Source organism: Rhizobium leguminosarum bv. viciae (assembly GCF_012276115.1).
GTDB lineage: Bacteria > Pseudomonadota > Alphaproteobacteria > Rhizobiales > Rhizobiaceae > Rhizobium > Rhizobium leguminosarum_T.
Genome location: NZ_WIEU01000032.1, coordinates 1 through 48,776 on the forward strand (window position 1 = coordinate 1; position 48,776 = coordinate 48,776).

58 protein-coding genes and 3 pseudogenes are annotated in these 48,776 nt (G+C 62.2%); 33 read left to right on the plus strand and 28 right to left on the minus strand.

Features of this window, described 5'->3' with window-relative positions; translation table 11 throughout:
• The first annotated feature begins 177 nt into the window (after window positions 1–177).
• Window positions 178–761: pseudogene (locus GFM02_RS32395) on the plus strand (DUF2092 domain-containing protein).
• A complete protein-coding gene (locus tag GFM02_RS32400; protein ID WP_168323968.1) occupies window positions 758–1,024 on the plus strand; it encodes a hypothetical protein in 267 nt (88 codons plus the stop codon). Before GFM02_RS32395 ends, GFM02_RS32400 begins: the two are co-directional and overlap by 4 nt.
• Window positions 1,025–1,081: 57 nt before the next feature.
• Here GFM02_RS32400 and GFM02_RS32405 read toward each other — a convergent pair.
• A pseudogene (locus tag GFM02_RS32405) lies at window positions 1,082–1,490 on the minus strand (Tn3 family transposase); the annotation flags it as partial.
• A 29-nt stretch (window positions 1,491–1,519) separates the two neighbouring features.
• Between GFM02_RS32405 and GFM02_RS32410 the strand changes: the two are divergent.
• Both GFM02_RS32410 and GFM02_RS32415 read left to right on the plus strand, forming a co-directional pair.
• Window positions 1,520–1,717, plus strand: coding sequence for a PDZ domain-containing protein (locus tag GFM02_RS32410; RefSeq protein ID WP_168270964.1), 198 nt, complete (start codon window positions 1,520–1,522; stop codon window positions 1,715–1,717).
• A gap of 124 nt (window positions 1,718–1,841) precedes the next feature.
• On the plus strand, window positions 1,842–2,489 hold the full coding sequence (locus GFM02_RS32415; RefSeq protein WP_168323969.1) for a BON domain-containing protein: 648 nt from the start codon (window positions 1,842–1,844) through the stop codon (window positions 2,487–2,489).
• A gap of 336 nt (window positions 2,490–2,825) precedes the next feature.
• On the opposite strand, the gene GFM02_RS32420 is transcribed toward GFM02_RS32415, so the two are convergent.
• Together GFM02_RS32420 and GFM02_RS32425 are read right to left on the minus strand one after the other, a co-directional pair.
• Complete coding sequence (locus GFM02_RS32420) at window positions 2,826–4,745, minus strand: hybrid sensor histidine kinase/response regulator (protein ID WP_168270962.1); 1,920 nt, start codon at window positions 4,743–4,745, stop codon at window positions 2,826–2,828.
• Window positions 4,723–5,403, minus strand: coding sequence for a helix-turn-helix domain-containing protein (locus GFM02_RS32425; protein WP_246728898.1), 681 nt, complete (start codon window positions 5,401–5,403; stop codon window positions 4,723–4,725). Before GFM02_RS32425 ends, GFM02_RS32420 begins: the two co-directional genes overlap by 23 nt.
• 173 nt (window positions 5,404–5,576) lie before the next feature.
• Here GFM02_RS32425 and GFM02_RS32430 point away from each other — a divergent pair, with 173 nt between their 5' ends.
• Complete coding sequence (locus tag GFM02_RS32430) at window positions 5,577–6,320, plus strand: response regulator (protein ID WP_168270960.1); 744 nt, start codon at window positions 5,577–5,579, stop codon at window positions 6,318–6,320.
• Here GFM02_RS32430 and GFM02_RS32435 read toward each other — a convergent pair.
• Window positions 6,283–6,726, minus strand: coding sequence for a hypothetical protein (locus GFM02_RS32435; protein ID WP_168323970.1), 444 nt, complete (start codon window positions 6,724–6,726; stop codon window positions 6,283–6,285). The genes GFM02_RS32430 and GFM02_RS32435 overlap by 38 nt on opposite strands.
• Window positions 6,727–6,924: 198 nt before the next feature.
• On the opposite strand from GFM02_RS32435, the gene GFM02_RS32440 reads away from it, so the two are divergent.
• A complete protein-coding gene (locus GFM02_RS32440; protein WP_168270958.1) occupies window positions 6,925–7,434 on the plus strand; it encodes an Hsp20/alpha crystallin family protein in 510 nt (169 codons plus the stop codon).
• A gap of 78 nt (window positions 7,435–7,512) precedes the next feature.
• Here the strand turns inward: GFM02_RS32440 and GFM02_RS32445 are convergent, their stop codons facing one another.
• A complete protein-coding gene (locus GFM02_RS32445; RefSeq protein WP_168270957.1) occupies window positions 7,513–8,160 on the minus strand; it encodes a BON domain-containing protein in 648 nt (215 codons plus the stop codon).
• Window positions 8,161–8,375: 215 nt separating this feature from the next.
• Between GFM02_RS32445 and GFM02_RS32450 the strand changes: the two genes are divergently transcribed.
• The 8 genes from GFM02_RS32450 (at window position 8,376) to GFM02_RS35795 (ending at window position 16,080) form a co-directional block, all read left to right on the plus strand.
• A complete protein-coding gene (locus GFM02_RS32450) occupies window positions 8,376–10,010 on the plus strand; it encodes an MBL fold metallo-hydrolase (protein ID WP_168323971.1) in 1,635 nt (544 codons plus the stop codon).
• Window positions 9,991–10,344, plus strand: a complete 354-nt coding sequence (locus GFM02_RS32455; RefSeq protein WP_131664374.1) for a hypothetical protein — start codon at window positions 9,991–9,993, stop codon at window positions 10,342–10,344. Before GFM02_RS32450 ends, GFM02_RS32455 begins: the two co-directional genes overlap by 20 nt.
• Window positions 10,337–11,509 (plus strand): acetate/propionate family kinase, encoded by a 1,173-nt coding sequence (locus GFM02_RS32460; protein ID WP_168270955.1) that lies wholly within the window; start codon window positions 10,337–10,339, stop codon window positions 11,507–11,509. Before GFM02_RS32455 ends, GFM02_RS32460 begins: the two co-directional genes overlap by 8 nt.
• Window positions 11,510–11,518: 9 nt before the next feature.
• Window positions 11,519–13,903 carry a phosphoketolase family protein gene (locus GFM02_RS32465; RefSeq protein WP_168323972.1) on the plus strand — a complete coding sequence of 795 codons (2,385 nt, stop codon included), beginning with the start codon at window positions 11,519–11,521 and terminating at the stop codon, window positions 13,901–13,903.
• 311 nt (window positions 13,904–14,214) lie between these two features.
• Window positions 14,215–14,877 carry a CBS domain-containing protein gene (locus GFM02_RS32475; protein ID WP_205930562.1) on the plus strand — a complete coding sequence of 221 codons (663 nt, stop codon included), beginning with the start codon at window positions 14,215–14,217 and terminating at the stop codon, window positions 14,875–14,877.
• 42 nt (window positions 14,878–14,919) lie between these two features.
• Window positions 14,920–15,072 (plus strand): hypothetical protein, encoded by a 153-nt coding sequence (locus tag GFM02_RS32480; protein WP_168303141.1) that lies wholly within the window; start codon window positions 14,920–14,922, stop codon window positions 15,070–15,072.
• Between the two features lie 267 nt (window positions 15,073–15,339).
• Window positions 15,340–15,705: a hypothetical protein gene (locus GFM02_RS32485; RefSeq protein ID WP_168323973.1), complete on the plus strand. Its 366-nt coding sequence runs from the start codon at window positions 15,340–15,342 to the stop codon at window positions 15,703–15,705.
• A 63-nt stretch (window positions 15,706–15,768) separates the two neighbouring features.
• Window positions 15,769–16,080 (plus strand): transposase, encoded by a 312-nt coding sequence (locus GFM02_RS35795; protein WP_168303139.1) that lies wholly within the window; start codon window positions 15,769–15,771, stop codon window positions 16,078–16,080.
• Here GFM02_RS35795 and cueR read toward each other — a convergent pair.
• Together cueR and GFM02_RS32500 are read right to left on the minus strand one after the other, a co-directional pair.
• A complete protein-coding gene (gene cueR, locus GFM02_RS32495) occupies window positions 16,046–16,510 on the minus strand; it encodes a Cu(I)-responsive transcriptional regulator (protein ID WP_168303138.1) in 465 nt (154 codons plus the stop codon). The two genes, GFM02_RS35795 and cueR, sit on opposite strands and share 35 nt — an antisense overlap.
• 51 nt (window positions 16,511–16,561) lie before the next feature.
• A complete protein-coding gene (locus GFM02_RS32500) occupies window positions 16,562–19,036 on the minus strand; it encodes a heavy metal translocating P-type ATPase (protein WP_168323974.1) in 2,475 nt (824 codons plus the stop codon).
• A 68-nt stretch (window positions 19,037–19,104) separates the two neighbouring features.
• Between GFM02_RS32500 and GFM02_RS32505 the strand changes: the two genes are divergently transcribed.
• Window positions 19,105–19,851 carry an adenylate/guanylate cyclase domain-containing protein gene (locus GFM02_RS32505; RefSeq protein ID WP_246644674.1) on the plus strand — a complete coding sequence of 249 codons (747 nt, stop codon included), beginning with the start codon at window positions 19,105–19,107 and terminating at the stop codon, window positions 19,849–19,851.
• A 54-nt stretch (window positions 19,852–19,905) separates the two neighbouring features.
• On the opposite strand, the gene GFM02_RS32510 is transcribed toward GFM02_RS32505, so the two are convergent.
• Together GFM02_RS32510 and GFM02_RS32515 are read right to left on the minus strand one after the other, a co-directional pair.
• The gene (locus GFM02_RS32510; protein WP_168270946.1) at window positions 19,906–20,109 is read right to left on the minus strand and encodes a heavy-metal-associated domain-containing protein; all 204 of its coding nucleotides are present in this window, start codon (window positions 20,107–20,109) and stop codon (window positions 19,906–19,908) included.
• Window positions 20,110–20,164: 55 nt separating this feature from the next.
• The gene (locus GFM02_RS32515) at window positions 20,165–20,752 is read right to left on the minus strand and encodes a Crp/Fnr family transcriptional regulator (RefSeq protein ID WP_348644006.1); all 588 of its coding nucleotides are present in this window, start codon (window positions 20,750–20,752) and stop codon (window positions 20,165–20,167) included.
• Between the two features lie 34 nt (window positions 20,753–20,786).
• Between GFM02_RS32515 and GFM02_RS32520 the strand changes: the two genes are divergently transcribed.
• From GFM02_RS32520 to GFM02_RS32535, 4 genes are all read left to right on the plus strand, one after another.
• On the plus strand, window positions 20,787–21,305 hold the full coding sequence (locus GFM02_RS32520; RefSeq protein WP_246792555.1) for a Spy/CpxP family protein refolding chaperone: 519 nt from the start codon (window positions 20,787–20,789) through the stop codon (window positions 21,303–21,305).
• A gap of 242 nt (window positions 21,306–21,547) precedes the next feature.
• Window positions 21,548–21,865: a hypothetical protein gene (locus GFM02_RS32525; RefSeq protein WP_168303136.1), complete on the plus strand. Its 318-nt coding sequence runs from the start codon at window positions 21,548–21,550 to the stop codon at window positions 21,863–21,865.
• Between the two features lie 36 nt (window positions 21,866–21,901).
• The gene (locus tag GFM02_RS32530; RefSeq protein ID WP_205930563.1) at window positions 21,902–22,978 is read left to right on the plus strand and encodes a L,D-transpeptidase family protein; all 1,077 of its coding nucleotides are present in this window, start codon (window positions 21,902–21,904) and stop codon (window positions 22,976–22,978) included.
• 61 nt (window positions 22,979–23,039) lie between these two features.
• Window positions 23,040–23,372, plus strand: a complete 333-nt coding sequence (locus GFM02_RS32535; protein WP_168323975.1) for a hypothetical protein — start codon at window positions 23,040–23,042, stop codon at window positions 23,370–23,372.
• Between the two features lie 40 nt (window positions 23,373–23,412).
• Here the strand turns inward: GFM02_RS32535 and GFM02_RS32540 are convergent, their stop codons facing one another.
• Together GFM02_RS32540 and GFM02_RS32545 are read right to left on the minus strand one after the other, a co-directional pair.
• Window positions 23,413–23,937 carry a hypothetical protein gene (locus GFM02_RS32540; RefSeq protein ID WP_168323976.1) on the minus strand — a complete coding sequence of 175 codons (525 nt, stop codon included), beginning with the start codon at window positions 23,935–23,937 and terminating at the stop codon, window positions 23,413–23,415.
• Complete coding sequence (locus GFM02_RS32545; protein ID WP_168323977.1) at window positions 23,934–24,122, minus strand: hypothetical protein; 189 nt, start codon at window positions 24,120–24,122, stop codon at window positions 23,934–23,936. Before GFM02_RS32545 ends, GFM02_RS32540 begins: the two co-directional genes overlap by 4 nt.
• Window positions 24,123–24,289: 167 nt before the next feature.
• Between GFM02_RS32545 and GFM02_RS32550 the strand changes: the two genes are divergently transcribed.
• From GFM02_RS32550 to GFM02_RS32590, 9 genes and pseudogenes are all read left to right on the plus strand, one after another.
• Window positions 24,290–24,868, plus strand: coding sequence for a TetR/AcrR family transcriptional regulator (locus tag GFM02_RS32550; RefSeq protein ID WP_168323978.1), 579 nt, complete (start codon window positions 24,290–24,292; stop codon window positions 24,866–24,868).
• Window positions 24,869–25,173: 305 nt separating this feature from the next.
• Entirely contained in the window at window positions 25,174–25,479 is a 306-nt protein-coding gene (locus GFM02_RS32555; RefSeq protein WP_168323979.1) for a hypothetical protein, read from the plus strand.
• A 49-nt stretch (window positions 25,480–25,528) separates the two neighbouring features.
• A complete protein-coding gene (locus GFM02_RS32560) occupies window positions 25,529–25,873 on the plus strand; it encodes a hypothetical protein (RefSeq protein ID WP_348644007.1) in 345 nt (114 codons plus the stop codon).
• A 108-nt stretch (window positions 25,874–25,981) separates the two neighbouring features.
• The gene (locus tag GFM02_RS32565; protein WP_168323980.1) at window positions 25,982–27,457 is read left to right on the plus strand and encodes a multicopper oxidase family protein; all 1,476 of its coding nucleotides are present in this window, start codon (window positions 25,982–25,984) and stop codon (window positions 27,455–27,457) included.
• A gap of 55 nt (window positions 27,458–27,512) precedes the next feature.
• A complete protein-coding gene (locus tag GFM02_RS32570) occupies window positions 27,513–27,770 on the plus strand; it encodes a DUF2933 domain-containing protein (RefSeq protein WP_131664358.1) in 258 nt (85 codons plus the stop codon).
• Window positions 27,763–28,437, plus strand: a complete 675-nt coding sequence (locus GFM02_RS32575) for a methyltransferase family protein (protein ID WP_168323981.1) — start codon at window positions 27,763–27,765, stop codon at window positions 28,435–28,437. The genes GFM02_RS32570 and GFM02_RS32575 overlap by 8 nt, the downstream gene beginning before the upstream one ends.
• Entirely contained in the window at window positions 28,434–30,653 is a 2,220-nt protein-coding gene (locus GFM02_RS32580) for a copper-transporting P-type ATPase (protein WP_131664356.1), read from the plus strand. Before GFM02_RS32575 ends, GFM02_RS32580 begins: the two co-directional genes overlap by 4 nt.
• Before the next feature lie 105 nt (window positions 30,654–30,758).
• Window positions 30,759–31,190, plus strand: a complete 432-nt coding sequence (locus tag GFM02_RS32585) for an EF-hand domain-containing protein (protein WP_168323982.1) — start codon at window positions 30,759–30,761, stop codon at window positions 31,188–31,190.
• Window positions 31,191–31,283: 93 nt separating this feature from the next.
• Window positions 31,284–31,650, plus strand: a pseudogene (locus GFM02_RS32590) (universal stress protein); the annotation flags it as partial.
• A 119-nt stretch (window positions 31,651–31,769) separates the two neighbouring features.
• Here GFM02_RS32590 and GFM02_RS32595 read toward each other — a convergent pair.
• The 3 genes from GFM02_RS32595 to nirK all read right to left on the minus strand — a co-directional run bounded on the left by GFM02_RS32595 (window position 31,770) and on the right by nirK (window position 34,638).
• On the minus strand, window positions 31,770–32,465 hold the full coding sequence (locus tag GFM02_RS32595) for a Crp/Fnr family transcriptional regulator (protein ID WP_168323983.1): 696 nt from the start codon (window positions 32,463–32,465) through the stop codon (window positions 31,770–31,772).
• Window positions 32,455–33,417 carry an SUMF1/EgtB/PvdO family nonheme iron enzyme gene (locus tag GFM02_RS32600; protein WP_432444460.1) on the minus strand — a complete coding sequence of 321 codons (963 nt, stop codon included), beginning with the start codon at window positions 33,415–33,417 and terminating at the stop codon, window positions 32,455–32,457. Before GFM02_RS32600 ends, GFM02_RS32595 begins: the two co-directional genes overlap by 11 nt.
• Window positions 33,418–33,489: 72 nt before the next feature.
• Complete coding sequence (gene nirK, locus GFM02_RS32605; RefSeq protein WP_168323985.1) at window positions 33,490–34,638, minus strand: copper-containing nitrite reductase; 1,149 nt, start codon at window positions 34,636–34,638, stop codon at window positions 33,490–33,492.
• Window positions 34,639–34,841: 203 nt separating this feature from the next.
• Here nirK and GFM02_RS32610 point away from each other — a divergent pair, with 203 nt between their 5' ends.
• The gene (locus GFM02_RS32610) at window positions 34,842–36,056 is read left to right on the plus strand and encodes an NnrS family protein (RefSeq protein WP_168323986.1); all 1,215 of its coding nucleotides are present in this window, start codon (window positions 34,842–34,844) and stop codon (window positions 36,054–36,056) included.
• Window positions 36,057–36,058: 2 nt separating this feature from the next.
• Here GFM02_RS32610 and GFM02_RS32615 read toward each other — a convergent pair whose 3' ends face one another.
• Genes GFM02_RS32615 through GFM02_RS32635 form a run of 5 tightly spaced genes read right to left on the minus strand, consistent with a single transcriptional unit; the run spans window position 36,059 to window position 38,845 of the window.
• Window positions 36,059–36,370 carry a DUF6522 family protein gene (locus tag GFM02_RS32615; protein WP_205930564.1) on the minus strand — a complete coding sequence of 104 codons (312 nt, stop codon included), beginning with the start codon at window positions 36,368–36,370 and terminating at the stop codon, window positions 36,059–36,061.
• Window positions 36,371–36,377: 7 nt separating this feature from the next.
• Window positions 36,378–36,689, minus strand: a complete 312-nt coding sequence (locus tag GFM02_RS32620; RefSeq protein ID WP_168323987.1) for a metal-sulfur cluster assembly factor — start codon at window positions 36,687–36,689, stop codon at window positions 36,378–36,380.
• Window positions 36,676–37,188, minus strand: a complete 513-nt coding sequence (locus GFM02_RS32625; RefSeq protein WP_168270931.1) for a DUF2249 domain-containing protein — start codon at window positions 37,186–37,188, stop codon at window positions 36,676–36,678. The genes GFM02_RS32620 and GFM02_RS32625 overlap by 14 nt, the downstream gene beginning before the upstream one ends.
• Window positions 37,172–38,545, minus strand: coding sequence for a hypothetical protein (locus GFM02_RS32630; RefSeq protein ID WP_168323988.1), 1,374 nt, complete (start codon window positions 38,543–38,545; stop codon window positions 37,172–37,174). Before GFM02_RS32630 ends, GFM02_RS32625 begins: the two co-directional genes overlap by 17 nt.
• Window positions 38,546–38,560: 15 nt before the next feature.
• Window positions 38,561–38,845 carry a DUF2249 domain-containing protein gene (locus tag GFM02_RS32635; protein ID WP_168323989.1) on the minus strand — a complete coding sequence of 95 codons (285 nt, stop codon included), beginning with the start codon at window positions 38,843–38,845 and terminating at the stop codon, window positions 38,561–38,563.
• Window positions 38,846–39,066: 221 nt separating this feature from the next.
• On the opposite strand from GFM02_RS32635, the gene hemN reads away from it, so the two are divergent.
• The gene (hemN, locus tag GFM02_RS32640) at window positions 39,067–40,419 is read left to right on the plus strand and encodes an oxygen-independent coproporphyrinogen III oxidase (RefSeq protein WP_168323990.1); all 1,353 of its coding nucleotides are present in this window, start codon (window positions 39,067–39,069) and stop codon (window positions 40,417–40,419) included.
• 41 nt (window positions 40,420–40,460) lie between these two features.
• Here hemN and GFM02_RS32645 read toward each other — a convergent pair whose 3' ends face one another.
• The 7 genes from GFM02_RS32645 to GFM02_RS32675 all read right to left on the minus strand — a co-directional run bounded on the left by GFM02_RS32645 (window position 40,461) and on the right by GFM02_RS32675 (window position 46,346).
• Entirely contained in the window at window positions 40,461–40,688 is a 228-nt protein-coding gene (locus GFM02_RS32645) for a DUF6894 family protein (RefSeq protein ID WP_168323991.1), read from the minus strand.
• Window positions 40,689–40,802: 114 nt separating this feature from the next.
• Complete coding sequence (locus GFM02_RS32650) at window positions 40,803–42,689, minus strand: nitric oxide reductase activation protein NorD (protein WP_168323992.1); 1,887 nt, start codon at window positions 42,687–42,689, stop codon at window positions 40,803–40,805.
• A gap of 10 nt (window positions 42,690–42,699) precedes the next feature.
• Window positions 42,700–43,512, minus strand: a complete 813-nt coding sequence (locus GFM02_RS32655; protein WP_168323993.1) for a CbbQ/NirQ/NorQ/GpvN family protein — start codon at window positions 43,510–43,512, stop codon at window positions 42,700–42,702.
• Between the two features lie 26 nt (window positions 43,513–43,538).
• Window positions 43,539–44,879 carry a nitric-oxide reductase large subunit gene (locus GFM02_RS32660; RefSeq protein ID WP_168323994.1) on the minus strand — a complete coding sequence of 447 codons (1,341 nt, stop codon included), beginning with the start codon at window positions 44,877–44,879 and terminating at the stop codon, window positions 43,539–43,541.
• A 19-nt stretch (window positions 44,880–44,898) separates the two neighbouring features.
• Window positions 44,899–45,351, minus strand: a complete 453-nt coding sequence (locus GFM02_RS32665; protein WP_168270924.1) for a c-type cytochrome — start codon at window positions 45,349–45,351, stop codon at window positions 44,899–44,901.
• A 177-nt stretch (window positions 45,352–45,528) separates the two neighbouring features.
• Complete coding sequence (locus GFM02_RS32670) at window positions 45,529–45,807, minus strand: cytochrome C oxidase subunit IV family protein (protein WP_168303119.1); 279 nt, start codon at window positions 45,805–45,807, stop codon at window positions 45,529–45,531.
• On the minus strand, window positions 45,804–46,346 hold the full coding sequence (locus tag GFM02_RS32675; protein WP_168323995.1) for a cytochrome c oxidase subunit 3: 543 nt from the start codon (window positions 46,344–46,346) through the stop codon (window positions 45,804–45,806). Before GFM02_RS32675 ends, GFM02_RS32670 begins: the two co-directional genes overlap by 4 nt.
• Window positions 46,347–46,618: 272 nt before the next feature.
• On the opposite strand from GFM02_RS32675, the gene GFM02_RS35340 reads away from it, so the two are divergent.
• The 3 genes from GFM02_RS35340 (at window position 46,619) to GFM02_RS32685 (ending at window position 47,503) form a co-directional block, all read left to right on the plus strand.
• Window positions 46,619–46,774 (plus strand): hypothetical protein, encoded by a 156-nt coding sequence (locus tag GFM02_RS35340; protein ID WP_246728886.1) that lies wholly within the window; start codon window positions 46,619–46,621, stop codon window positions 46,772–46,774.
• 56 nt (window positions 46,775–46,830) lie between these two features.
• Window positions 46,831–46,974, plus strand: coding sequence for a TraR/DksA family transcriptional regulator (locus GFM02_RS35345; RefSeq protein WP_246728883.1), 144 nt, complete (start codon window positions 46,831–46,833; stop codon window positions 46,972–46,974).
• A gap of 70 nt (window positions 46,975–47,044) precedes the next feature.
• Window positions 47,045–47,503: a pyridoxamine 5'-phosphate oxidase family protein gene (locus GFM02_RS32685; protein WP_168270922.1), complete on the plus strand. Its 459-nt coding sequence runs from the start codon at window positions 47,045–47,047 to the stop codon at window positions 47,501–47,503.
• Between the two features lie 159 nt (window positions 47,504–47,662).
• Here GFM02_RS32685 and GFM02_RS32690 read toward each other — a convergent pair whose 3' ends face one another.
• Together GFM02_RS32690 and GFM02_RS32695 are read right to left on the minus strand one after the other, a co-directional pair.
• Entirely contained in the window at window positions 47,663–48,007 is a 345-nt protein-coding gene (locus GFM02_RS32690) for a hypothetical protein (RefSeq protein WP_168323996.1), read from the minus strand.
• A 34-nt stretch (window positions 48,008–48,041) separates the two neighbouring features.
• The gene (locus GFM02_RS32695) at window positions 48,042–48,545 is read right to left on the minus strand and encodes a copper resistance D family protein (RefSeq protein WP_168323997.1); all 504 of its coding nucleotides are present in this window, start codon (window positions 48,543–48,545) and stop codon (window positions 48,042–48,044) included.
• Window positions 48,546–48,776 lie beyond the last annotated feature (231 nt).

A 48,776-nucleotide genomic window follows, 5' to 3' on the forward strand; every position in this document is an offset into this window, starting at 1 on the left:
TTCACTATTTTGTATTGCTCGACGGATTGCCTCTGTCGTTGTGGCGCTCCCGTGTAGAACCTGGCCCATAGTGCCTCCCTCCATTCTAAGGAAAATAATGCACCATCAAATGCCGGGACTAAACACCTAGCCAAACAGCAGACCTTCTCCGCAACCTTCAACACAGATATTGAAGTTGTGACATCCGATCTGCAGAAGATTCAGTTCGCGAGCTCAGGTCAGGTTGCCGTCAGTCGCCCGAACAAAGTACATGCAGCCCGCACCGGCGGGTTCGCCGACGTCGAAATGATTTTCGACGGCAAGCAGGTGACCATTCATTCGAAAGACGCCAAATCATTCGCCCAGATCGACGCTCCTGGGACGATCGATGAACTTGTTGTAAAGCTTGAATCGGATGGGCACGCGTTGCCTGGTGCTGACCTGCTGCTGTCGAACGTCTACGATGCGCTCAATGCCGGCGTTGTCGATGCCAAGCATATCGGCACAGGCGTGATTGGTGGCGTGGAGTGTGAGCACCTGGCCTTTCGCAACGCGGATACGGACTGGCAGTTGTGGGTGCGCACGGGGCGGAACCAATTCCCTGCAAATACGTGATCACCTCCAAGGCCGTGGCCGCCGCGCCGCAATATACGCTGATCATCAATTCCTGGAGCGGAGAGGTGAAGGATGATTTCTCATTCGCGCCGCCGAGCGACAGCAAGCGGGTGGATGCGAAGGCGATGCCCCACATCGATGACATTCCAGAAGGAGCCAGCGAATGACCAGCCGCAAAAAACTTATCGCTTGCGCAGATATTACCACAATGCTCCTGGTGGGCGACGTTCTTACCGGCGGCGTTGGTTCATTTATTTCTGAAGCCCAGGCTCGCGTCGGCCGCCCGTTAACGCCAGTGAGCTACGCCGGAGTGGCGCGGCGGACGACGCGCCGGGCCGTTGCTGTGGGAGCTACAGCCGGCGCGGTCTATGCTCCGGGCTGCGTTCAGGTCGTCGATGCCTACGGGCGGGTCTATTATAGATGTCCGTGAAGGGCCTGTGACGCTGATAGAACAGGAACTACTCGCGCGCGAAGAGGCCATCAACCTTCATGCGGCTTGTCGCAACTTCCACGACAAGCGGAGCGGCCGGAAGCCGTCCGGCAAGCCGGCGCGGCGTCCCAACTGTAGATGCCCGCGATGTTAATGTGTTCCCAGTTCAGCGGCGACACGTGCTTCACGACGTTGTCGGGGATATTGCGACCGCTATGACGCAGTGGGGCGACGGCGCCGCTGCGATGACGGTGTTCCAGTGCACGATGGCGCTGACGACCAGATTGAAGCCAGAGGCGTGGAATGCTTGGCTCTCGAATGATCGGTCATGGATTTCACCGCGCTCATAAAAGAAGACCGCCCGTTTGAGTTTGTGAGCAGCCTCTCCCTTGTTGAGACCGGGCTGGCATCGACGGCGCAGAGCCGGGCTGGAATACCATTCGATCATGAATAAGGATCGCTTGATGCTCTCCCGATGGCTTGGGAGCGCACGTCGTGGTCGTCAGTGAAGGCGCGGTTGGCGCTCAAGCCGGCCGTCAACCCGACGACGTTGTCGTTGCTCTCGACCAGCACCTTGTGACGGACGTCGGCCAACTGCTGGCCATTCTCGCAAAGGAACACGCCCGCGCGCTCGCCACCGTCGTGAGGAACCGCCATCATCTCTTCATGGCTGCCGACGTGCAGACCCAGTAGCGACCTCGCAGACGGTGTTCGGTCCGCTTAGAGCTCAGCGTCGCTCTCGTGCTTGAGGAAGATCAACGACGAAATTCTGCGGCGCTGGCACGATCGTCTCGTCGCAAACCTGAAGGAGGTTGTCATGAACGACATTCATCTCAGACAGAGCATTCTCGACGAAATGGAATTCGAGCCCAGCATCGACGCCGCTGGTATCGGCGTCGCGGTCCACAGCGGGATCGTAACCCTGACTGGTCACGTGCGTACCTACGCGGAGAAGGAAGCCGCAGAGCGGGTAGTTGGTCGCGTCAAGGGCGTACGCGGAATAGCTGCCGACATCGAGGTCCAGATTTTCGGTCCGAAGGAAACAGACGACGACGACATCGCTCGGCGAGCTGTCAAGATGCTCGACTGGAACGTCTCGGTGCCAAAGGATTCAGTGCAGGTTCGGGTCCTCAAGGGGTGGATCACCCTGCGGGGCCAACTCGAGTGGCAATATCAAAAAAACGCAGCCTACGACGCCGTGCGCGATCTCGCCGGCGTGGTGGGAGTGTCCAACCTTGTGGAGCTGACGCCGCGGATTACGGCGGTGGACGTCAAGAAACGCATCGAGGATGCGTTTCAGCGCGACGCCGCTCTGGAGGCCGATGCAATCAGAATCGACGTCCAAGGCAGAAAAGTCACACTTTCCGGTAAGGTGAAGACCTGGTCGGAACGGCAGGCAGCGGAGCGCGCTGCGTGGTCCGCTCCGGGGATCAGCACTCTCGACGATCGGCTGACGGTTGGGTGATCGAATATTGGGGACGGCTGGACCTTAGCCGCTCGGCCCACCCAGCAGCGAGGGCGCCGTGTGAGCGCCCTCGCATACGCCACCAATTTCCGAGCTCGAAGATGAGAGCGTCTCTTGGGCTTTGCCCCAACTTCCGCGTCGATCTCGTCTTCGAAACGAACCTTTTGCCTGCCAATGCAGAGCCTCGGTCGCGAGTGTCAGGAAAGTGCTTGTTGTCCGGGGAGCCGATCTCTCAGTGGGACCTTGACTGGATCCGCAAACGAACACTGACTCGATGTCGCGTATGCGAACTGCGCAGTATGATCCTCCCCATTCCTCTGACTTGGAATCCCGCCGTCACGCAGGATCGCCACCATGCCTCGCGTCGAGCAGCAGCCTGAGGCGGGCCGACATTTCCGACGCCGTGTACGGCTTCTTTAGCCAGCCGGCGCCTGCTTCGATCTCCTTCTCCGCAGCATGGGGCTCCGAAAAGCCAGACGTCAGAAGAATTTTCACCGACGGCCAGCGCTCGCGTACCTTGCGGGCCAGTTCGTCGCCGTTCATGCTCGGCATGGCGACGTCTGAAAACAGCAGGGCTACGTCGTGCCCCGCCTCCAACTCCTTCAATGCGTCGATCCCGTTCGTCGCTTCGATCACCACGTAGCCAAGCGTCTGCAGACGGCTGATCGTCACTCTGCGGACTCTCGCGTCGTCTTCGACGACGAGGATGGTTTCGGTGCCAAGGGACGGGGCGTCCTTGACCTGCTGCTCGTCCGGATGGGAACCCCTTCCACCATCGGCGCGAGGAAGGAAGAGGCGCACAGTCGTCCCCTCGCCAGGTTCGCTGTAGAGCTGCAGGTGTCCTGCGGATTGCTTGGCGAAACCATAGACCATGCTCAGCCCGAGACCCGTTCCCGAGCCCGTCGGTTTCGTGGTGAAGAACGGCTCGAAAGCCCTCTCCCTCACCTCGGACGTCATTCCGGTGCCCGTGTCGGTGATCGAAATGAGGACGTATCTTCCGGGGCGGATCGCAGGATGCATCCCGGCGTAGTCCGAGTCGATCTCGACGCCGGATATCTCGATCGTCAGACGGCCGCCGGCAGGCATCGCGTCCCTGGCGTTGATCGAAAGGTTGAGAAGCGCGCTCTGGAGCTGCGCCTTGTCTGCCATTGCGCTCAGCCGCCGTCCAGGAATGATCGTCCTGAGTTCGACGGAGTCGCCGAGCGTCCGCTGGACGAGATCTGAAAACTCTCCAAGCAGGGCGCCGACGTCCAGCTCCTTTGGTGTGAGGGCCTGCCGCCTTCCGAACGCCAGAAGCTGGGAGGTCAGTCTTGCGCCGTCGTCGGCCGCGGACTGCGCCTCCCGCAGCAGGGACAACTGCCCTGCGTCGGCAAGACGGGCCTCGAGCATTTCGAGATTGCCGCTGATGACCGCCAGCAGGTTGTTGAAGTCGTGGGCGAGCCCTCCGGTCAACTGTCCGACCGCCTCCACCTTCTGCGACTGCCGCAACTCGGCCTCGACGCGGTGGCGGCTCGTCAGATCCCTGACGAAGCCCGTGAAGGTTCGCTTGCCGCCGGCGACCGCCTCGCCGACCGAAAGCTCCATTGGAAAGGTGGTCCCGTCCTTCCTGAGACCGACGACCACGCGCCCATAGCCGATGATCCGGCGGCGTCCGGTCCGAATGTATGAATCCAGATATCCGTCGTGCGCCTCCCTGTCCGGAGACGGCATCAGGATCGACACGTTCTGCCCGATCGTCTCGTGCGCGGAGTGGCCGAAGAGCTTTTCCGCCGCGGCGCTGAACGAGCCGATGCAGCCCTTGTCGTCTATCACGATCATTGCGTCGGGGACCGTGGCTAGGATTGACTGGAGGTGAGCCTGCCGCTCCCGCAGCTCGTCCCCGACCTGTTGCATGAGGGTCACGTCGTTGTTGGACTGGACGATGAGCGTGTCCGGATCCCCAAATTCGAGAACGGTCCACCGCGACACGATCGCCAGTCTGACCCCGTCCTTTCGCCGGTGCCCCACCTGTCCGGTCCAGAATCCCTTGTCGCGCACATTGGCTCGAAGCTCCTCCACGTCGGCCGGAAATTGCGTGTCCAGGAGATCGTGGACCACCTTTCCCACGGCCTCCGCGGCGGACCATCCGTAGAGCTGCTCGCAGCCCGAGGTCCAGCGCTGGATGACGCCGTCGAAGCCGTGGACGATCAGGTTGGCCCCGTCGAACATGCGCACGATCCGGTCCAGGTCGGTCTCACTGGTAGCGTGTTCCAGCATAGCGTGCTCCTGCTTCTACCTCCTCGAAAACGTCCGGGTCTTCGTCGGCGGTGCGGGCCAGTGCCGACCGGCTGGCAACCTTGAACTGATGCTTGTCGGCAGGCAATAGTATCCCCTTGGTGACCAGCTTGGTAAGCGTCCTCGACACCGTCTCGATCGTCATGCCGAGATGGTCGGCGATGTCGGCGCGGACCATAGGCAGACTGATCGTCCGGCCGTCGCGCCCCTCGTTCCGTTCCAGCCGATGCAGCAGGAAGGTGCAGACGCGCTGCTCGGCGTTCTTGTGCGACAGCAGGAGCATGTGGTCCTGCGCTGCGGAAATTTCGTCGCGAAGTTGCGACAGAAGCTGAAGCCGGAAATCAGGCACGAGTTGTAGTTCCTCTTCCAGCGTCCGCTTGTTCATCCGGGTGAAGACCACCTCGTCGATGGCCTCGCCTGCAAACATGTAGCGGTTGCGAAAAGATAAGCCGACCAGATCGGCCGCGCCAAGGAAGCCGATGATGAGACGGCGGCCGTCCGAAAGGAACCGGCATATGCGCACGGTTCCGCGCACGATGCGAAACACGTGGCGGGCGGCGTCGCCTTCGAAGAAGATCGTGGTTCCCGGCTGGGCGGTCTCGACTGTCTGGCGCATGAACAGCGGCGCGAAGTCGATCATTCCGTGCGCCAATGGCCGTTCGAGTGAATGAATGTTTGATACCGTTTGCATGTCGTGGGTCCCTCTGCCGTTGCCTGGCGTGGATTTGACCGAAGTCTGGTGACACAGGGATGCGAGAAGCGTAAGAATTGATGCGATCGTGTAACAATCCGTAACAATTTGAGAATGCCGGGATGACGAGCGGAACTGTTAGGCGAACCCGCATACTGGTCGTGGACGACGATGTGCGGATCCAAAGAATGCTCGCGCAGTATCTCGGCGAGGAGGGGTTCGACGTCGACGTGGCAGGCGGCAGCTTGCAGATGCGCGCCAGAATGGCGGGAGTGAAATTCGACGCAGTCCTCCTCGATGTCGTTCTGCCGGGAGACTGCGACGGGCTCCAGCTCGCAAGAGAAATCCGTTCTGTTTCGGACGTTCCCATCATCATGCTGTCCGGCCGAGACGATGTCATGGACCGCGTCGTCGGTCTGGAGGTCGGCGCGGACGACTACATAGGCAAGCCATTCCATCTCCGAGAGGTGCTCGCCCGCGTTAGGACCGTCCTGCGAAGACGAACCGCTCCCAACGAAGCCGAACTCCCGGAAGCCGACGTGCTGCGCTTCGCGGGGTGGCGGCTAGATGTCGAACGGCGGGCGGTATTCAACCCGGCCGGAGACGATGTGGCGATGTCGACGGGCGAGTTCGACATGCTGCACGTGTTCGCCACCCATGCCGGGCGCGTCATGACGCGTGACATGCTGATGGACTTGACGCACAAGCGTGGCCGCGACGGCTTCGACCGCACCATCGACGCCCTGATCGTCAGGCTTCGGCGCAAGATCGAGACGGACCCGGCCAACCCAAGCCTGATCAAGTCCGTCCGCGGCGTCGGATATCTCTTTACAGCAAGGCTGGAGACGGCTTCTGGTCGACCCTGACCATCAGGCCATGATCCCATCGATGAAATCTGCCCTCGCTTTCCATCTCTGAGAAGTCGCTTGGAAACCTCGCCCAGAACCGCATGAAGTTGCATCCCGCCGACCGCATTCTGAGCGAGGTGAACAGGACCTCCGCGATGGTAACGTCGTCAATGACGCTCGCCGCCACGAAAATCGGAACGTCCATCAATCGTCCGGCGATCGGATGCGTGCCGGTCCGGTAGACGGCCAGCCCGCGCACATAACCTGCCGGATCCCTTAACGAGACGAGCGTCCACCGATTGGCGCTCGCCACCACTTGCGCCCAATCGTCTGCAGAAAAGCACGGAGCCGCCACCTGGATCAGACTGTAGGCGTGCAGCGCATCATCCATGTGGAGCAGGCGGACTCGATATCCCGACGTCATGGCGGTTTTCCTCCTCGATCGAGAGGAATGTTGGCATGGTCCTGCGGTTGGGGCCTTGTCCCAGGTCAATCCTGAGTCGGGAAGGCCCGAAAGACAAAAGCCAGGGGGTTGACGGTGATCAAAGACCGCGAATGCAATGGACTGTTCTATGTGCGCGTCGCCGCCTGTGAACGACGGCATTCTAGAAGGAGAATGACAATGGCAGACTCTGCATCGAAACTTTCCGTAAAGACAGAAGCAAGGCCGGCGGCGCCCGCCGACCGCTGGTGGCCCCTCGACAGCCTCCGGTCCGAGATCGACCGCGTGTTCAGCGACTTCGGGAGCCCGTCGATTTTCGACCGGGCCTTCAGCAGGATGCCGGCCGCGTTCTCGCGCGGTATGCTCGCCGTCGATCTCGTTGAATCCGACAAAGCCTTCGAGCTGTCGGCCGAGCTTCCGGGCGTCGACGCCAAGGATCTTGACGTCACGCTCGCCGACGGTGTGCTAACCATCAAGGGTGAGAAGAACGAGGCCAAGGAGGAGAAGGAAAAGGACTATTACCTTTCCGAACGGCGCTACGGATCGTTCCACCGAAGCCTGGAATTGCCGCGCGGCGTGGACAGCGAGAAGATCGAGGCGAAGTTCTCCAACGGCGTTCTCAAGGTCTCGCTGCCGAAGACGCCCGAGCGGCAGAAGAACGACAAGAAGATCACGGTCAAAGCGGCCTGACGGTCAACCCTCCGCCACGCCGAGGGGGTGGCGTGCGGTGGGCGCGGAGAGAGGGAGGGGGCAACCCCTCCCTCTTTTTCAGTGGATGCGGATGTGGTTCTCGACGGTGGCAACGCCCGGAACAGACCAAGCCGTCCGTTCGGCGACGCCGCGCTCGTGCCAGGCGCGCACGCCGCCTTCGAGAACGACCTTGTCGTCCTGAACCTTCACCGAGATGCCGCCGGCGTCGACTTCGGCGCTCCGTTTCAGCGCTTCTTCAATCCGACGGCGGACGTCCGGCACCGTCGGGCACGGACGTATCGTCAGCAGATTGAGGACGCCGACCACGCCACCGAGCTTCCTGACGGCATGCTCGGCGGCAGCTTTCTGGAACTGCCAGCGCACTTCACCCGACAACGTCACCCAGCCGTCCTCGACCTTTACATGAACCGGTCCCTCCGGGAGCGCCGTGGTCCAGGCGATGATGTCGATCGCCCGCGACGCGATCTGGTCGTCCGCATGTTGCTTGTGACCTACGCACCGCACCTCGATGTCCACAGCCACCGCCCGGACGCCCTTCACCCGCGCTGCAACGTCCTCCGCCGTCAGCTTTTCGGCATAGGTCGCGACATGACCGGAGAGGGTCGCAATGCCATCTTCCACCGAGACGCCGATATGGGCGGCGTCGATGCTGGGTTCGAACGCCAGCTCGTCGAGTATGTCCTGTTGGATTCCTAAGTCCGTCATTTCTACCTCCTGTTGGGTTCCGAAGCCCGTTGGCCTCGCGGAGTATCATGCGCCGTCCAAAATTTCCGGCGTTGCGCTCGGTCAATTGAACCGGCGACGACCTGCATCTTCCCAATCGACCGAACGTCAGGCGAGCGCCGAACATGTCTTTGACCTTCGTCAACGTGCGGTCGTCCGGGGTGCCTTAAAGTCCCTGACAACAGATAGGAGTTGTCATGGCCAATCCGATCCTTCACTTCCACGGCGCCGCGGGCTCGGTCACCGGATCAAGTTTCCTTTTAGAGGCCGGTGGCACACGCATTTTGATCGACTGCGGAATGTTTCAGGGATCGAAGTCAGAGAAGGAGCTCAACTACAAGCCCTTTCCGTTCGAACCAGCGCGGATCGACGCGGTGCTGCTCACACACGCGCACATCGACCACTCCGGCCTGCTTCCGAAGCTCGCGAAGGCGGGATATGGCGGGCCAATCTTTGCAACAGCAGCAACGATCGACCTATGCACGATCATGCTGCAGGATTCGGGTCACATCCAGGAGTCGGAGGTCCGACAGCTCAACCGAAGGAATCGCAGACGGGCGCGAGAGACGGTGGAGCCCATCTATACTGCCGACGACGCCCGCGGCATGCTGCCGCAGTTCATTGCTGTCGAGTACGGCGAGTGGCGGGAGACTGTTGGCGGCGTAAGGTTCCGTTACTGGAATGCTGGACACCTGATGGGTTCCGCATCGATCGAAGTCGAGGTGCCCGGCGCGGACGGGGCGACAAGAAATTTGTTCTCCGGCGACGTCGGCGCGAGTAACAAATTGTTCGAAAATCTCCCTCGGGCGCCTTCCGGGATCGATTACCTCATCTGCGAAAGCACATACGGAGACCGAGAACGGGAAGAGTACGCACTGAAGGATCGACGGGACCGGCTGCGCGAAGTGGTGGCGAGCTCGAACAGCGCCGGCGGAGTTCTTCTCATTCCCTCCTTCGCCGTGGAGAGGACGCAGGAGGTGCTGACCGATCTCGTTGCCCTCATGGACGAAGGAGAGGTGCCGCGGTGCCCCATCATGATAGACTCGCCGCTCGCGTCGCGAGCGACCGAGGCGTTCAAGAAGCACGTGGCCGACCTCAGTCACGGCAAGGCGTTCCTTCGCGCGCTCAACGCGCCGAACGTCCGTTTCACCGAGACGGCCGAGCAGTCGAAGGCGCTCGATCTCGTCCGGGGCTTTCACATCATCATCGCGGCAAGCGGAATGTGCGAGGCGGGGCGGATCCGCCACCGCCTGAAGAACTGGCTCTGGCGACGGGAATGCACCGTGCTGTTCGTCGGCTTCCAGGCGGCGGGGACGCTCGGCCGCATCCTGCAGGAGGGCGCGACCGACGTCCGCATCCAGGGCGAGGAGGTTCACGTCGGCGCCAGGATGGCCACGCTCGACGCCTATAGCGGACATGCGGATGCAAGCGAACTGGATGCGTGGATTGCCGAGCGGGAACCGATCCGCAAGGCGGTCTTCCTTGTCCATGGAGAGGAGAGCGCTCGTGAAGCGATGTCCGCGCGGCTCCCGAAGCAGGTTTCCGCAAAGGTCGTCTGCCCGTCGCTGGACGACGCCTACGAGCTTTCACCGGCGGGTGCACGCCTCATCGAAGACAGGACGCCCGCACGTCTCAAGCCGGTCGTGCCCGGCAGGCCTGATTGGAACAACGACTATCAGCGGTTCGTTCTGGACCTGTCCGATCGTCTGAAATCCGTCGCCGACGAGAAGGGCCGAGCGGTCGTGCTACGCAGGCTTCGACGCGCACTCGACCCGGACGATGTTCCGGCGGTCGAAGGGAGGAGAGACGCCAATGTTAATCATGGATCGTGACTGCAAGCGCGGCGGAGAACGCTTCGCCATACCGACCCAAGGAGAGGTGCAAGGCAAGCTTATCGTCCTGGAAGTGGTCGCTATAACCTGCCTGCGGGAGGTTCTCGCTTCTAAGAATGCCTTTGCGGTCGCCGCATTAAAGAAGAAGGTCCTGCGGGCCATGAAGGAGCAGTGCGCGCCGTTCGGTCTGTCGTCGGAAGACGAGACGTCCGTCCTCGAGTACGCATGCGAGTTCTTCGAAGAGGCAAGCAAGGAGGCGGCCAGGCAGGCTGCAACGAAGGTGGCTGCGAAGCCTGCTGGGACTGCACGCTCCAGAGTTTCGGGCCATGGATAGGGTTGCCGTCACTTTCAACGCCGGGTCCTCCAGCCTCAAGGTCGGCGTCTTCAGGCTGAAGGACGGTCGGGCGCTCCGGCTGGGTGGCGGCATTGCCACGATCGGGGAGCAGCCGAGGTTCACCTTCCGATTTTCTGGCGGTGACGAGGCTGTCGAGCTTCCGTCCAGCAGAGCGATCGACGCGCGGCTGGTTTCGCAGGCCGTCGATTGCATCGTCCGCAGAGGGTTCGACCCCGTGGTGGCCGGCCATCGCATCGTCCACGGCGGGCAGGTCTTCGATGGCCCCGTTCTGCTGGAGCCCGAGATCGTCTTCAGAATGGAAGATCTGACGCATCTCGCGCCGGTGCACCTCCCTCCGGCGCTTGCGATCGTCCGCGCAGTGCGGAGCGCATATCCGGACATGCCGCAGACGGCGTCGTTCGATACCGCATTCCATTCGTCGCAGAGCGCCCTTGCCGCGCGGCTCGCCATTCCAAGAGAGCTGCACGACGCCGGGATCCGCAGATACGGCTTCCACGGACTTTCCTATAAGTACGTCGCCGGCGAGCTTAGGAAACACGATCCAGACCTGGCCGCCGGCCGTATCATCTGTGCGCATCTTGGAAGCGGCGCGAGCCTTTGCGGAATGGTCGACGGCGTGAGCATAGACGCCAGCATGGGCTTTTCGCCGCTGGACGGAGTTCCGATGTCGACCCGGCCGGGCTCGCTCGATCCGGGCGCCGTCGTCCACCTTCTGCGCAACAATTTCCACGACGCGGATCGTCTCGAGGATTTCCTCTATCACCGTTGCGGGCTGCTCGGCGTCTCCGGGAAAAGCGGCGACGTCCGCGTCCTGCTGGAGGACTTCCATCCGGCATCCAGGGAAGCCCTCGACCTCTTCTGCTTCAGGATCGCCGGCGAGATCGGAAGGCTTGCCGTCTCTCTTGGCGGGGTGGACGCCATCGTCTTTACCGCCGGCATAGGCGAGCATCAGCCGGAGATACGGGGTGGCGTCGCCCACCATCTGGGTTGGCTGGGTCTCTCGTTGAGCGAGCCTGCTAACAAGATGAACGCGACCGTGATCAGCGCGAGGGAAAGCGAAATCGTCGCCCTCGTCATTCCGACCGACGAGGAACAGGTGATCGCCGACGAAGCGATCGAAGTCATCAGCCGCCACAAGCTTTGAGGATACAACATGTCTGAACGTAGAAGCCCACCTCCCACCGAGCGCGAGCTCGATCTCATCGACCGCTACTGGCGGGCCGCCAACTATCTCTCCATCGGCCAGATCTACCTCATGGACAATCCGCTTCTGCGCGAGCCGCTTCGGCCGGAACATATCAAACCCCGGCTTCTCGGACATTGGGGAACGACGCCCGGCCTCAACTTCATCTACGCCCATCTCAACCGCGTCATCAAAGCTCGTGACGGAGATGTCCTTTATGTCTGCGGGCCTGGTCACGGCGGGCCGGGAATGGTCGCGAACACCTACCTCGAAGGCACATATAGCGAGGTCTATCCGGACATCTCGCAGGACGCCGACGGCATGCGCAAGTTGTTCAGGCAGTTTTCCTTTCCCGGAGGGATACCGAGCCACGTCGCCCCGGAGACCCCCGGTTCGATCCACGAAGGCGGCGAACTCGGATATGCGCTGGTCCACGCCTTCGGCGCCGCGTTCGACAATCCGGGCCTTGTGGTAGCCTGCGTGGTCGGCGACGGCGAAGCGGAGACTGGCCCGCTTGCGGCTGCCTGGCATTCGACCAAGTTTCTCAATCCTGCCCGCGACGGCGCGGTGCTGCCGATCCTGCATCTCAATGGCTACAAGATCGCCAATCCGACGATCCTATCGCGGACCAGCGATGAGGATCTTCGCAGCCTGTTCGTGGGATATGGATATGAGCCGATCTTCGTCGAGGGCCACGAGCCGGCGGACATGCACCGGCAGATGGCGGCCGCCTTCGATCGGGCCTTCGACGTCATCGAATCCCTGCAGGCGTCGGCGAGGAACGGGTCGCCAGCGGCCGGCGTGCCGCGGTGGCCGATGATCGTGCTTCGCAGCCCTAAGGGGTGGACCGGGCCGAAGGAGGTCGACGGCAAGAAGGTCGAGGGTTTCTGGCGCGCCCACCAGGTGCCTGTCGCAAACTGCAGGGGCGACGACGCGCACCGACAGATTCTGGAGGAGTGGATGCGGAGCTACCGCCCAGAGGACCTGTTTGACGCCGACGGTCGTCTCCGGCCGGAACTGCGGGCGCTGGCGCCGAGTGGCGAGAAGCGTATGGGAGCGACGCCGTATGCAAACGGTGGACGGATGCGCCGGGAGCTGCAGCTACCAAACATTCGCGACCACGCGGTCGCGATCGACGTTCGTGGCGCTTCCCAGGTCCAGTCGACAGAGATTTTAGGACGGTATCTGCGGGACGTCATGCGGCTCAATGCCGAGGCCAAAAACTTCCGGATCTTCGGGCCGGACGAGACCGAATCGAATCGGCTGGGTGCCGTCTTTGAGCAGACGGACCGCGTCTGGATGCAAGAAATTGAAGACTATGATGTCCATCTTGGCAGAGACGGACGGGTCATGGAAGTTCTCAGCGAACATCTCTGCCAGGGCTGGCTGGAAGGATATCTCCTTACCGGCCGCCACGGGCTTTTCTCATGCTACGAGGCCTTCATCCACATCATCGACTCGATGTTCAACCAGCATGCCAAGTGGCTCAAGGTTTCGCGAGGATTGGATTGGCGGGAGCCGGTGTCGTCGCTGAACTACCTCCTGACGTCGCATGTCTGGCGACAGGACCACAACGGCTTCTCGCATCAGGACCCCGGCTTCGTCGATCTGGTCGCCAACAAGAAGGCAGACGTCGTCCGCATCTATCTACCGCCAGACGCCAACACGCTCCTGTGGGTCGGCGATCACTGCCTGAAGACTTACGACCGTATCAATGTGATCGTGGCGGGCAAGCAGCCGGAGTCCCAGTACCTTACGATCGACGAGGCCGTGAAGCATTGTGAAGAGGGCATTGGCGTCTGGGAGTGGGCAAGCTTCGAGAAGGATTCGATCGCGCCTGACGTCGTGATGGCATGTGCGGGAGACGTGCCGACGATGGAGACGCTCGCGGCCGTGATGCTGTTGCACGAGGCGATACCCGACTTGAAAATCAGGACGGTGAACGTCGTCGACCTGCTTGCAATGCAGGACCCCCAGCAGCACCCCCATGGTCTCGACGACGCGCGGTTCGATGGTATCTTTACGAAGGACAGGCCGGTCATCTTCGCTTACCACGGCTATCCCTATCTCATCCACCGGTTGACGTACCGGCGCACCAATCACGGCAACATCCACGTGCGCGGGTTCGTGGAGGAGGGCACGACGACGACGCCGTTCGACATGACCGTCTTGAACGAGCTGGACAGGTATCATCTTGCTCTCGAGGCGATCGCGCGGGTGCCCGATCTCGCCGAAAAGGTCCCAGATGTGATCGCAGACCTGCATGCAAAGCTCGACGAGCACCGGGCGTTCGTGAGGGAGCGTGGAGAAGACATGCCGGAAATCCGGAATTGGCGCTGGGCACGCTCCTCCTAGGGCGACCAAGGACCGGAATTAGGTGTCAACTGCCACCAGCGATACTGCCGCGGCGACGCCAGCAAGCAGGAGAGAGGATTCGAGTGCGAGGTGGCAAACTCGTCGTCGACCGGGGGTGCCCCCACGGCAACCGCAGGCTTTGCAGCGTCAGCTTCAGCGTGTTTCGAGTCCTTCCCGCTCTGCAGCCGATGCGATCCCAAGGCGCCCTCGCGCGGCCCACGAAGACGGCCTCTCGTGTCCGGCTTGATCCACGTCAATGCGCTCGACGTGTGTTGGCTCCTTAATTGTCCGGTCAACAAGGAGACAGCGCGATGCTTGCCAGAGACATCATGACGACCCCCGTGACGACGATCGACGAGGGACATAACGTCAGGGAAGCAATCGAGATCGTCAACGCCAGCAAGATCGGCGCGGTGCCCGTCGTCGATGGCGAAGGACGGCTCACGGGCATCGTCACCGAGGGAGACCTGCTGCGTCGGGTGGCGTCGTCTTGGGCGAGACGGGCGGTACCGCATACGCGCGACCGCGAAGATGCGCTGGCGGACTATGTGAAGGCTCGAAGCTGGCGCGTCAAGGACGTGATGTCGACACCCGTCGTCAGCGCCGCCCCGACCGCCACCGCCAGCCAGCTCGCCGAACTGCTGCAGGCCCACGACATCAAACACCTCCCCGTCGTCGAGAACGGCAGGCTCGCCGGAATGATCAGCCGCCGCGACTTGATGCGGGCGCTTCTCGATGTTCCTCGGCAGTGCACCGCTTCCGGCGACGAGGCCATCGGGACCGCCGTTCGTTGCCGCCTGGAATCCGAGCTCGAAATAGCCGCCCCCATGGTCAGAGCGACCGTCTCGAACGGGATCGTCACCCTGAAGGGAGAGGTCGAGACGGAGCTGGAACGCGCAGCGGCCAGGGTGGCTGCGGAAAGCGTCCGCGGCGTCGGCGGCGTGGCGAACAAGATCACCCTGGCCTCTGCATGATGAGCTCCCTCAAACGATGAAATCGCCCCCGGAGTTTCCGTCATGTTTGTCAGGATCATCGCCGACGCCGTCATGTCGAGGCTTCTCCTCGTCATCCTGATCCTCATGGTCGGGACGGTTGTGGGCGTCCTGCTGGTAAAGCCATCCGGCGACTCTCGAAGCGGGCGCGTCGAGCGCTCTCTTTCTGACCCGTGACTGGGCTTCGATCTTGGCGAGGCCGTCGAGCGGATGCAGGGGACGTTCGGCAGGCCGGTCTCCACAACTTCATACACCGGAGGAATGGCGGGGCGTGGAAGACGACCGCGTCGTCCGCGCCATCACCAGCGGCGAAAGGATAATGGTCATCGTGTCTTGATCCTTTCCGGCGGCCGGCTCGCACGCACCGCAAAGCTATGAAGGGCCAACGTGCGTATGTGACGTGAACGTGCTAAGATCACAGTGCATAGACCACGGGAGGGGTAGATGCGCCGGGTTCTTCTGTCTCTGATCCTCTTCACGCAATCGGCGTCGATCGCGGCGGCGTCCGGACTTGCCTTTCATACCGCTTCGTTCGGCGGTAGCCGGTCCATCAGCCTCAGTCTGGCCGAAGGCGGGCCTGCCCGCGATCCCGCCTTCGACTTCGACGTCGTCATCACGCTCTCGGAATTCGACGGTGGCGGGTCGGTCCTCTATCGGGACGGAGGAAGGCACAAGGCGAGCGTGCGCTGCATTTCGCCAGCCATGGTGCGGATCAATTCCGCCGACTATGCAATCAACGTGTCGGTGCCGCCGGGAGCGGACTGGAAGCACGACCTCTGGGCAGCGCTCTGCACCGCTCCGGTCTCCTGAGCGGTTGTTGTCGTCATAGTAATGTGTGATCGGCTTTCCATGGACGAGCAACGGAGTTTCTCCATGGAGACTACATTGGAGGTTCTCACGACCAGGAAATCCGGTCGTGAGGTTCACCGGCACTGGCCGGACAAGGTCAAGGCGCAGATCGTTTCGGAGAGCCTTCGGCCAGGCGCGATGGTGAATGAAGTCGCCGAGCGGTACGGCTTGAAGCCGAACCACCTCTCCACCTGGCGGACGATGGCGCGGCAAGGCAAGCTGGTTCTGCCTGCACCCGTACGACCTGCCACGTCAGGGTCAGGATGGAATGACGGCGCTACTCGGGACCGAGAGGTGGCGGCTAGCGCCCCCCGTGGTCCGTCTTCAATCCGTTGAGACCGAAGCGGGAATTGATCGCGGGCGGCGGCGCTTCATCGCTCTGGTTGGCGAACTCCTCGATGATCGGGCAGTCGGGCCGATCGTCGCCATGGCAGTGCTTGACCAGGTGCTTGAGCGTCGCCGTCATGGCATAGATCGCAGCAGCCTTGCGTTCGAGTTCCTCAATGTGTTCGCGGGCGATGCTCTTCACGTCGGCGCTTGCCCTCGACCTGTCCCGCCAGAGGGCCAGCAGGGTCTTCATCTGTTCGACGGAGAAGCCGAGGTCTCGCGCCCTGCGTATGAACCGCAGGGTATGGACGTCGTTCTCGCCGTATGTGCGGTAGCTCGATTCCGTGCGATGCGCCGGCGTGATCAGTTTTATCTGCTCGTAGTAGCGGATCATCTTGGCCGACACGCCGCTGGCCTTTGCTGCCTCTCCGATGTTCATTCCATGCTCCTGTCGATATGGGGCGGTGCCGATGGCGACGCCGCAATTGCTTCAAGGTTCTATGCGGCGAAGGCGCAGGGCGTTGCCGAGGACGAACACGCTGGACATTGCCATCGCGCCGGCGGCGAAGATTGGCGACAGCAGGGTGCCGCTGACCGGATAGAGAAGACCGGCCGCAACGGGCACGAGGCCGGCGTTATAGACGAACGCCCAGAACAGGTTCTGCTTGATGTTTCGGATGGTCGCGCGGCTCAGTCCGACGGCCCTGACGACGGCGGTGAGATCTCCGGACATCAGCACGACGTCGGCGCTCTCGATCGCGACGTCGGTGCCCGTGCCGACGGCAAGTCCCACGTCCGCCTCCGTGAGCGCCGGGGCGTCGTTGATGCCGTCACCGACGAAAGCGACCTTGCCACGCTCGCGCAGCCGTTTGACCGCCTCAACCTTGCCTTCCGGACGCACCTCCGCAATCACTCGGTCGATGCCGAGCTGGGCGGCGATCGCCTCGGCGGTACGGCGGTTGTCTCCGGTGATCATCGCCACTTCGAGACCAAGGGCATGCAGGGATCTGATCGCTTCGGGCGTCGTTTCTTTGACGGGGTCCGACACGGCGACGATCGCAGCAAGACGGCCGTCCACGGCGACATAGAGCGGTGATCTGCCCTTGCTGGAGAGTCCCTCGGCGATCGAGGCGAATCCTTCCACGGAGACGCTCTCGCGGACCAGCGCCCGATCCGCGCCGACGAGCAGCGATCGACCTGCGACGGATCCCTTCACGCCGTAGCCTGGAGACGCTTCGAAGTCCTTCACGGCGGCGAGCACCAGTCCCTCCGCCTCGGCAGCCTTGACGATTGCTTCGGCGATCGGATGCTCCGACAGCGCCTCGATGCTCGCCACCCAGGCGAGGACGTCCTCGCGCAGGTAGCCTTCCGAAACCTGGAAGTCGGTCAGCTCCGGCTTGCCCTTCGTCAGCGTTCCGGTCTTGTCCAGGGCGACGACTCGGGCCTCACGCAGGCTTTGCAGCGCCTCGCCCTTGCGGAACAGAATCCCGAGCTCGGCCGCGCGGCCGGTCCCGACCATGATCGACGTCGGCGTCGCGAGACCCATCGCGCACGGACAGGCGATGATCAGGACGGCGACAGCGTTGACCAGCGCAAAGCTTAGCGCCGGAGACGGGCCGAGGATCATCCATGCGCCGAACGTCACCAGTGCGGCGAGGATGACGGCGGGGACGAACCAGCCTGTCACCTTGTCCACCAGAGCCTGGATCGGCAGCTTGGATCCTTGCGCGGCCTCGACCATCCGGACGATCTGGGCGAGCACGGTGTCGGCCCCGACCTTCGTCGCGCGGAACGTGAACGACCCCGTCTTGTTGATCGTGCCGCCGACCACCTCGCTTCCAACGGACTTGGAGACCGGAACCGGCTCGCCGGTGATCATGGCCTCGTCGACGTAGGACGCCCCGGACACCACCGTGCCGTCCACCGGAACCTTCTCGCCTGGACGAATGCGGATCACGTCGCCGACCAGGACGTCTTCGATCCCGATCTCCAGGAACGTCCCGGATCGCTCCACGAAGGCGGTCTTCGCCTTCAGGCCGAGCAGGCGCGTGATGGCCTGGCTCGTCTTTCCCTTCGCGCGGGCCTCGAGGTAGCGGCCGAGCAGTATCAGGGTCACGATGACGGCCGCGGCCTCGTAGTAGACGTTCACGGTTCCTGCGGGCAGGGCGGCGGGAAGAAATGTCGCGACCACGGAGTACGCCCATGCCGCCGAAGTTCCAAGCACGACGAGCGAGTTCATGTCGGGCGCCAGCCGCAGCAGATTGGGCACGCCCCTCCGGAAAAAGGCAAGACCAGGCCCGAACAGAACGACAGTCGCCAGCGCGAACTGCAGGTAGAGGCTCTGCCGCATGCCGACGGTGTTCATGACGAACTCGTGGACACCCGGTATGACGTGGGAGCCCATTTCGATCAGGAACAGCGGCAGGGTGAGACTTGCGGAAATGCCGAGGCGGAGCGCCAGTGATCGAATCTCGGTGTCGCGGCGGTCGTCGGCTGCGTCCTTTTCCGGCCGACTTCCGGATTTCGGCTCGTATCCGGCCGCGTGGACGGCGTCTTCCAATGCGCGCAGCGACACCGCACCTGCCGCGAAGCGAATCGTGGCCTTCTCGGTCGCCAGGTTGACGGATGCGTCGACCACACCAGGCACCGCTTTCAGAGCACGCTCGACGCGGGAGACGCACGAGGCGCAGGTCATGCCCTCGACAAACATCTCCAGCGTTTCGATCCTGGCCTCGTAGCCTGCGCCTTCGATGGCTTGGAGGACGGCGGTCGCGTCCACGCTGTCCTTGAACGTCACGGCCGCACGCTCGGTCGCGAGGTTCACCGACGCGGTGTCGACGCTGGGGACGGCCTTGATCGCCCGTTCGACCCTGGCGACGCACGACGCGCACGACATGCCCTCGATTTCGAACTCGGTGGGAATTGGTATTGCGGTCGAGTTTTCAATCTTCGATATGGCAGTCATGGGTCGATCCCTTGTTGAACTGCACACATAGGTAATCCTTCCCATGATGGGAAGGTCAAGGGCTCGTGTTGACAAACAGCTTCACGGCTTGCTTGAGAAGCGAACGCAAGCGAGAATGCGGCGTTGCTAATCTTCGGGCGATGGAGAGCGATGTGAGGCAGCGAGAGGATTTAGCGACCGCACCGGCTACCGTTGCGTTCATAGATATCGCGGGATTCAGCGCGATTGCGGACGTTTATGGAGACGCAGCCGCGCTTGACGTGCTTGAGGTATTCGAGAGCATGGTCCGCGACGCTCTCAGCGGCTATGAGCCGCCGATCAAATGGATTGGCGACGAGGCAATGCTATCGTTTCCTGAACCGGGTACGGCGATCCAGGTACTCGGACCGCTGCTGCAGGCCTGCCGTAAGGAGCCGCGACTGCCGCTCACTCGGACCGGGCTGAACCACGGGCCGGTCGTCCGCAGAGCAGGCGATCTCTTTGGATCGACGGTCAATATTGCATCACGAATCGCCGCGCTCGCAGCACCCGGCCAGTTGCTCGCCACCCGGCCCGTTGCCGAGGCGGCCGTCGCCAGAGGCATCCTGGTGCGGGACCTCGGAACGGTGGCGCTTAGGTCGGTAGCAGGGGAAGTCCCTCTCTATGAGATCGAGCTTGCTCCGTCTGCGGACCCCGCCTGGATCGATCCGGTGTGCAAGATGCATGCGCCGTACTCATCCTACAGGCGGGCCGCCCCCGAAGGGCCGTGGTTTTGCTCGCCGCAGTGTGAAGAAGCGTATCGACGGTCGCCTCAGACCTATGAGGTTCCGCGCTGACGGTTTGAAACCTCGGCGCGGAACACTTGCTAAATCTGGTGCTCAGTTCCGAAATCAAACTTGTTGGAAACTGGACGGATAGCCCGCCTTCTCAATGGCAGTTTTGATCGCGGCGGGATCGATCCTCGTTTCAACCTTGGCGGTCCTGGCCGCAAGATCGATGCTGGCGGAGGCTTCCGGATCGGCAGTCTTGATCGCCTTCTCCACGGTGCTTGCGCAATGGCCGCAGGTCATGTTCTGAATTTCGAATTCGTACATCGTGGTCTCCAAATGGTTTGACCGCCCCCATGTAGGGCTTCCAACCGTGGGAGGGTCAAGACCGATCACGCAAAGAAACGCGTCGTTTCGAAAGCTCCCGATACAGGGCTTCCGGCGAGACGCCGATATCGTCGGCCAGCGCCTTCCATTCTCCTTTCGACGGCAGCCCGCCGTCGTTCCATGCGAGCCAGGATTCAAGACGAGCGGCGACGGTCTTCAGGCTGCCGATCTCCGCTCGCTTCCTCGTCTGCTGTAGCTGGCTGGAAAGGTAGCACGCCCAGCCTTCGGCGAAGTCCGAATTGCTGTGCAGGACGCGTCTGATCAATTTGACCGGTACCGCGGTCACGTTCACGTCGCTCACGGCAACGCCGTCGCAATGGTAGACGCTCGAGAAGACCGAAGCTTCCGCGAGGATCAGTCCCGGCGACGCCCGCTGCAGCACCGCGACGTTGCCATCCGCCTGATGCCGAACGAGATGAACGACGCCCGCCTCCACGAGATACAGGTTTTCCACGTCGTCGCCTTGGTTGAAGAGGTCCTGGCCGGCGCCGAACGTTTTTCTTCTGGTCGAGAGGCCGCGAATGTAATCAATGAGGGTGTTGGACATGATCTCGATCATGTTCGCTACGACGACGACAAGCAATAGTGCGGTCCCATCCCCAACTGGAACGCGATCGATGAAATTCCTGCTCGTCAGCTTTACATTCGCCGTTCTCTCGACACAGACATTGGCCGAGGGAGCGCATCACGCGACATCCCCATATGCGCAGGAGGCGGCGCGGGATATCAAGTCCTTGTCGGAAACGGACGTCGACGAACTGACCAGAGGGGGCGGGTGGGGCTTTGCCAAGCCGGCGGAGCTCAACGGCTACCCCGGTCCCTCGCATGTGCTTCAGATGAAGGACCGACTAGGCCTGACGGACGATCAGCTCCTGAAGGTGCAGGAGGTTTTCGACCTCATGCAGGCTCGGGCATCGGAAGAGGGAAAGGTCTTCGTCGAGGCCGAGCGGGAACTCGACGCGGCGTTCAGAAGCGGGACCATTACCGAATCCGCCCTTCGCGACCTGGTTGCCACTGCAGAGGCGAGCCGGTCACGGCTGGGACTCATTCACCTTGCGGCGCATATCGAGATGACCCGGCTTCTCGACGCTTGCCAGATCGCCGCCTATGGCAAGCACCGCGGTTACTCGAAATAGACCGTCGGGGACGGCAGCAGGCGAGATAGCCGCCTCGACGCCGCTTCTAGCCACGCAAGAGCGCGTGGAGCACGATGGCTGCGAGGAAGGCGATGACAACGGCCGCCGCGATCACCGCGACCTGGCGGTTGGCCTTTTGGGAGCTCGCGACTGGAAAGTAGCGCCTTCGCGTTGACCGAAAAGGCGAAGTTCACCATTATGACGCCGCCGAAGCAGAGAAGACTCTGCGCAGGAACGAGTCGATGCGCCTACTGATCAACGTCCTTGTCGCGACCATGATGCTGCTGGGTTCGCTTGCCGCGCCCTGCATCGCCGCGCCTGCAGATCACGGCCATGCCGGCCCGGCCGTCGTCAGCGTTCCCGCGACCTCCGACGGACACCATCGCGGTGACGGCCGATCTGTTTCGGGATCGCACTGCCAGCAGGACGGCATCGTCGCACAAGCTCCAGACGTCCGTTGTTCGCAGTCAGATCGCGTCGCGTTTGGCGTCGCCGCGACAGTCGCCTTTGCGGGCGTTCTTGAACCCGTCGAGCAGCGTCCTCCCATCGCTTCCGTCTGAATCCGTTCGTTCGAATCCAGGCCAAAAGGGAAGGGCATGACCTTGCGCATGTCTATGTTTGCAAGCCACGTCAGTAGTTTATCTTCATTGCTGAACAACTTGAATCAAATCGACCGGGTGCGGCAGCAGCTTTGCGGGGTGGCGCTCGCCGTCTTCGCCGTGGTCCTGAGCGGCTGCATTCAATCGCTTGACGATCTCGGCGTGGCTTCGCACGACATACCGCCGAAGCTGCTGGCCGGCATGCAGGCCAAGGGAATGAAGCCGGAGAGTCCCGTCCTCGTCCGCATCTTCAAGATGGAAAGCGAGCTGGAGATCTGGAAGGTCGACGGCAGCGGAAGGTATGCGCTGCTCAAGGTCTATCCGATGTGCCGCTGGTCCGGAAAGCTAGGTCCCAAGACCAAGACCGGCGACCGACAGGCGCCCGAAGGATTCTACCGCGTTTCCATGGGAGGCCTCAATCCGAAATCACAGTTCTATCTTTCCTTCAACCTCGGCTATCCCAACCGCCTGGAAGCGGCCCTTGGCTATTCCGGCGAAGCTCTCATGGTACATGGCGCCTGCTCGTCGTCGGGCTGTTTTGCGCTGACGGATCAGGGCGTAGGTGAAATCTACGCGGTGGTCGAGAAGGCCTTGAAAGGCGGGCAGCAGGCGTTCCAGGTCCAGGCCTACCCGTTCCGCATGACGCCGCAGAACCTGGCGGCACATCGCGGCGATCCGAATGTCGCCTTCTGGAAGAACCTCAAGGAGGGCTACGACATCTTCGATGTTCGCCGTCGCGAACCGAGGGTCGCCGTCTGCGGCAGGAAGTACGTCTTCGACGCCGAATTCAAGGACGGCGACCCCGCCGATCCGCTCGCAGCATGTCCGGAGCGCGTCGATCGATCCGACCCTGCAGTCGCCGCGAAGGCGTCCGCCGACGATCGGAAATACCAGGAGCTGGCCGCAAAAAGATTCACGCCGCTCGCGTACCAGGACGGAGGCATGCATCCGAGCTTCCGTGCGCTCCTTGAAGAAAACGGCGACGTCAAGCTCGCGGAGAAGGTCTCCGTCATCAAGTATCCGATCAGCCGCCCAGTTGCGGCGCTGGCCGATCCGTTCGAAGGAAGCAAGTGACGATCCCGTGGCGGATCGTGACGTTGCCCACGTTCTGTATGGACACGAAAGCGAGGACGCCATGCGAATGATACTAGCGGCGATCGGGATGGCGTTCGCCACTGCGGCCCACGCGCATCATGCGCCGTCGGGCTTCACCTACGAGCCCTATTGCTGCAACGGAGACGGTGACAACGGCGACTGCCAGCGCATCTCATCGAAGACCGTCCATCACCGCGAGGAAGGGTACGAAGTGACACTCCTGCCGGGCGACCACAGGCTGGCGACGCGCAGACACGTCTTTCTGATTCCACAGGCGCAGACCAGGGAGTCGCCGGACGGCTCCTATCACCTCTGCCTGTTTCCCAACGAAGACACGGTACGTTGCTTCTATGCGCCGCCGATGGGCTTCTGAACTAGCGCAGGACGTCGAACCGATGGCCCGGAATGGCGGTTCATGAGCCGCCCGGCCGTGGCCGATGATGTCTGCGCCATCCGTATCGGGTCATGCCGCGCGGCTTGTACACCGACAGCGCCGTCGTCACGAGCAATACGACGAGTCCTCCAGCGGCATGGATGACGAGCGAGCGCCGAAGATCGAGTTGGTCTGAGTTCGACATGATCGATTCAAGTGACGCAACTCCCAGGTAGACTATCCCCTTCACCTGCAGCAGCAAAACGACGACGACGAGAAGGTTCAGCAGGAATTTCACCAGGACCCAGTAATGTCGGAACAAGCCCCATGTAGTTCCCAGCGACTGGACAAGCCCGGAGAGAAACGAGGCCATGACCAGAGGGACGATGACGACGCGCGCGAGTACGTCCGCAGCGACGTAAGTGCTCCGCACCAACCGATCGTCCTGACCGGCAAGTCCGATGATGGCGAGCGCAAGGAAGGCGGCGACCGCCCCGAGCGAGCCGACCGAGGAGACGACATGGACGACGAGAGCGACCTTTCGAATGCCCTGCGGCATGATCATGGCGGGTCGCCTCCGTTCGGCGCCTGGCGTCCCGTGTCGGCAAGCGGGAGGTGACGGCCAGGCCCATGTTGTCCGCCAATACCGGCTACCGTCAGAACGGCTGCCAGCAATATCGCCACCGCAAGGACGACTCCGGAGATCTTCACCCAACGTGGCATGCCGGGGTAGGCGGGTTCGTCAACCATCGTCGTTCGCATCCTGCCGCAGACTTCGCTGTCGCTCGCCTTCAAATCGATTGAAGAAGCTGAACACCATGTCTGATAACAGGGTAGGATGTTCATTCATGTCAATGTCCGATCGGACACGAGCGCCCGATCATGGACAATCGCCTCGATTTGACCGGGAAAAAGCGATGGGAACAGCGAAGCACAGGATCGACCGCCGAGTCGCCCGCACCAGGGCGGCGCTGCATCGGGCTCTGATTTCCCTGATCCTGGAAAAGGGCTACGATCTGATCACGGTCGAGGAGATCTGCCATGCGGCGAACGTCGGACGATCGACGTTCTATCTTCACTACACCGGCAAGGATGACCTTAAACAGCACGGACTTGACGGATTGAGGAGGCAGCTTGCGGAAGCCGCCGCTCGCGCCTGGCGGGGAGGCACGTTCGGCTTCAGCTTGCCGATGTTCGAACATGCCCGCGATCACATCGATCTCTACCGGGCGCTGGCAGGCGGTCGAGGAGGCACCGTAGCGCTCGGCACGATTCGTCAGATACTTTCCGATCTCGTGCGCGATGACCTTGCGGCGAACTCCGGCAAGCATATCTCCGACGCCATACCCCGCGAACTCGTGGTCCAATACGTCGTCGGCGCCTTTATGGCGGCGCTCACCTGGTGGCTGGACGGAGGCGCAACCCTGCCGCCGCATCGCATAGACGCGATGTTTCGTCGCCTGATGTCGGAGGGAGCAATGCAGGCGCGCCCTTGAGGTGCGGGACAGGCGAGGGACAAGCGAATTGCGTGTTCGTGTGGGCGAGGTTACCGCTTACGAAGCTCCTCTATCGTTGGAAGTTGGGCGTGCGTGGGTGCCGGCACGTCCCAATTGCTAGAGATTCTCTTGTCGACCACCAGTCGTTTCCACGCCGGAGCCTGTGTGGCTTTGCCCATCTTCATGTGCAGGCCTGGGTAGGTTTCAGGGGTTCCTTGACGTAGATCAAGGAAGGACGCCTCCGCCAGGCGCATTGTTGGCTTGTCCAGCTTTCTGCATATGCGACCTGGCCGGAGGATCCTTCAATGGCGAACACAAGCTTGCATGTTTCTTCGGTGAAATCCCCGGCGACGCCGGCCCATGTTTCGGTCCCGGTGCTGGGTGCGACGCTCGCCGCCTTCGTCTCCATCTCGTTCCTGCTTTGCATGCTGCTCGGCTTCGCCGGGCCGGAATGGGGTCTTCACAGGCCATGGCTGCAGTTCTATCTCGGGCTCACGGGTTTCGATCTTCGAAGTGTCGCCCTGGGATTCCTTCAAAGCGTCATCTTCGGCGGCTATGCAGGAGCATTGATCGCCGCGATCTTCAACTTCGTCAGCCGCCGCTTCGGCTGAGCAGGGGAGTGGAGCCGTGCACATCGCCGACAGCCGCAGGTCCATATCGGTGAACGCAGTGCTGGCCTTCCTGGTCACGGTCGCGCTTCTGCTTGCGCCTGCGGCGGGCGTGCAGGCGATGCAGTGCCTTGAGCATCCGTCCCACGAACAGTTCGGGCTCCAGCAGTCCGTCTTGCCGGCGATTGACGCCCACGCCTCGGTTCAGGGCCCTCAGACGTCCGACCACATCGGCTGCTGCGCCCTCCAATGCGGCTTCTGCGTCGTCCTCACCCGCACGGAGGGGACGGCAACTCCCGCAGCTACGGCTTCCTTCCTCAATTTCGCATGGGGCGACCAGACCCGCAGTGGCATGACGGTTCCGCCGGCGCTCGGTCCTCCTCGTCGCCCGGTCTGAGGAAGCCGGAGGCCGCCTTGTTTGCGGCATCCGGTCGCTTCGACGGATGTCCTCCCGGACATCCAAGGCCAATGGTTGGCTCTGCCGATCCGAAATAGGACCACTACAATGAAACGCCGTAACTTCCTCAATGGCCTGATGGTCGGCGCAGCCGCGCTCGGCACATCGCTTGCCGTTCCTCCCCTGCGCACCTGGGCTCAGGTCGCCGCCAACACCTCTCCTGCGCCACGCGGCTTGTCCGTCGGCTATCGGACTATCGACGTCATGGGCAGATCTGCCCGAGTTTTCGGCTTGGTTCAACCTGATGGCAGACCGGGCCTTGAGGTGGAGGCTGGAACCGACTTCGACCTCTCGCTATCGAGCGCCATCGACGAGCCGACGCTGATCCATTGGCATGGGCTGACGCCGCCATGGGCGGACGATGGCGTGCCCGGCAATCCGGCAGCGCTTCTCAAGCCGACGGAAACCCGTCGCTACACCTTTCCGGTCGGCGCAGGCGGCACGCACTGGATGCACGCTCATACGCTCCAGGAGCAGAACCTGCTCGCCGCGCCGCTGATCGTCAGGACTGCGGACGAACTCAAGCGTGACGAGCAGGACGTCGTCGTCCTGCTGCACGACTTCTCTTTCAAATCGCCGGAGGAACTGCTGGCGAAGTTGAAGGGGAAAGCCGCGTCCGGCGCCATGCCGATGGACCATAGCGCTATGTCGGGCATCAACGGCATGCAGCATATGATGTCAGGCAACGGCATGGCGGGTATGGCGACGCCGGGAATGCCGGCCATGGACCTCAACGATATCGACTATGACGCCTATCTCGCCAACGACCGCACGTTCGACGATCCGGAGATCGTGACGGTCGAGAAGGGCGGCCGCGTCCGCCTTCGTATCATAAACGGCGCGACGGCGACCGCATTCACCATCGACACCGGCCGCCTTTCCGGAGAGCTGATCGCGGTCGACGGTCAGGGTATCGAACCGGTTTACGGGTCTAACTTCCCGGTCGCCATGGGCCAGCGCGTCGACATTCGTGTGAACCTGCCCATGGAGGGTGGTGCCTTCCCCGTCCTTGCCATTCGCGAAGGGGCCGTCGAGCGCGCAGGTGTGATCCTGGCCACTGCGGGGGCAGACGTCCGCAGGGTTCAGGTCGCGGGCGATGCGAAGGGGCCGGTTCTCGGGCTCTACCTGGAGCAGCGGCTGCGACCCGTCGCCCCCATTGCCACCCGGACGGCGGACCGCCGCTTCAGACTTTCGCTGACGGGCGACATGATCGCCTATAGCTGGGGAATCGACGGTGCGGACGGTGTCGTCGTCAAGCGCGGCGAGCGCGTCGAAGTGGCGATCAGCAACGCGTCGATGATGGCGCATCCGATGCACCTGCACGGGCACCATTTCCAGGTGATTGGCATCAACGGGACACCGGTAGCGGGTGCGGTCAGGGACACCGTCCTGCTGCCGCCGATGACGAACGTCGTCCTGGCCTTCGACGCCGATAATCCCGGTCGCTGGCCGCTCCATTGCCATCATCTCTACCACATGGCGACGGGCATGATGGCCTACGTCACTTACGACGGCATCGGCTGACGTGGTCCCCGGAATGCGAAGCCTTCTCTGTAATTTTTAGAACGAGGTCATTCTCATGAACGACAATCATCCTCCGTCGGCCTGGAGCACCTATACCAGGACCGTCTTCATCGCCTTCGCCGCAATCGCGCTTGTACTTATCACCTACGAGCATCGCGTGCATGTCCTCGGCATCCTGCCGTGGCTCCTCATCCTCGCTTGCCCGCTGATGCATCTGTTCATGCACCACGGGCACGGTGGACATTCCGGCCACGACCATGCCGGCCATGGGACCGGCGCAGCCCTGCCGAAGAAGGAGACCGACGATGTCTGACACCTCCGCCTACGGGCTCTGGAGCCTCGTGATCATCAATTCCGTGGTGTTCATCGTCTTCGCAGCGAGTTTCACCAAGCTCGATACAAAGCGGGATTGGCGTTCGCTCGGCGCCTTCTCAGCTTTCGTCGTCGCCCTCTTCACCGAGATGTACGGCTTTCCGCTGACCATCTATCTCCTGTCCGGTTGGCTCGGGCGACAGTTTCCCGGCATCGATTTCTGGTCGCACGACGCCGGGCACTTGCTGGAGATGATGTTCGGCTGGCGCGTCAATCCGCATGTCGGTCCGTTCCATCTCCTGAGCAACATCCTGATCGTTGGCGGCTTCTGGCTGCTCGCCTTGAGTTGGCACGTTCTCTATGCGGCCCAGCGCGACCACCGCTTGGCGACCACCGGCCCATACGCACGCGTGCGGCACCCGCAGTACGACGCCTTCGTCGTCATCATGTTCGGCTTTCTGCTACAGTGGCCGACCCTCGTGACGCTCGCCATGTTCCCCGTTCTGGTCTGGTTCTACGTGAGGCTGGCAAAGCGGGAGGAGGAGGCCTCGCGCGCCGAGTTCGGAGCTGCATGGGACGCCTATGCCCGAACGGTTCCGAGGTTTCTTCCTAGGTTCGGGCGTGGAACGGACGCCGCGGGAAGCCGGCGCGGAGGAGCGGGTCCATGACTGACCAGAACATCCATCAGGGCCACGCCCATGGCGGCCACCATCATCAGCAAGAGCGGCGGCCGCCGACGCCAATGGCTACCGCCGCTGAAGCTCCGGAAGGCGTCATCTATACCTGCCCGATGCACCCGCAGATCAGGCAGGTCGGCCCCGGCACCTGTCCCATTTGCGGTATGACGCTGGAGCCAGAGGTCACGACCGCGGCGACCGGGCCGAGCGTCGAACTCATCGACATGACGCGACGGTTCTGGATAGGATTGGCCCTGTCGCTCCCCGTCCTCGTTCTGGAGATGGGCGGCCATCTCACCAACCTGCACATGGTGCTCGGTGCGCAGCTCTCGAACTGGATCCAGCTCGCGCTTGCGACGCCCGTGGTTCTGTGGGCCGGATGGCCGTTCTTCGAACGGGCCTGGGCCTCGCTCGTCAACCGAAGCCTCAACATGTTCACGCTGATCGCCATGGGAACGGGCGTCGCCTGGATCTACAGCGTCGTCGCCACCGCGGCGCCCGACATCTTTCCCGCCACCTTCCGCGCCGCCGACGGCTCGGTCGCGATCTACTTCGAGGCGGCCGCGGTCATCACCGTCCTGGTGCTGCTCGGCCAGGTTCTCGAACTCCGTGCGAGGGAGCAGACCGGCGGCGCCATCCGGGCGCTACTCGACCTGGCGCCGAAGAGCGCCCGCCGGATCAAGGACGACGGTTCGGACGAGGACGTCGGGCTGGACGCCGTCGCGGTCGGCGACCGTCTGCGCGTCCGGCCGGGCGAAAAGGTTCCGGTCGACGGGGAATTGCTGGAGGGGCGCAGCTCCGTCGACGAATCCATGATCACCGGCGAATCCATGCCGGTCACCAAGGATGCCGGCGCCAAACTGATCGGCGGCACGATGAACCAGAGCGGGGGCTTCGTCATGCGGGCCGGCAAGGTCGGGCGCGACACGATGCTCTCGCAGATCGTCCGCATGGTCGCCGAGGCCCAGCGTTCGCGCGCTCCGATCCAGCGGCTGGCCGACCAAGTATCGGGCTGGTTCGTCCCGGCGGTAATCCTGATCGCGGTCGCAGCCTTTGTCGCCTGGGGCGTCTGGGGGCCGGACCCGCGCTTCGCCCACGGCCTCGTCGCTGCCGTAGCCGTTCTGATCATAGCGTGCCCTTGCGCGCTCGGCCTGGCGACGCCGATGTCGATCATGGTGGGCGTCGGGCGCGGTGCTCGAATGGGCGTCCTCATCAAGAACGCGGAGGCGCTGGAACGCTTCGAAAGGATCGACACTCTGGTGGTCGATAAGACCGGCACGCTCACGGAAGGGAGGCCGAAGGTAATCGCGTTGAAGGTCGTCCAGGGATTCGACGAAGCGGAGCTCCTGAGGCTGGCCGCCACGCTCGAGCGTGCCAGCGAACACCCCCTTGCCGCGGCCATTGTCGCCGCCGCCAAGGACAGGGGCCTTGCCTTGAGCGAGGCCCGCGAGTTCGACAGTCCGGTCGGCAAGGGCGTTACCGGCACGGTCGACGGTCGGAAGCTGGTCATCGGCAGCCATCGGATCATGGCGGAGGCAGGCGTCGATCTCTCGACCCTGGTCGCCGAGGCGGAGGCTCTGCGCGGCGAAGGAGCGACCGTGATCTACGTCGCCATCGACGGTGAGGTGGGCGGTCTTGTCGCGATCGCCGACCCGATCAAGGCGACGACGCCCGAAGCTCTGCGTTCGCTCAGGAAGGAGAATATCCGCGTCGTCATGCTGACCGGAGACAACAGGACGACGGCGGAGGCGGTGGCACGCCGGCTTGGCATCGACGAGGTCGAGGCGGAGATCCTGCCGGAAGACAAAGGCAAGGTGGTTGCGAGACTTCGAAGCGAAGGCCGCGTCGTTGCGATGGCCGGGGACGGGGTCAACGACGCCCCGGCCCTTGCCGCCGCCGACGTTGGCATCGCCATGGGCACGGGAACAGATGTCGCGATCCAAAGTGCCGGGGTGACCCTGCTGAAGGGAGATCTGCAGGGCATTGCCAGGGCGCGCAAGCTCAGCCATGCCACGATGAGCAACATCCGCCAGAACCTGTTCTTCGCGTTCATCTACAACGCGGCCGGCGTGCCCGTCGCGGCCGGCGTGCTCTATCCGGCCCTGGGGTTACTTCTCTCACCGATCATCGCGGCCGCCGCCATGGCCCTGTCGTCGGTCAGCGTGATCGGCAACTCGTTGCGGCTGCGACGCTCGTCGATCGACTAGGCGGCCCGGCGGTTCTTCCGCCGGATCACGACGTTCCCAAATGCTCGTCCTGCACGAAATACGGCGTGCAGGACGAGCCGAAGAAATAGCTAAAGGAGAGACGACATGAAAATGAAGAGATTGCCACAAATGACACTGCTGGCCGCGCTGGTTGCGTTCGGCGCAGCAGGTTTCGCGCTTGCACAGACGAATGATTCCGACCCGCACCATCCCGCAGACGCGTCGCAGGCAGCCTCGCCGTCCGGAACGAATGGCATGGCTGGGCAGGGCCAGGGAGCGACGCCTGGCGCCGACATGATGCCTGGCGGGATGATGGGGCGGGGTATGATGCAATCGGGCATGATGGGAAGCATGCCGACCATTGGCATGCGAGGGCACATGATGAAGGTCATGGTTGCAATTGCCGACACGGACGGAGACGGCGCGTTGTCCTTCGAGGAGGTGACCGCGATCCACAAGCGGATATTCGACGCGGTCGACGCGAATAAGGACGGCAAGGTCACGCCCGACGAGATGCAGGCGTTCATGCGGCAATAGGTGCTTGGCTATGACAAGGATTGGCGGCAAGTCTTTCGACCGCTGCGAACTCGGTTGTTCTGTCGGTACCTTCCGCCAATCGGCCACGACCTGTCCATCGCCGTTGCCTGGGACGGCAGCGCCACCGCGGCACGTGCCCTTTCCTGCGCCCGCTTGTTCATCGAGCGCGCAACCAAGGTGCAGGTCATCTCGATCACCGACGACAAAGGAAATCGACGAGGCGAACCGCGCGCTCCTGGTCGCCTCGTTGAAACACTCAGGATTCGACGTGGACGACGTATCGATCCAGGCAGGCGGCGAGACCGCGACCGCCGCCATCCAATCGGCCGCGCTGGAACGAAAGGCGGACCTCCTGGTCGCGGGCGGGTTCGGCCATTCGCGGCTTCGTGAATTGATTCTCGGCGGCGTCACTCGGGAACTGCTCGTCAAGGCCGAACTGCCGGTGCTTCTCGCCCATTAGAGGGCGCGAAGGGCGTTCCCAGTGATACGACGCTGTCGTCATGCGCCGGCGCCGTCTCGCGGAGCGTGGCTTGTTCAGCGACAGCGCCGCGGCGAGATCAAGCAGCACAGGCACACGCGCTATTGCCGCTCGCCATCAGCAAGTCTCAGAAGTCGCGGAGGGTCTGTCAGCGTCAACTTCTGACGCCCGCCCTCGACTATGCCCTTGGATTCCCAGGCGCTCAGTATGCGAGAGACCGTATGCAGGGTGGTGCCTGTCATCTCGGCTATGTCCTGGCGCGATATCGGGAAGTCGATGCGTATGCCCTCCTGCACGACCCTTCCAGCCTGTTTTGAAAGGCGAAGTACCGCATGGGCGACCCGCTTCTCGACTTCCTCCGTCGACATCTCACGTATGCGCGTATGGGCCTCCTCGAGGCGCTGCCCGATCGTCTGCATCGCGGTCATTGCCAAACGGGGATTCTGCTCGACGAAGCAGGACCACATCTCGGTCGGCCACCCGATGATGAGGCTTTCAGCCGCAGCCCGCGCCGTGCCGGGGTAGTCGGTGCGTCGGAGGGCCATTGCGAAGCCGAAAAGGTCGCCTGGATGGACCATGCGGACGATGATCTGTTGGCCGTCCTGAGTGACCTGCGTGACCTTCAGCCTCCCATGAATAAGGAGGAAGAAAGACTTCGCATGCCCGCCCTGCTCGAAAACAGCGTCGCCCTGAGCGACCCGGCGCGGCGCCGCATGTTCCAGCATCGAATCCAGGTCCGAATCCGTCATGCGTTCAAACAATGACAGCGACTTCAGGACTGCGCGGTCAACCTTCATTGTTGGCTGTCTCCATCTGCGCCTCGGTTGGCCGGGCGGTCAGTTCGGCCGCGACTTTCCGGGCAAAGTCCGAGACGCTTTCAATCAGCGTCGGGTGGCGGACGAGCCGGAACCCTAGATTGTCCGGGGGCGCGCCCACCGAGCAGCCGCCTCCTTTCGGATTGCGAACGAAACTGCTCATTGGGGCGCGGTGCTTACCGGAGGCAATAAAGATGCCGCAGTCGAGTCTTGAAGGGTTTTCGTTTCCCGCACCTTGATCAAGATCAATTCGCCGGTTGCAAGTCGACGTCCACTCCCAGACGTTGCCGCCGAAGTCGAAAAGGCCAGTCTTGCTGACGCCGAACTCGCCTTTGGGCCGTGGACGCGGATCGACCGACCCGGCCCGTCTTGATTCACGCTCATAATCCGCCAGCCAGCGAACGGCCGGATTTCGCTCATCGTCGGCAACGCCCAGGGCGTCGTCCGGGAACCGGTCGTCGGCCGCGTAGGCGAGTTCGAAGTCCGTGGGAAGTGCCCACGTCTGGCCCGTCCGCTTGGACAGCCACTCCGCGTAGCGCATGGCGTCGTCATAGCTGACGCCGGTAACCGGCATGTCGGGCGTCACCGCGCCTTCCGGTTCGTCGGCCGGGACGCAGGCGCCTTCGTCGACGCATCGCCTGTACTCGCCACGTGTTGTTTGAAACTTCATGATCTGGAGACGTGTGCGGACTTCGACGTCCTTGCGAGGCGCATCGACCGCAAGACCGTTTCGAAAGTATTCGGCCGAGTCGCGATAGGCAAACCTTCGGCCTTCGATGAAGACGGATTGGGGAGCCGGGATGGCGGGGCCTGCATTGTCGAACGGGACGAGCCCCGCCGCGACCACGATCCCCCCGGAAAGGATCGCAAGCAGGGTAAGGGGAATGGCGATCGATATTGCCGAAACTTCGGCTTTCCCGGTCATGGCTTTTATCGCAGGTTGCGCCTCTTTATGAACAGGTGGTGCGCGGATCCTCTCAGCCCCGCGCACCCCCACTTCAGATCATCAGCTATCCGATGGAGCGCTGACCGAAGTCATGAGATCGTTGTCCCATTCGCCAGTGACTTTGAAGTGCGCCGCCGCACCAAGCTCGAAGGCCTCGATGAGGTTGTGGTTCACATACGCGTAGATGCCAGGCTGTGCGAACGTGTAGACCGCGGCACCTGCGGTGCCGCCAGGAATGAACCAGGTCTCCTGGTCGATGTCCGGTGTGTTGTTGAACTTGCCCGTGGCCCATACGTATTCGCCGTGACCGCCAATCAGGTGAGGGCGTGTGTCGCGATTGGCCTGCGAGTGGAGTATCAGCACCGTCTCGCCAACTTTCGCGGTCATCGCGTTGTCGCCCGTCAGAGCGCCGACAGCGCCGTTGAAGACGATGTGCGTCGGGGTCAGGGTCCGCATGACGGCGACCGTGTCCTCGTAGGCCTCGCCGGGACTGTCGTACTTCCTGAACTTGCCGTTCTCGTCCTTCGGAATATAGAAGTCCTGCTCACCGACGTAGTAGGCCTTGTCGTACACCACCGGCTTGCCGTGGCCGTCCGTGAGGCCTTCGCGCGGAAGGACCATGATCGCCCCGTTCATTCCCGACGTGACGTGCCACGGCACCATGCCGGGAGGTGCGCAGTGGTAGACGAAGACGCCGGCTTTGGTGGCCTTGAAGCGAAGCACCGTGCTCTCGCCGGGGTTCACGATCGTCAGCGCGCCGCCGCCCAGCGCGCCGGTTGCGGCGTGGAAGTCGATGTTGTGCTGCATTGTATTCGTGTCGGGGTTGACGAGGGTCAACTCGACGTAGTCGTCCTGATGAACAACCATGAGCGGGCCGGGGACCGATCCGTCGAACGTCATCGCGTTGACTTCGGTGCCGTCCTTGTCCAGCACCATCTTCTGTTCCTTGATGGTGAGGGTGAATTCCTTGATCTTCGGTCCACCCTTGGCCTTCTGGTCGTGGGCGTGGACGAACGGAGGCTTCACGAGATCGACCTTCTCGCGCGGTAGCTTCGAGAGGTCGACCTTCTTCGTGCTCTTCTTGGCGTCGGGCGCCGCGTGCTCGTCGGCGTGGGCCGGAGCGCTTGCAACCAGGATTGGCGTCAGCGCCCCTGCGACGGCAGCGCCCGTCAGCATCGTGCGTCTTGTCATCTGCAGAGTATTAGTCATTTCCCCAATCTCCATTAGTCGAAGAGCGGGCGAACACCGCCCGTTTCAAGAAGGAGAGTAGTAGAATCGGCTTCGAACTCTTTGACTTGCAGCAAACTCGCTGTTTGCTGCATCGCAAAGTGACTCAGAGTCTATTTGCGTAATCTCAACGACCTGCTCTTCGATGTCAGGCATTGCTGCGTGGTCAACTGGAGACAATGATCATGCAGAAGACCGTGGATGCCGAAGCGCGGGTTCCTCGCGGCATGTCGCGCGACGGCCTCGTCCTCTTTTCCTACGGGTTCCGTCCTTTCTTTCTAGCCGCCGCCTTATGGGCGATCCTGAGCATGCTTCTATGGACGAGCTTTCTGACCATGGGCCTGCCGGTCGCCACCGAGTACGGAACGCTTTACTGGCACGCGCATGAGATGCTCTTCGGATTCGCTCCGGCGATCCTCGCAGGCTTTCTTCTCACGGCCATTCCTAACTGGACGGGCAGACTGCCCCTAGCCGGACGTCCGCTCATAGCCTTGTTTTCACTGTGGTGCGCAGGCCGGATCGCCATGCTTGCCAGCGGCTCGGTCGGCGTTACGGCCGCGGCGGTTGTCGACGGCCTCTTCCTGCCGGTCATGCTCGTGCTGTGCACGCGGGAGGTGGCGGCGGGGAGGAAGTGGAAGGATCTGAAGGTCATTGCCGGTCTGCTGGTTCTGTCGCTGGCCAACATCTGCTTCCAGCTTCAGGTTGTACAGGGGGGAAGCCCCGAGCTGTCGATCCGCCTCGGTCTCGGCGCCTACGTCCTGCTCGTGACGATCGTGGGCGGCCGAATCCTTCCGAGCTTCACACGCAACTGGATCAACCAGTTCGGCCGCACCGACTTTCCAGTGCCCTACAATCGCTTCGACGCCGCGACCATCATCATCGGCGCCCTGTCGCTGGGGCTCTGGTCGATCTTGCCCGAATCCGTCTGGAGCGGCTTGTTTGGACTGGCTGCCGCCGTGCTCAACGTCATCAGGCTCGTGCGCTGGCGTGGGTGGGGGACATGGCCCGAACCCATCGTGTTCGTACTCCACGCAGCCTTCGCGTTCGTTCCGTTTGGATTCGCGGCCATCGCGCTCCAGGCCGCCGGCCTTCCGGAACTCGCCGTCCTGCACGTCTTCGCGATCGGTTCGATCTCGTTGATGATGCTCGCCGTCATGACCCGCGCGAGCCGCGGCCATACAGGCAGAAAGCTGAAGTCCGCACCTGTCACCAACATTTCCTACATAGTGCTTGCTGCCGTTGCGCTCGTGCGACCTGCCGCCGAGCTTCTACCGGAATACAGCACTCCGATCCTATTTGTGGCCGCCGCAGGCTGGACTGCGGCCTTTTCCCTCTTCATCTTCGAACACGCCTCAATGCTGTGCATCGGCAGGAAGCCGCTGACCGTCCGCGGGAAGTGAGGTCAGCGCCGCTGGCTCCGGCGGAGCTTGCGGCGCGTCCACTCGGCAAGCACGTGGGGGCGGATGCAAGAGAGTCTTCCCGGGAGACCAACCGCTGGTTCGGAAGCGATCACCGCGATCCATATGCGGTTGCCGATGCGGACGGTGAGCCGCGTTCGTCCAGTGTCCGCACCCTCGCCCCGCTCTACCACGCCGCGGACGAGGCCCTGCTTCATGTGACGTCGAAGGGCATCGAGCGAGAGGGCGAACCGGCCGGCCAGGAAAGCGGCGTCGATCGTCAGTTCCCCGATGTTGATCCGTTCTGCGCCGTCCATGCCGTGTTCATTTTTTCAAATCATCAAGCGAAAAAAGCTGCGCCATCTCCGGCGACCATGCCGGCTCGTAGACCAGATCGACCTGTGCCTGCCGCACGCCGATCAGGTCCTCTACGCGGACCTTGACCGCATCAGCAAGAAATCCCGACGCGGGACAGAAGCGCGTCGTCGTCGTCATCTTGACGTTCACCATGCCGTCCGTCGCAACAAGAACTTCGTAGATCAGTCCGAGATCCACGATATTCGTGCCGACCTCCGGATCCTCGATGTTCCGCAGGGTGTCGAGGATGTCCTCGGGCGTCAGTTCATGTTCTCGCACGGGCTGACTCCGATGGCGTCGCGCGGATCATGATACGATAGACCTTGCCGGTTTCATCGAAGTTGCCGACCCATTCGTGGCCACGTTCCTTCAGCTCGTTGAAGAGGAAGACTGGTTCGCGGTTCAGAAGTGCGAACATCACCTCGCCGCTCTCCATCATCTCCAGCCTTGCAAGGATCCGCTCCATCGGCTCCGGCGGCGGGAGATCCGTGAGGTCGAGGTTCCAGACCGGCTCCGGCCAGAGAGCCTCCTGTTCGGCTTCCTCCTGGGTCGGAGCGGGAACGAAGTCGATTTCCCAGTCGTCGTCGGCGAGACGTCGTGCAGTATGTTCGAAACCGCGATCTGCGAGCTGCCGCATCAACGGCTTTGGCTCGAAGATCGCATGAAGCCTCACGCCTTCACCCGGCTGAAGGCTGGCGAAGGTGTCCATGATCAGTTGAAAGGGCATCCCGCCATCGCGCAGGATCTGTCGTACGTCTAGTTCACGAAGCTGAACCATTGGCATCACCTCTATGGTTGCCGGCGAAGAAGAAAGCCGGGTGTTTGAACGGAGATTTCTTGGCGTCCGCGTCGACGCCGGCCAGAGCTCGCGACAGGGCCAGCTCGGCCGCGAGCGCGGCCGTCGAAAAGGTCTGCGCGAAGGCGGCGATCCTGAAGACGTCGTCAAGTCCGAGGAAAATGGCGCCGGACGCGACGATCACCGCGCAGTAGAAGACGCGGAACCAGACGGACGAGCGGGCGCCGTTGACCAGATCCGCCAGCTTCGGGGTGGGGCGGCGTCCGAGAAGCGGGCCGAACGCTTCGATCCAGGTCAGGAAGGGAACTATCTTGAGAAGCTGCGCCAGGCCCAGACCGGTCAGCCAGCCGAACACGAAGAGATAGCCCAGCGCCGTGAGCGTTGTCGGACCGGCATGGAGTGCGACGGCGGCGGGAAGAAGTGCTGCGGATACACCGAACATGACGAAGGCCGGGAGAGACCAGTAGGTGTTCGGTTCCAGCTTCCTGCACCGGCGGCCCCGGTAGGCCCTCGCCAGTTCGGCAAGGTACGCGGCAGCGGCCACCGGGACCGCCAGCGTCGCCAGCAGCGCCAAGGCGGCGGCGACGGCCTCGTCGAAGGCAAGAGACGCTGCAGCCGCCGCGAGAAGGCCGACGACGGCGAGGCAACTGCGACGGAGCGTATCCGAACGCCTCATGTCGTCTGACAGCAGAAACATGGGCAGCAGCTTGTAGCTTACGCCGATCGCGGCGAAAGTCATCCAGCCGACAAGTCCGAGACCTGCGTGCAGCGGCGCGGCGGCGGCGACGTACGAGACGAGCGGGAAGGCTTCGGCAACGCCGGAGACGACGACCGCGAAGAATGCCCCTAGTGCCACGGTAGCGACAAGGCTGGCGATGCCGAGAAGGACGAATCGCGACGCCTCGTGCGCATGCCGCCCCCGCCAGAGCAGTGAGAAAAGAGCCGCCGCGATCGAGAGGAAGGAGACCGCCAGCGTAGCGGCGGCGGCGCACATGACCGGACCCGCGAGCGCCGAACCGGCGCCCGTCAGGCCGAAGCCAGACAGGAGCAGGATCAGGCCCACGACCATTCCGCAGAGGACGACCAGCCCAAAGCTGCCTTTCGGGAGTTCGAGACCTGTCAGGACCGGCCCGAACTGCAGGAGTGCACCTATCATCAGCAGGGCAAGCCAGCCGATGGTGGTCGAGTGCACGATGATGAGCGAACGAGGCTCGGCGACGTCCACCGACGGCGACCAGCCTCCTGCCGCCAGCAGGCCCTCCGCAACCAGCAGAAAGAAGAGCGCCGCTGCGAAGTAGGACATCGTCCAGCGCGACAGGCTCGTCCCCATGGGCATCATCGTGCTTCTCCGTTTCTAGTGGCTTCCGCAGCAGCAGTCGCAGCCCGCGTCGAGCCTGGTGATCTCCACGCGCCAGACTTCAGGCCCTTGCTCCAGATATTCCCAGGAAAACTTGCCAGCCAGCGCGGTTTCGAGCTGGTACTGGAGAGGGCGCGGCTCGTGATCGCTCGTGATGTGCAGCACGCCGCCCGGCGTCAGGGTGTGAAGCGTTCCGAAAATCTTCGGATGACGTTCTCCAGGATGCAGGGTCCGCACATCGATGTGCGAGACTTCGCTTGCTTGAATTTGCGCCTCAGACATGTGACTCGAATTCCTTTCGATCGCCGCTTTCTGTCTATGATGGAGCGGCGGCTCGCCCCGATCGGTCCTAAAGATATGCGGCAGATGCCCAGCGAACTTTGACAGCGAGCAAATACCGGGAAGGTTTCAGACAATCTGCGATCGCGTTCATTGACTTAAGACAAGGAAAGTCTGCCTGCCGACGGTCATAAGGGGGCACGATCAAATCCAGAGACAAGCAGATGTCGAACGCACTTGTGGCCAAATACGGCGAAGCTCGCCTGCCACGTTACACGAGCTATCCGACCGCCCCCGCATTCGCAGCCGCGGTCGGTCCCGACGATTATGCGCTGGCTCTTCGGGGCGCAGGAAAGGGCGAGCCGGCGTCCTTGTACCTGCACGTCCCTTTCTGCCGGTCGATGTGCTGGTATTGCGGCTGTCACACCACGATCACCAAGCAAGACGCGCCGATCCTCGACTACCTCGACGTCATGAGCAGGGAGATCGAACTCGTCGCTAAAGCCGCCGGCGATAGCATTCCCGTCAAGAACCTTCACTTCGGCGGCGGAACGCCGACGATCATGAAGCCGCACGAATTCGCGGCGTTGATGAAGACGCTGAGGACCTGGTTCGCGTTTGAACAAGACGCCAGCGTGGCGGTCGAGATCGACCCCAGAACCCTCGACAACGAAATGATCGTCGCGCTGGGCGAGAATGGCGTGGATCGAGCCAGTCTCGGCGTGCAAAGCTTCGACCCGGTCGTTCAAAAGGCCATCAACCGGATACAGACGTTCAACCAGACGAAGGCTGCGGTCGCAGGATTGCGGGCCTACGGCGTCAAGAGCACGAACTTCGATCTTATCTACGGGCTTCCCTACCAGACGGTCGATTCCTGCGTCGAGACAGCGCAGATGGCCATCGAACTTCGTCCGGAAAGGTTCGCAGTCTTCGGCTATGCTCACGTTCCCGCGTTCAAGAAGCATCAGCGGCTCATCGACGAGGCGGCACTTGCCGGCGCGGCCGAGCGCAACGAACAGGCCGAGGCGATAGCTGAAGAACTCGTTGCAGCTGGATATGTCCGCATCGGTCTCGACCATTTCGCGCTTCCGGAGGACGAACTGGCCATCGCGTCCGTGGGAGGGAAGCTTCACAGGAATTTCCAGGGCTACACTACGGACGACTGCGAGACCCTGATCGGACTTGGCGCGTCGTCGATCGGGCGCCTTGCCTCTGGCTACTATCAGAATCACGTGGCGATCGGTCGATACGCCGAGATGGTGTCGTCCGGCGTCCTTCCGACGGCGAAAGGCTACCTTCTGACGAAGGAGGACAAGCTGCGCGCCAGGGTCATCGAACGGTTGATGTGCGATTTCGAGGTCGATCTCGCCAGCCTCAGCCACGAGGCGGGGCACGAAGAAGGATTTCTCCTGGAGCGAAACGAACGCCTCGCCGATCTCATCGCCGACGGCGTGGCGACCGTATCCGATGGTCGCGTCACGGTGGCCAAGCACTCGCGCTTCATGGTGCGCGCAGTCGCGGCCGCGTTCGACGCGTACTTTGGTGCGCTGGGCAGGACACACAGCAAAGCTGCGTGATTGGCGCGTATCGAAGCACTGCGGAAGACTTCGACGACTATTCAATAATCGATCGGCACGATTGCGACGAGTTTCCCGTCCTCGGACGTGATTTCAAATTGCTGCGGATGCCGTAAGCTGCCCGTATCGGGACGGATCCGCAAGCCGCCCACCAGGGCGGCGGAAATGGCGGCCTCGATGTCCGGGAGAATACAGCCGCTGTGATCGCGGATCAGATCCTGTTCAGATCGGATGTTGAAGAAGAAGCGGCGGCAGCATGTGGTCGACATTGGAGAACTCATCTCAAAAGACGACGGAAGAAGCCGTCGGCGAATGAACCACTACATTTCTCCGAAGTCCCTCGCATTGATCTGCATCACCTGCCGCGTTGCGGCGCTGCAGCGTCATGCGGTCAGATTCCGATAGATCGCAGGTAGCGCGCTCGGCAGCCTTGCGATGTTCGAGACGAGCGCGTGGCCCTGACGTCCGAATATGGCGGGAAGATAATCTTGCGCGTTCCGATCGACGGTCACGGCAAAGACTGCCTGACCCCGACCTCTCGCTTCGATGACGGCGCGCTTGCAGTCTTCCAGAGCGAACCGGCCTTCATAGTGGTCGACGTCGTTCGGCTTGCCGTCGGTCAGAATCATCAGCAGCCGCTTGCGAGCGCCCTGCTTGTCAAGCTGGTCCGAGACGTGCCGAATCGCCGCGCCCATGCGGGTGTAGTAGCCAGGCCTGAGGCTGGCGATGCGGCAAGCGACTGTCGGCGAGAACTTCTCATCGAACCGCTTGATGGTGTCGACGCGAATCCAGTCCCTGCGACGGGACGTGAATGTCTGGACGGAGAACCTGTCTCCACAGGCGTCAAGACCACGGGAAAGCACGTCGAGAGCCTGCATCTCCACGTCAAGAACCCTTCGATTATCGACCCAGGAATCGGTCGACAGCGAGACGTCGACGAGTATCGTGGTCGCAAGTTCGTGCGCGGCCGGCCGAGCGCACTCGTATATGTGGTCGTTCGGCTCGCCGGTGACGAGAAGATCGATACGCGAGCGGACGACGGCGTCCATGTCGAGATCGTTTCCATCCAACTGCGCGCGTCGGACTTCGCGTTTCGGGCGCAGGTTTTCGAACTGCTTCTTGACCTTGCGGACGACGGATTGATCTGTCGCCAAAGTCATGTGTTTGGCGTCGGGAGCAGTACCCACTATGACGCGGCAATGATCCTCCAGGTATTCGTTCTTGCGAAAATTCCATTCGGGATAGACAAGTTCGCCTTGGATGCGGGACGCGTCGACCGCCTCGGGAGAGAGGTCGAGATCGAAATGGAACTTGGACTTCGGCCGTTCCTTCGTCTCGCTTAGCGTGACGTCGTCGAGCTCGTCGGCGGCGGACGGTTCGTCGTCCTCGCGATCGTCGGTCGGACGGTCGACGTTGACCATCTCCGCCATCGCGAGGATTTTTTCGAACCTGTTCAAAATGAAAGGATCGCGCTTGCGGTCGTCGCCATCCTTCTGCCGCTTCGCCTCGTGCGAGAGACTTTCCTCGCCGTCCCGTTGCGCGGCATCGGAGGGAAGATCGTCACGATCGGATGACTGGATCTCCGTCCGTCCTCTGAAGTCTGGCCAGAGAGGGATGGAAAGCATCGGCAGATAACCAGCGGGGGCGGCGGCGATGGCGGGTCGGGCGTCGAGCGGAAGTTCGTGTTCGAGCGGGAACGACAAGGCGGTCATCGCAAACGTCTCGACGCGGGACTCGATGAGTGGGAGCCTGCCGCGCTTTCGGCAGGAAGTCAGCGCGTGGGCGAGGCGCACGTATCGGCCGGCCATGCCTGGAAATTTCTTGACCAGAAGCCGCGAGTTCCATCGGCCGGCTTCGACGCGGGCGATGTCCGCGAGCGCGGCGTCGGAAGGCGTATCCTGCGCGACAGCCACCGCGACGTAGCCCGCGAGCCAAAAATAGAGGTCTCGGTTGAGATCTTGATCGCTGAAGACGTCGATCGTGCCTGGGAGATGTATGGCCGCGTCGTCCCAGGTCGGATGATCGCTTCTTTCTTCGCCCAGGCCGACAACCTGGCGAAGCCGCAGGCGATGTGAGGAGGTCTTCTGCCGGGACTTCTGGATCTGAAGGGTCGCCGCACCGCCGAAGGCCCGAAAGCAGACGGAAAGCTGTGGCTTGACGTCCGCCAGATGCACAGCCTGATCCGGATGGTGCGGCCACGAACTCGTTTCGCCGATTATGCGATGCCAGGCTCGTCCGACGGTCTCTTCAAGTTCCAGAAATTCCAGCATGACGTCGATCCTATGCAAATGTCGCCCTGGCGACTTCGAGGAGCGCGGCCTTGACGTCCGGCTCGTCCGTGAGAGGTTCGATGATGGCCGCCCGAACGGCTTCCGAGACGGGCATGCCGGCGTCGACAAGCGTCGCGCAATAAATGAGAAGTCGCGTCGACACGCCCTCCTCGATATCCCGTCCCTTCAAAACGCGCAGGCGCTGGGCAAGGTCGACGAGCGGCGCGACCTTGCCTTCAGGAAGTCCGCTCTCGACCGAAACGATGGCGATCTCCTTGTCGCGGGGAAGGAAGTCGAACTCGATCGAGACGAACCGCTGGCGAGTGCTCGGCTTCAATGCCTTCATCAGGTTCTGGTAGCCCGGATTGTACGAGACGACGACCATGAAAGCAGACTGAGCTTCGAGTATCTCGCCAGTTCGCTCGAGCGGCAGGATGCGACGGTCGTCCGTGAGGGGATGGAGGACGACGGCGACATCCTTACGGGCCTCGACGATTTCGTCCAGGTAGCATACGCCCCCGTGGCGAACAGCCTTCGTAAGCGGTCCGTCGACCCAGACGGTCTCGCCGCCCTTGAGAAGGTAGCGGCCGGTGAGATCGGCTGCAGTGAGGTCGTCGTGGCAGGAGACGGTCGATACGGGAAGTCCGAGCCGAGCCGCCATGTGATGGACGAACCGGGTCTTTCCGCACCCGGTCGGTCCTTTGAGAAGCACTGGCAATTGACGCATCCATGCGCTCTCGAACAGCGCGCATTCGTTGCCCTGGGGCGAATAGTGGGGAATTTCCGACTTTGGGTTCAGCGGAAGGTTCAGAGCTATGGTCATTTCAGATCTCCAGTGGGGAAGCCCGCCTATTCGGCGGGCTGGGCTGCAACGTTGTGAACGCGGGCGCGGCCTGGAACGAGGACCGCCCATATGAACATGATCGCGCTGAGGAGGACGAAGACGCCGGAACCGAGCCTGATCCAGTAGAACAGGGCGAGCTGGTCCTGGACGTCCATGTAGGATTCGCCGAGGACCCGCTGCAGGTGTACCTGGACGACGCCGGCGAAGGTAAGGGCGAATGTCATCACCGACATCGCGCCGCACATGATCCAGAAGCTGGTTATCGAGAGCCACTGGTTGTAGGGCGCGCGGCCGCGGATCTGCGGTATCGCATAGGCCATTGCAGCGAGATTGAGCATGACGTAGGCACCGAAGAAGGCGAGATGACCGTGGGCTGCGGTGACCTGCGTGCCGTGGGTGTAGTAGTTCACCGACGACAGGGTGTGCAGGAAGCCCCAGACGCCCGCGCCGAAGAAGGCCATGACCGAGCAGCCGATCGACCACAGGAGCGCCGCCTTGTTTTCATGCTTGCGGCCAGCCCGCCACGTCATGACGAAGGTGAATACGACCATGGTGAAGAAAGGAGCCACTTCGAGCGTCGAGAAGAGCGAGCCGATCCACTGCCAGTATCCGGGAGCGCCGATCCAATAGTAGTGGTGACCGGTGCCGAGAATGCCGGAGAAGAGGGCGAGGCCAGTGATGACGTAGAGCCACTTCTCGACGACTTCGCGGTCGATGCCGTTGAGCTTGATCATCAGAAACGCCAGGACCGACGCCATGATGAGCTCCCAGACGCCTTCGACCCAAAGGTGGACGACGTACCACCAGTACATCTTGTCGAGCGCCAGATTGACCGGGTTGTAGAAGGCGAAGAGGAAGAAGATCGCGACGCCCCACAGACCGAACAACAGGATATTGGTGATCGTGGTCTTGCGCCCCTTGAGCGCCGTCATCGTGATGTTGAACAGGAACATCAGCGCGACAACGACGATCCCGACCTTGATCAGGAACGGTTGCTCGAGGAACTCACGCCCTTCATGGATGTGGAAGAGATAGCCGACGACGGCTACCGCGGCTGCGATCAGGAAGATCCAGAACTGGGCGATCGCCAGCTTCGGGCTGTAGAGTTCGGTCTCGCACTCCTCGGGAATGAGAAAGTAGGTCGTGCCCATGAATCCCATGAGCAGCCAGACGATGAGGGCGTTCGTATGGATCATACGGACGATGTTGAAGGGCAGCTCGACGGAGAGCGTGTTCGGCAGTACGTAGATCGTTCCGGCGAGGACGCCGAAAAGAAGCTGCGCCATGAACAGGCCGAGCGCTCCGTAAAAGTAGAGCATGGCCACGCTTTGGGTCTTGTATTTCATTTTTGTGATCCTCTCGCGCTCAGCCGGCCTGGTTCGGTGGCCAGTTCTGGGTCTTGATCTTGCTCACCCACTCGAGGAAGTCGGCGAGATCGTCCACTTCCTGGTCGGTGAGGTTGAACTGCGGCATCTGCCGGCGGCCCTCGATTCCGGAGGGCTGTGCCGCCATCCACGCGTGGAGCGCCTCCCGGGCACTCGACGAATCCTTGTCGCCGCCCCAGCGAATCCAGACGTTCGACAGCTCGGGCGCGAAGTAGGCGCCTTCTCCGTCAAGCGAGTGGCAGTTGATACAGGCATTCTTCTCCCAGATGTGCTTGCCGCGGGCGACGCCCTCGGTGAGCGTCGTTTCATCGGTGGAGACGGTGCGGATGTAGTAGTGGCTGTGGGCCGTCAGGCCCACGAAGATTGCGAAGAAGAATGCGGAGCCGCCGTAGAATACGTTTCGGGCCGCGGTTTTTGTCAGGCGTTCAGCCATCGATCATCCTTTCGTGTCAGTGGCGGTGCCGCCTTGACGTCGGAAACAGAGCCAGTGGCTCGTCGTCACGAGATGAAGGATTTTCGAGTGGGGGTCTTTGTGGATTCGCAAGCAGCGGCGTGATTGATTCCGTGGAGATATCCGCTCAGGCCGCGCGTACTAACCGAAGCGTCTTCGCTAGGGCGACGCAACTCGCTGCGCCAGTGCCACGAGCAGCAGGACCAGGGCCCATCCGCTGATCGCCGGGACGAGCATTGATCGGCGACCTCGCAGTCCGAGAAAGTCAAGCGTGACGAGCCTGACCTTGAATGCGGCGATCGAAACGGCGGCCGCCGCCAGACCTGCTTCTGCATGCTCAGAGAGCGCCAGCGAAAAAGCAAACGTGCATGCGGTAAGGCCGAGGAGGACCATCAGGGCGCACGTGGCGGCTTTCGCGGAACCGTAAAACGTCTTCATATCAGGTACACGATCGGAAACATGACGAGCCATACGATGTCGATCACGTGCCAAAGCGTTGTCATTAGGTGAATGTTTTGAGGATCCGGAAAGCGCACAAGCAGCGCAAGCACCAGCGACCCGAACAGGACGTGTGCGAGGTGGAATCCCGTCATGAGGATGTAGAGGGTTGAAAAGGCGTCGTCTGAAAGCAGGGACGCGCCCTCGGCGCCGTACTCGTAGAGCTTCAACGCAACGAAGAGCAGACCTCCCGCCGCTGCTGCACATAGAGCCAGCCTTTGTCTAAAAGCGGTGACCTGCGTTGCGGCGATCGCCGCAAACCACCCACTGACGAGAAGAACGGCAGTGTTTACGGTAGGAAGGATCAGATGCAGTCTCGCCCGACCGGCCGCGACGTCGCCGGGATGCAGCCAGGAGACGACCACGAACGCGATGAGCAGCGCGCCAAAGGCGGCGAGTTCGCTCCATGCCAGTATCCAGACGAGCAGCTCGTCGCTCGTCCCTTCTTCCACTTCGCTGGCTTCCGTCACTATGGGCATCGAAACCGCCTAGGACATTCGCGGTCGTCGTTCTTTGTCCAAAGGCAAATTCGGCGAACGAAGGGCTCGGTCATGGTGATCAACTCTTAACCCGAAGCTGAGAGGCTCTCGGCGTCCTGGAGATGAGATACCCGGACATTTTCGGGCCGGCATGTGTTCAGAGCAGCCGGCCCTTCCATTTCTGCCTTCCTACCATCTTCCATCGCCCTTTTTGATCGATCTCAAAGAAAGCCTTCGCTGATCGTCTATGGTTTCTGCAAAAGGAGCCCATAATGACCGATGCTCAAGTCGGACTTTCGATCGCAACTCCCGTCATCGTGATATTCGCGGTCACGCTCTACCGCATGGGCGTTCTTCAGCGGACGGGCGTTGTCTCGGCGGTCCTCGCAGCAGGGGCTATCGCCGCCAGCCTTTTTCTTCAGAAGTAGGCGATGGACTGCGAGGAGCGCGCGACTCAGGTCGAGAACGACGAAGTCTTCGGGATATGCAAGTCGAAGGCGTCGATCAGATTGCAACGGTGGATGTAGCGATCCTGCGCATCGAAAGTGGCATCTACGGGCATTGCATGGAGTGTGAATCTGGAATCGGGGCCGAACGCCTGAAGGCCATGCCCTACACGACATTCTGAATAGAGTGCGCACGTTCTTTACGCTGATCAGGCGCGCACCGGACGAAGTCGACTCGAAAGGGGTCTAGCCATGTCTCTGCACCTCCGCGAACTCACCCAGGGCGAATGTTATGAGGTACTCGAGCACGCACGCTTCGGGCATCTTGCGTGCTGCAGAAACGGCCAGCCCTACGTGGTCGCCGTCTACTTCGCCTTCTCCGGAAACATGGCGTACAGCTTCACGATGCCCGGCAAGAAGCTGAGCTGGATGCGGGAGAACGAGAAGGTCTGTCTCCAGGTCGAGCAGCAGTCGAACACGGGAGGCTGGACGAGCGTCGTCGTGGACGGCGTCTTCGAGGAGTTCCCGGACAACGACTTGTGGCGAAGCGAAAGGATACGCGCCTGGTCTCTGCTTCAAGCGCAGCCCGACTGGTGGGAAGTCGGCTCCCTGAAGCCGAGCGATCAGCCCACGTTATTCGAACCCCCTCACGTGTTCTTCGGTATCCTCGTCCACACAGTTTCCGGTCGTCGGGCGAGCAGAGAAGATTAGCGCCGGGGCCTTCGCGGTCCTGAAAATGGATCAAGCAATCCATCTTCAGGACCGCCCACCCACCGAGCCCTGACAGGAACTCGCCCGAAAGCGAAACCACGAGCGATCGCAGGTGGCATCGTGTGGTGCCACTCCTGTAGCGCCGGCCCGCGTCCGACGCTAGGGCAGAGGAGAACGGCCCAGACGATGCGCCTGAGAATTCCTGCCGGACGAGGTCACGGCTTCAGACAGCTCGCCCTCGACGTGGGTGGCAGTGAAATCGTCAATCAGGATCTTGAGGTCGACCTTCCAGCCTGCAGATCCCTCTATGGGCAGCACCTGCGCCGACCATGTCCCGTCATCCGTCTCCATCAGATCGTACTTGATCGCTTCGACACCCTCCTTCGGGTTGGTTAACCGCAGCTCGACCGCCTTCGGCTCCATCGCGTCGAATTCGGGGGTCAGGACGGTCACCCGCACTTCCGCATGCCCGTCGGCTTCAGGCTTGAGTTCGAGCTGCGCCATGGCGCTTTCGGAGTGGAGATGGATGCCGAGCGGCTCAGGTTCGAGATACGGTACCTGTTCGGGGCCTGCGAAACGCCAGGGAGGCGACGCCCACGATCGCGACGGCCACTGCGATCTCCGCGCAGATACTGGCGCGAAGCCTGCTTCGGGCCGTCGCGTCGCCACGGGTTGCGGGAGCAGTCAGCCAGAAGCGGTTGTATGCGGCGAGAACGCACAGAACGGATACGAGACCGATCTTCAGGAGCAGGACGCGGCCGTAGGTTGAAGAAAGGACCGACTGGATGCTTGGAAGTTCGATCCAGGCAAGCACGGCGCCTGCCGCAAGCATCGCCAGAAAGGGAATGGGAATTGCTTTTGAAAAGCTTCTCAGAGCACGCCGGCCGGTAGAAGGGCTGCTAAGCCGCCAGAGCGGCAAGAGGCTGCCGATCCAAAACAGCAGGACGCCGCCGTGGAGAAAGATGCAGGTCTGGGCGAGCCAGCGGGGCGCCGCCACGTTGCAATGACCCGTGAACGTGAAGGCTGTGGAGGCGAGGACCATCGCCGACGCTGCAGCCGCCAGGCCCGGCTTACCGCTCGCAGTAAAGGGCGACGCCGCGATGACAATGGCAAACAGCGAGAGTATGGCGGAGGCCCCGGACCTGCTAGCCCGCTTTTCTCACAGCGCCTCTGTTATTGATTGAGCGCTGTCGGCTGGCGTGGCGTCCACAGCGAAGACGCGCGCGGTCGTCGCCGCGATGTGGGGCGTTTTGTCTGGGCCGGTGATGTATCC

Coding starts and splice junctions, on each gene's coding strand:
- GFM02_RS32465 (WP_168323972.1), top strand. CDS start 11,519: ATGTCTGAACGTAGAAGCCCACCTCCCACCGAGCGCGAGCTCGATCTC.
- GFM02_RS32580 (WP_131664356.1), top strand. CDS start 28,434: ATGACTGACCAGAACATCCATCAGGGCCACGCCCATGGCGGCCACCAT.
- GFM02_RS32615 (WP_205930564.1), bottom strand. CDS start 36,370: ATGGACGGCGCAGAACGGATCAACATCGGGGAACTGACGATCGACGCC.
- GFM02_RS32545 (WP_168323977.1), bottom strand. CDS start 24,122: ATGGTTGACGAACCCGCCTACCCCGGCATGCCACGTTGGGTGAAGATC.
- GFM02_RS32435 (WP_168323970.1), bottom strand. CDS start 6,726: ATGACGTCGGGATATCGAGTCCGCCTGCTCCACATGGATGATGCGCTG.
- GFM02_RS32485 (WP_168323973.1), top strand. CDS start 15,340: ATGCGCCGGGTTCTTCTGTCTCTGATCCTCTTCACGCAATCGGCGTCG.
- GFM02_RS32415 (WP_168323969.1), top strand. CDS start 1,842: ATGAACGACATTCATCTCAGACAGAGCATTCTCGACGAAATGGAATTC.
- GFM02_RS32690 (WP_168323996.1), bottom strand. CDS start 48,007: ATGGCGCAGCTCGAACTCAAGCCTGAAGCCGACGGGCATGCGGAAGTG.
- GFM02_RS32695 (WP_168323997.1), bottom strand. CDS start 48,545: ATGGTCCTCGCCTCCACAGCCTTCACGTTCACGGGTCATTGCAACGTG.
- GFM02_RS32650 (WP_168323992.1), bottom strand. CDS start 42,689: ATGCTGGAATTTCTGGAACTTGAAGAGACCGTCGGACGAGCCTGGCAT.
- cueR (WP_168303138.1), bottom strand. CDS start 16,510: ATGAACATCGGAGAGGCAGCAAAGGCCAGCGGCGTGTCGGCCAAGATG.
- GFM02_RS32555 (WP_168323979.1), top strand. CDS start 25,174: ATGGCGAACACAAGCTTGCATGTTTCTTCGGTGAAATCCCCGGCGACG.
- GFM02_RS32675 (WP_168323995.1), bottom strand. CDS start 46,346: ATGCCCATAGTGACGGAAGCCAGCGAAGTGGAAGAAGGGACGAGCGAC.
- GFM02_RS35340 (WP_246728886.1), top strand. CDS start 46,619: ATGACCGATGCTCAAGTCGGACTTTCGATCGCAACTCCCGTCATCGTG.
- GFM02_RS32575 (WP_168323981.1), top strand. CDS start 27,763: ATGTCTGACACCTCCGCCTACGGGCTCTGGAGCCTCGTGATCATCAAT.
- GFM02_RS32635 (WP_168323989.1), bottom strand. CDS start 38,845: ATGTCTGAGGCGCAAATTCAAGCAAGCGAAGTCTCGCACATCGATGTG.
- GFM02_RS32430 (WP_168270960.1), top strand. CDS start 5,577: ATGACGAGCGGAACTGTTAGGCGAACCCGCATACTGGTCGTGGACGAC.
- GFM02_RS32660 (WP_168323994.1), bottom strand. CDS start 44,879: ATGAAATACAAGACCCAAAGCGTGGCCATGCTCTACTTTTACGGAGCG.
- GFM02_RS32475 (WP_205930562.1), top strand. CDS start 14,215: ATGCTTGCCAGAGACATCATGACGACCCCCGTGACGACGATCGACGAG.
- GFM02_RS32540 (WP_168323976.1), bottom strand. CDS start 23,937: ATGATCATGCCGCAGGGCATTCGAAAGGTCGCTCTCGTCGTCCATGTC.
- GFM02_RS35795 (WP_168303139.1), top strand. CDS start 15,769: ATGGAGACTACATTGGAGGTTCTCACGACCAGGAAATCCGGTCGTGAG.
- GFM02_RS32670 (WP_168303119.1), bottom strand. CDS start 45,807: ATGAAGACGTTTTACGGTTCCGCGAAAGCCGCCACGTGCGCCCTGATG.
- GFM02_RS32630 (WP_168323988.1), bottom strand. CDS start 38,545: ATGATGCCCATGGGGACGAGCCTGTCGCGCTGGACGATGTCCTACTTC.
- GFM02_RS32645 (WP_168323991.1), bottom strand. CDS start 40,688: ATGTCGACCACATGCTGCCGCCGCTTCTTCTTCAACATCCGATCTGAA.
- hemN (WP_168323990.1), top strand. CDS start 39,067: ATGTCGAACGCACTTGTGGCCAAATACGGCGAAGCTCGCCTGCCACGT.
- GFM02_RS35345 (WP_246728883.1), top strand. CDS start 46,831: ATGCAAGTCGAAGGCGTCGATCAGATTGCAACGGTGGATGTAGCGATC.
- GFM02_RS32525 (WP_168303136.1), top strand. CDS start 21,548: ATGCGCCTACTGATCAACGTCCTTGTCGCGACCATGATGCTGCTGGGT.
- GFM02_RS32550 (WP_168323978.1), top strand. CDS start 24,290: ATGGGAACAGCGAAGCACAGGATCGACCGCCGAGTCGCCCGCACCAGG.
- GFM02_RS32665 (WP_168270924.1), bottom strand. CDS start 45,351: ATGGCTGAACGCCTGACAAAAACCGCGGCCCGAAACGTATTCTACGGC.
- GFM02_RS32520 (WP_246792555.1), top strand. CDS start 20,787: ATGAAATTCCTGCTCGTCAGCTTTACATTCGCCGTTCTCTCGACACAG.
- GFM02_RS32595 (WP_168323983.1), bottom strand. CDS start 32,465: ATGAAGGTTGACCGCGCAGTCCTGAAGTCGCTGTCATTGTTTGAACGC.
- GFM02_RS32565 (WP_168323980.1), top strand. CDS start 25,982: ATGAAACGCCGTAACTTCCTCAATGGCCTGATGGTCGGCGCAGCCGCG.
- GFM02_RS32500 (WP_168323974.1), bottom strand. CDS start 19,036: ATGACTGCCATATCGAAGATTGAAAACTCGACCGCAATACCAATTCCC.
- GFM02_RS32510 (WP_168270946.1), bottom strand. CDS start 20,109: ATGTACGAATTCGAAATTCAGAACATGACCTGCGGCCATTGCGCAAGC.
- GFM02_RS32610 (WP_168323986.1), top strand. CDS start 34,842: ATGCAGAAGACCGTGGATGCCGAAGCGCGGGTTCCTCGCGGCATGTCG.
- GFM02_RS32440 (WP_168270958.1), top strand. CDS start 6,925: ATGGCAGACTCTGCATCGAAACTTTCCGTAAAGACAGAAGCAAGGCCG.
- GFM02_RS32685 (WP_168270922.1), top strand. CDS start 47,045: ATGTCTCTGCACCTCCGCGAACTCACCCAGGGCGAATGTTATGAGGTA.
- GFM02_RS32480 (WP_168303141.1), top strand. CDS start 14,920: ATGTTTGTCAGGATCATCGCCGACGCCGTCATGTCGAGGCTTCTCCTC.
- GFM02_RS32450 (WP_168323971.1), top strand. CDS start 8,376: ATGGCCAATCCGATCCTTCACTTCCACGGCGCCGCGGGCTCGGTCACC.
- GFM02_RS32425 (WP_246728898.1), bottom strand. CDS start 5,403: ATGATCGACTTCGCGCCGCTGTTCATGCGCCAGACAGTCGAGACCGCC.
- GFM02_RS32585 (WP_168323982.1), top strand. CDS start 30,759: ATGAAAATGAAGAGATTGCCACAAATGACACTGCTGGCCGCGCTGGTT.
- GFM02_RS32625 (WP_168270931.1), bottom strand. CDS start 37,188: ATGGTTCAGCTTCGTGAACTAGACGTACGACAGATCCTGCGCGATGGC.
- GFM02_RS32530 (WP_205930563.1), top strand. CDS start 21,902: ATGACCTTGCGCATGTCTATGTTTGCAAGCCACGTCAGTAGTTTATCT.
- GFM02_RS32460 (WP_168270955.1), top strand. CDS start 10,337: ATGGATAGGGTTGCCGTCACTTTCAACGCCGGGTCCTCCAGCCTCAAG.
- GFM02_RS32420 (WP_168270962.1), bottom strand. CDS start 4,745: ATGCTGGAACACGCTACCAGTGAGACCGACCTGGACCGGATCGTGCGC.
- GFM02_RS32445 (WP_168270957.1), bottom strand. CDS start 8,160: ATGACGGACTTAGGAATCCAACAGGACATACTCGACGAGCTGGCGTTC.
- nirK (WP_168323985.1), bottom strand. CDS start 34,638: ATGACTAATACTCTGCAGATGACAAGACGCACGATGCTGACGGGCGCT.
- GFM02_RS32400 (WP_168323968.1), top strand. CDS start 758: ATGACCAGCCGCAAAAAACTTATCGCTTGCGCAGATATTACCACAATG.
- GFM02_RS32455 (WP_131664374.1), top strand. CDS start 9,991: ATGTTAATCATGGATCGTGACTGCAAGCGCGGCGGAGAACGCTTCGCC.
- GFM02_RS32570 (WP_131664358.1), top strand. CDS start 27,513: ATGAACGACAATCATCCTCCGTCGGCCTGGAGCACCTATACCAGGACC.
- GFM02_RS32535 (WP_168323975.1), top strand. CDS start 23,040: ATGCGAATGATACTAGCGGCGATCGGGATGGCGTTCGCCACTGCGGCC.
- GFM02_RS32655 (WP_168323993.1), bottom strand. CDS start 43,512: ATGACCATAGCTCTGAACCTTCCGCTGAACCCAAAGTCGGAAATTCCC.